The sequence below is a fragment of the Deinococcus hopiensis KR-140 genome, assembly GCF_900176165.1.
Classification (GTDB): domain Bacteria; phylum Deinococcota; class Deinococci; order Deinococcales; family Deinococcaceae; genus Deinococcus; species Deinococcus hopiensis.
This window is the reverse complement of the sequence record NZ_FWWU01000004.1, coordinates 1-57159: the sequence shown is the minus strand read 5'-3', so window position 1 is coordinate 57159 and position 57159 is coordinate 1. Positions and strand designations below refer to the sequence as shown.

Genomic DNA, 57159 nt, shown 5'->3' with positions numbered 1-57159 from the left:
CCGCGCCTTTTTGCCCCTGCTTTCGCTGCTGAGCGCGGGAACGGCGCGTCCTGCCCCTGCGCCCTCCACCACCTTCTCGCACGTATTCGTCATCGTGCTGGAAAACCACAGCGAGGAGGCCGTCATCGGGAACCCCGCGTTGCCGAAACTGGGGGCCCTTGCCCGGCAGGGGGCACTCGCCACGAACGACCACGGGGTGACCCACCCCAGCCTGCCCAACTATGTGGCCCTGATCGCCGGCAACGACTTTGGCAGCCACAGCGACGACGCCGGGCAACGCTTCCGGGGCCGCACCCTGCCCGATGAACTCGAGGCGGCGGGACTGACTTGGAAGGGCTATTTCCAGTCGCTCCCCTCAGCGGGATTCTCGGGAGCGTTCGGCGGGCCGCTGTGGACCTACGTCAAGCGGCACAACCCGTTCCTGCTGTTTCCCAGCATCGCAGATCGTCCGGCGCGGGCGGCGCGGGTGGTGCCCCTGCCGCAACTCGCCCAGGACCTGCGGACCGGGCAGGTGCCGAACTTCGCCCTGATCGTGCCGGACCTGTGCCACGACCTGCACGGCAGCCTCGCGTGCCCGGGAAGAGCGGCGCTGAACGCGCGGGCCGACACCTTCGTGGACGCCTGGGTGCAGGCCATTCGGGCGAGCCCAGCGTGGGACGCGCGGGCAGCCATCGTAATCACCTTCGACGAGGCCGAGGGGAACGACCTGCGCGGCGGTGGAGGCCGGATTCCAACCATCGTGCTGACGAAACGTGGGCCGCACGGCGTGCAGAGCGCTGCGCCCTACACGCACTACAACCTGTTGAGGACGTTGACGGACGGCTTCGGCCTGCCGCCCCTCGGCCAGAGCGCACGGACAGCGCCCATGACGGAATTGTTTTTCCGCCGGGGGACGGGGAACGTGGCCGCACGTTCCACACCGGGCCACCGCTGAGTCCGTCGGGTACAGTGCGGGCATGAACCAGGAAACGCGCGGCGCGGTGCTGATTTTTAACCCGGGCGCAGGGGGCCGCCGGGGCGTGACGCCAGAAGCGCTTGTCGGGGCTCTGGCGGAGAGCGGCTTCCGCGCCGAGTACCGGCCCACCGCCTGCGAGGAAGACCTGGACCGCGTGCTGGAGGGCGTAACAGGCCCCGTGTTTGTCGCGGGCGGCGACGGTACGCTGCGCGGCGTGGCCCTGCGGCTGCTCGGCCGCCCCGGCGCGCAACTCGCGCCCCTACCGATGGGCACCTCCAACAACGTCGCGGCAACGCTGGACCTCACTGACCGGACCCTGGACCTGGCCCACGCCTACCGTGACGCCTCCACCCGCCCGCTGGACGTGGGCCGCGTCACCGCGCCGTGGGGAGATGACGTCTTTCTGGAAGCCTGCGGCTGCGGAGCCTTCGCCGAGCTGCTGTGCGCCTACCGACCGGACGAACCCAAAAGCCCGCTGCGCGCGGTCGGCGCCCTGGTCTCCACCCTGACCTCCTTCGAGCCGCTGCCGCTGGCCCTGGCGGTCGACGGCGAGGCGCACCCCGGGGAACCGGCCACGGTGCTGGAGGTGATGAACATCCGCGCCACCGGCAACGGTCTGCGCCTCGCCACAAACGCCGATCCAGGTGACGGCCTGCTGGACGTGGTGCGTGTGGACGCCCTGAATTTGGCCGAGTGGGTGGCCTCGCTCGCCGCACTCGCCCGCGACGAGTTCGAAACCTTACCCACGGTGCAGACGCTGAATGCCCGCCAGGTGGAAATTTCCTACACCGGCCAGGTCTTCCACGTGGACGGTGAGGTGCGTCCCGCGATGCCTGGCGTAACCGGACAGGTGCGGATCGAGGTGCAGCCGGGGGCGCTGACGCTGCTGTTGCCCCGGGAATCAGTTCAGTAATTGGGAGGAAGCGGCTGGAAGCGCGCCGTAATAGTCCTCCAGCAGGGCAAACACGTCGGGCGAAAAGGCCCTCAGCTGCTCCGGCACCTCGAAGTACAGTTCGGTGGTCACGGCGAAGAACTCGGGGGGGCTCGTGGCGGCGTAGGGATCGATGGGGGCAAAACCAAACCACAGCGCCCGGCGCAGGCGCTCGAGGGCCGCGCCCATCACCCGCGTCCAGCGGGCGTAGGCGGCCCGGTCCCGCAGCAGGGGCACGCCGTCGGGGGGACCGTCCCCCCCGTCAAGCTGATGAGCGAATTCGTGCAGGACGACGTTTCGCCCTCCGGGATCTTCATACAGCGCCGCTTCCACGGCGTCCCAGGCGAGCACAACGCTGCCCCGGTGCCACGACTCGCCGACGCGAATCACGGGCTCCTGCTGCACCACGCCGCCGGGAAGCACCCGGGTGAAGGCCGAGACGAAGGCGCCGGGATACACAAAGAGGGTCTGACAGTCGGGAAAATGGGTGGGCGTGTGGTGCAGCTCCAGGCGACACGCCTGGGCGGCGATCACCACCCGCATACGGTCTGTGACCTCCAGGCCGCCGCAGCCCACGAACGCCTTCTCACCCAGGAAAATCTGGATGCGGGTCTGCAGCCGCACCTGCAACTCGGGCGGCAGGTGGACGTACCAGGGCACCTCCCGCTCAAGAACGCTCAGCCAAGCGGTGGGAAAGGGTTGCCGGAGAACGGCCTGACGCCGCAGGAATCGAAACATGAGGCTCCCGGGGGGCGGACGGAAAACAGAACCGCCTCCTCTTGTCTTACTTTATAAAACAAATCGGTTCAAAATGTAAGTCCTGGCAATGTGAAGGTCACGGCCGTTCCCCGTCCAGGCTCGCTCATCACGGCGATAGTGCCGCGGTGGGCCTCGACGATGGATTTGCAAATGCTCAGGCCCAGACCGCTCCCCCCCGAGGAGCGGGAGGTGTCGGCGCGGTACAGCCGGTCGAAGACGTGGGGCAGGTTTTCGGGAGCAATGCCGCTGCCGGTATCTGCCACCCGCACCCACAGGGACCCGCCTTCAGCCGCTGCCTCCACCTGCACCTCACCGCCCGCCGGCGTGTGCGCCAGCGCGTTGGACAGCAGGTTGTGAAGGACCCGGGTGATGCGGCCGGGGTCGAGCTCGGCGTGCAGGCCACCCTCTGGCAGCGCTGCGCGGAGGGTCACGCCCCCGGCGGCGGCGAGTTCCTGAAAGGGGGCCACCGCCTCACGGATCAGCGCGGTCACATCGGTGGGTTCGCGGCTGACCTGCAGTTCACCCGCGTCGGCGAGGGCCAGAAAGCGCAGGTCGCCCACCAACCGCGCAACGTTGCCGGTTTCGCGCTGCAGCCGCCGCAGCCGCTCGGGAGTGGACTGAAAGGTGCCGTCCAGAATGCCCTCCAGCGTGCCTGAGATCACGGAGAGGGGCGTATTGAGGTCGTGCGCGATGTCAGCGGTCAAGCGGCGGCGGGCCTGCTGGTTGCGCAGCACGTCCGCGTGCATCTCGCCAAACGCCCCCAGCACCTCCCCGAACTCGTCGCTGCGCGTGTGTGCCAGAGCAGCGGGGGCCTCCCCACGTTGCAGCGCGTGGATGCCGCCCAGCAGCTCGCGCAGCGGCCGCAGCAGCGTGCGTGAGATCAGCACCCCCAGCAGGGCGGCGAGCAGCGCTGCGCCCAGCATGGCCCAGGCGATGGCGCGGGTGGTGCGGGCCAGGAATTCCTCGCTGCGCCGGTCCGTCCTCGGCCGCAACCCCGAGGGCAGGAGGTAAGCCACGGTGCGGCCAGCCACCTGCACGGGCGTGGCCCCCGCCGCGCGCTGACCCGTTACCTGGACACCAGCGGGCAGGTCCGGCGTTCCGAACACCGCGCGGTACCCTGTGTCCAGCACGGTCCAAGGCGTGCGGAAGCGGAAGCCGTCGCCAGGAACGTCGGTACGCGGGCCGCCAGGATTCCCGGGGCGGGGAGGCTGTCCCTGCCCTTGCCCCTGCGCCGCTGGGCCCTGGCCCGCAGGGCGGAACCCGTTCAGGCTGCCGTGCGCCTGCACGTAGGCCTGCACCTGCGCGGCCAGGTCCTCGCGGGCCTGCTCGCCCAGCAGCGCGCTGAATTCCGAGCGGGTGGAGGCCGCCGAGATAAAGCCTACCGTACCCAGCGCGGCGGCGGCCACCAGCACGAAGGCCAGCGTGAGCCGCCAGGCCAGCGTCTGCCAGAAGGGCCGCCTCACGGGTGAAGCTTTCGGCCGCCAGTCGCCAGCGACCAGCAGGATGCGGGGAGGGTCCGGGTCATGGCGTCAAGTCTGGGTTGAGGCGGTAACCCACGCCGAACACGGTTTCGATGAAGCGGGGTTTGCCGGGTTCCTCCTCCACCTTGGCGCGGAGGTTTCGGACGTGTACGTCGATGGTGCGCTCGGAGCCCAGCGCTTCTTCCTGCAGCTGCTCCAGCAGTTCCAGGCGCGAAAAGACCCGGCCTGGCAAGCGCAGCAGGGCCGCCATCAGCTCGAACTCAGACCGGGTGAGGTCTACCCGGGCCCCGCGCACGGCAAAGGTCCGGGAGACCGAATCGAGTTCGAGTTCTCCGGCGCGCAGGGTGGTGGGCACGCCGGGTTCCTGGCCCCGGCGCAGGTGGGCGCGCACGCGGGCCAGCAGCTCGGCCATGGAAAAGGGCTTGGTCACGTAGTCGTCCGCGCCGAGTTCAAGTCCCAGCACCTTATCGAGTTCGGTGTCCCTGGCGGTCAGGAAAATCACGGGGACCTGCTCGGTGGCCCGAAAGCGGCGCAAGAACTCCAGGCCGTCCATGCCGGGCATCATCACGTCCAGCAGCACGAGGTCCGGGCGGGTGTGCCGAGCTTCGAGCAGCCCTTCCTGGCCGTTTGACGCCACGCGCACCCGGTAGCCGTGTTCTTCGAGGTACTCGCGCACCAGCGTCCGCACCCCGGCGTTGTCTTCCACGATCAGGACGGTTTTCACAGGGCCTCCAGGCGGGGGAAATGCGGACGCAGGAACGGGAAGGGGGGCAACCGGGAAAGGAACATGGGCAAATCTGGCATACCGGGTGGGCTGGCGTCCCGGGCACGAACCGGGAAACGGAGGCGCTGGGCCCCCCGTTTCCCGGCTGGAGGTTTAGCGGCCCTGGGGGGCAGCCATGAGGTCCACGATGACCTGCTCACCGCCGCGCCCGAACACGGCGAACTTCGCGCCCTGAGGGGCCTGCGGAAGGGCGGTGTTCCGGCCGTCTGCCTGGCCCAGCTGCACTGTCCGGATGGCCTTGCCGCCCGCCAGAGGGTCACCCGCGTAGTAGGTCACGGCGCTCGCGCCCCGCCCCGCGCCACCATCCGGGCCGCCGGGTCCGCGTGTGCCGCCGTCCATCCCGCCGCCGTTCCTCTGACCATCGGGAGCCACCTGACCGTTGCGTCCACCGTCCCGCGCTCCGCCGTTCTGAGGCCCCGCGTTCCGTCCGCCGCCGTTCCCGTCCTGACCCCGTCCCCCCGGGTCGCCCTGCCCCAGGCCGCCAGGTTCCGCGTCACCGCGGTGGGGCGCGTTCTGGGAGCTGCTCAGGTTCACCACCCGCCGTCCGAACGGGGTGGTGATAACGGCGTGGGTTGCGCCCTTCGGAGCGTTCTGCGCCAGGGGATTGGCGCCCTGCTGCGCCCCCTCTTGCCGTCCACCCTGAGGACCGTCTGCCGGCGCCGTCACGGTCTTGGTGCTCAGGCGCTGGCCGCCCTTCAGGGGGTCTCCGCTGTAGTAGGCGACTTGCATGGCCTGGCGTTCCGGGCGCTGCTGCCCAGCCTGGTTCTGCGCCCCCTGGGCCCGCCTGCCCGCCTGCGCGGGGGCCACACGCTGGGCCTGGGTGGGTGCATTCGCCTTGGTGGTGGCGGCGAAGGCGGTGCCCGTAACGCTGGTAAAGAGGGTGGCGAGGATCAGGGGGGTCAGGACGTTCTTCTTGTTCTGCATGGCGTTTCTCCTCTGGATTCAGGTGCGGGAAGACGCTTCTCCGCTCACCTGGGCCGGAGTATGGAAGGCCGGCATTCAACGCCTGGGTAGAAGATGTTCAGAACTCGGGTAGACCCACACGCCTGGCCGCGGGCTTGCCCCCGCAACTCCGAACCTGGCGTGATGGTCGGGCGCGGAAGTGGCCCGTACCCCCAACGGCCCGCCCCTGTTCCGGCCGCTGGAGGGCTTGCCTTCTCCCGGGCTGCATGGTACTTTACCGGTACAGCACTTTACCGCTAAAGTCCTACCGAAGGGAGAAGCGTGACCGAGGTCCTCACCAAGACCACGGTGACTCTGGCCGACGTCGCCCAGACGGCCGGGGTCTCCAAGATGACCGTCTCGAACGTGATCAACAACAAGCCTGGCATGACCGAGAAGACCCGGCAGCGTGTGCAGCAGGCCATCAAGGCCACAGGCTACGTGGTCAACCCCGCTGCCCGGGCACTGGCAGGCAAACGCAGCAACATGATCGGCGTGCTGACGCCGCGCCTGAACTGGCCCTTCGTGTCCGAGATTCTGCACGGCGCGAGCGTGACCGCCGAGGCCGCTGGACTAAACCTGGCGATTTTCACCACCGCCAGCAACGCGCAGCTGGAACGTGAACGCGCCACCATGCTGCGGACCATGGCCGACGGCGTGCTGCTGGTCATCCCCACGGAAGACGAACACTCCATCTTCAGGGACGCCGTGCCGGTGGTTACCCTGGGCGCACACGGACAACGCACCGTGCAGGTCGACAACCACGCGGGCGGACGCCTCGCCGCACAGTACCTGACGGGCCTGGGCCACTGCCGCATCGCCCACATCACGGGGCAACACAGTCACCGCCCGGACGCCCAGGAACGCGAGGAGGGCTTTCTCGCCGGACTGCGCGAGGCCGGGGTGGAACCCAGGCCCGAGTACCTGCAGGAGGGTGAATTTTCCGAGGAGGGCGGCGAGCGCGCCGCCCAGCGGCTGCTGAGCCTGCCCGAGCCGCCCACCGCGATTTTCGCGGCCAACGACCGCTCGGCGATCGGGGCCCTGCGCGCCGCCGGGGCGCAGGGCGTGCGGGTGCCCCACGACCTCTCCATCCTGGGCTTCGACGACATCTACGCCGCTCGCGTGACAGATCCGCCCCTGACCACCATCCGGCAACCCCTCGAAGAGATGGGCGAACGGGCGGTCCAGCTGCTGATCGACCTGATTCGCAGCGCCGCTCCCCCCGAGTCCCACATCCTGTTCCCGGCCACCCTCGTCGTTCGCAGCTCAACCGCGCCGCCCGGACAGGAGGCCAGCGTGGGTCCCTAGGCCTGCCCGCCCACTCCCCCTCTTCTCGCGCCCGGCCTGTTGCGCAACCCGTCCGTCTGTCCGGCCCTTCGCCCTCCACTCCACACCGAGGTCTTACATGCACCGTAACCTGAGCGCCGCCGCCCTCCTCGCCGCCGCCCTGACCGTCTCCGCCACGACCACCGCGTCTGCGCAGCAACCCAAGTCCGTGTTCACAGTCGTGCGCTCGTCGCAGTGGGGGGCGAACAACCTCAACCCCTTTGCGCCTGGTGACCAGCACCTGCTGCCCACCAACAGCGCCATCTACGAGTCGCTGTTCTACGTCAACAGCCTGAACGGCAAGGTCACCGACGTGCTGGGCACCGACTACGCCTGGAGTAAGGACAACAAGACCCTGACGGTAACCGCCCGCGGCGGCGTGAAGTGGAACGACGGCCAGGCCTTCACGGCGGACGACGTGGCCTTTACCTTCAACTACCTCAAGAAGTACCCGGCGCTGGACACGTCGGGGCTGTGGAAAAACGGCCTGACGGCCGTGAAGGCCGGCGGCAACAAGGTGACGTTTACCTTCAACGCGCCCAACACCCCCATCTTCCAGTACGTTGCGGGCCAGATCATCGTGCCTGAGCACATCTGGAGCAAAATCACGGACCCCGTGACCGAGACGAATACCAAGCCCGTGGGCACCGGCCCCTTCGTGATGGACACCTACAGCCAGCAGGCGCTGCGGGTGCTGAAAAATCCCAATTACTGGATGAAGGGCCAGCCGTACATCGACGCCATCGTGTGGACGGCCACCAACAGCAACGACTCGGCGCTCTTGAAGCTGCTCAAGGGCGAGGCGGATTACGGCTACGTGGGCATCTCGGATCCCAAGGGCCAGTACGCGTCCAAGGGGCCGAGCTACGCCTACTACTGGCCGGTGTCGGGCGACAACTACCTGTACTTCAACACCGCCAAGGCCCCCTTCAGCGATCCCGCTTTCCGCCGCGCCGTCGCGCAGGCGATCAACACTGCAGATGTGGCCCAGAAAGCCTATGCGGGCGCGGCCAAAGCGGCCCACAGCAGCGGCGTGATTCCCGCCCAGCAAAAGCAGTGGCTGCCTTCCAGCGCCAAGAACCTGGAAATCAAGTTCAACCCGGCTGCTGCCGACGCCGCGCTCACAAAGGCGGGTTACAAGAAAAACGCGCAGGGGGTGCGCCTGGGCAAGGACGGCAAACCCCTGCCTACCTTTAAGATCCTGGTGGGCGCGGGCTGGACCGACTTCATCACGATGGCGCAGGTCATGAGCGAGGACCTGAAGAAGGTCGGGGTCAATACCCAGATCGACCAGCAGGCCTGGAGCAGCTACTCGGGCGGCTTCCAGGGCGGCACGTACGACATGGGCATCAGCTGGGGCTGGGGCGGCGGGCCCACGCCGTACTACCTGTTCAACCAGAGCTTCTCGCCTGAATTCAGCGCGCCAGTGGGCAAGACGGCAGCGTCGAACCTCAGCCGCTACACCAACCCCGTCGTGTCCAAGACGCTCGACGCCTTCCGGACCACCAGCGATCCGGCCCAGCAAAAGCGCCTGATGGGGAACGTCATCTCCACGGTGATGCGCGACATGCCCTGGTTCCCGCTGACGGACCGCCTGAATTTCTCGCTGTACAACACCAGCCGCTTTACCGGCTTTCCGACGAACGAGAACCCCTACACGGACGGCTCGGCGGACGACACCCTCGCCGCCCGCCTGATGTACCTCAACGTCAAGCCCAAGTAAGCGGCGGGGGTGGGGGAAGTGGTCCCGCGTTCCGGGTCCCTTCCCCCCCTCTCTTTGGCCCCTTTTCCCCCGGAGCTGCACCCATGCCCTACCTGCTGCGCAAGTTCGGTTTCCTGCTGTTTACCCTGTGGGTCGCCGTAACCCTCAACTTCATCCTGCCGCGCCTGGTGCCCGGCGACCCCATCGGGGCCATGATCGCCAAATACCAGGGCAAGCTCGACCCGGCCGCCGTAGACGCCCTTAAAATCGCGTACGGGCTGAACGACCAGGGCAGCGCCCTGAGCCAGTACTTCTCCTACCTGGGCAAGATCTTGCACGGCGACTTCGGGCGCTCCATTGGGCAGTTTCCGACGCCCGTGCGCGACATCGTGGCGCAGGCCGCGCCGTGGACCATCGGACTCATCGGCGTGTGCACCGTCCTGTCCTTTCTGCTGGGCAGCGCCCTGGGACTGTACAGCGCTTGGCGGCGCGGCAGCCGGGTGGCCGACGCACTGCCGCCCATCGCGCTTTTTCTGAACTCCATGCCGTACTTCTGGTTCGCGCTGCTGCTGCTGTACCTGCTGGCGTTCCGGGCGAGCGTGTTTCCGCTGGGCGGCAACCTCGATCCCTTTCTCACCCCCTTCTCGGGCCAGTGGTGGGCGTCCATGCTGAGGCACGCCGTGCTGCCAGCGGTGACCATCGTGCTTACCGCTGCGGGCGGCTGGCTGATCACCATGCGCAACAACGTGATGGGCGTGATGGGCGAAGACTACATCGCCTTCGCCCGCGCCAAGGGCCTGAGCGAGGGGCGACTGCTCAACCGCTACGTGCTGCGCAACGCGCTGCTGCCCTCCTTCACCGCTTTCGGTATGGCGCTGGGCTTCGTGGTGGGTGGCTCGATCCTGACCGAGCAGGTCTTCTCGTACCCCGGACTGGGATTGCAACTGTTTACCGCCGTGACCAACCTCGATTACCCACTGATGCAGGCCATCTTCCTGTTTATCGCCCTGGCGGTCCTCATCGCCAACTTTCTGGTGGACGCCCTGTACGTCCTGCTCGATCCGCGCGTGCGTGACGGGAAGGCCGGATGAACGGCGTGCTGACCCTGTTGCGGCGCTCGCCGCGCGCCTCGGCGGGCGTGGCCCTGCTGGCGGCCCTGCTGCTGCTGGCCCTGTGCGCCCCGCTGCTGACGCGCTACAGCCCCACGTCCCAGGAATTCGGCACCTGGCTGAAACCCGGCGGCGCGCATCCCCTGGGCACCACGCCCCTGGGCCAGGACATCTGGGCGCAGCTCGTGTACGGCGCGCGCTTGACGCTGCTGATCGGCTTTACTGCCGGCCTGGCCGCCACCGCCATCGCCACAGCCGTGGGCCTGACAGCGGCGTATTTCGGCGGCAAGGTCGACGAGGCGCTGGGCGTGCTGCTCAACGTCTTCCTGGTGCTGCCGGGACTGCCGCTGCTGATTATCGTCAGCGCCTTTCTGCGTGGCGGCGGCGTGTGGTCGATCATCCTGGTGATCTCGCTGACGGGCTGGGCCTGGGGAGCGCGCGTGCTCAGATCGCAGGCGCTGGCGCTGCGCAACCGCGATTTCGTCCACGCCGCCGTCGTCAGCGGTGAGGGCCCGGGCCGCGTGATTTTCGCCGAGATGCTGCCCAATTTGGCGGGCCTGATCGCCGCGAGCTTTTTCGGCACGGCGCTGTACGCGGTCCTCAGTGAGGCGGGCCTGGCCTTTCTGGGCATTGGGGACGTATCGCAGGTCACCTGGGGCACCATGCTGTACTGGGCCGGAGCCAAGGGCGCCCTGCTGCAGGGCGCGTGGTGGTGGGTCGCCGCGCCCGGGCTGTGCATCGCCCTGCTGGGCACCGCCTTCGCCCTGATCAACTTCGGAATCGACGAGGTGATCAACCCCCGCGTGGTCCACGCGACCCGCGCCACCCAGGTGCTGCGGCGCAAGAAGACCTCCAGCGGGCCCGAACGGACCGGCCCCGCGCCCCTGCTGGACATCCGCCACCTCGACGCGGGGTACATCACGCCAAACGGCCAGGTGCGCGCGGTGCGCGACGTGACGCTGAGCGTGGCGCCCGGCGAGTTCCTGGGCCTGGCGGGCGAGTCGGGCTGCGGCAAAAGCACCCTGGCCTTTGCGGCCACCCGGCTGCTGGACGCTCCCGGGGCCGTGTTCGGCGGCGAGGCGCGGCTCGCGGGGCAGGACCTGCTGGCCCTCAGCTCCGAGCAGCTGCGGCGGGTGCGCTGGAAGGACTACAGCCTGGTCTTTCAGGCGAGCATGAACATCCTCAACCCCGTGCTGAAGATCCGCGAGCAGGTCTACGACGCGATGCAGGCCCACGGCGTGCAGGACCGGGCCAGGCTGGAGGCCCGCGCCCGCGAACTGTTCGCGCTCGTTGGCCTGCGCGAGGACTATCTGGGAGCGTATCCGCACCAGCTCTCGGGCGGCATGAAGCAGCGTGTGGTGATCGCCATCGCGCTGGCGCTGGAACCCAAACTCATCGTGATGGACGAGCCGACTACCGCGCTCGACGTGGTGGTGCAGCGTCAGATTCTGCAGGAGGTGGACGCGGTGCGCCGCCGCCTGGGAATCGCCGTGGTGTTTATCACGCACGACCTGTCCCTGCTTGTGGAGATGAGCGACCGCATCGCCATCATGTACGCGGGCGAGGTGGTCGAGGAGGCTCCGGCGCACCACCTCTACGCCCAGCCCAAGCACCCGTATACCCGGCAACTGATGGGGGCCTTTCCCTCGCTGGACGGCCCGCGCGAACGCCGCGAAGGGATTCCGGGACGTCCGCCGCCCTTATCCCAGGACATCGCCTACTGCCCGTTTTTCGAGCGCTGCCCCTCGCGCATGCCCGGCACCTGTGACGTGCTCAAACCCGCCAAGGTGGAAGTCGCACCCGGGCAACACGTGGCCTGCTTCCTGCATTCCCCCGCCGTCAAGGAGTATCCGGATGCCGCCGATTGACCTTTCCGCCGCCGATTCCTTTCTCCCCGCGCTGGAATTGGAGGGCCTGACCAAGGTGTTTTCCGTGGGACGCTCTGGGCGCAGCGTGACGGCCGTGAACGACCTGACGCTGACCCTAAAGCGCGGCGAGGTGCTGGGGCTGGTGGGCGAATCAGGCAGCGGCAAGAGCACCGTGGCCCGCCTGATCGCGCACCTGCACGAGCCGACGCGCGGCGAGATGCGCCTGGGGGGCGAGCTTGTGCCCCGCCCCCTGCGCGGAAAGGCCCTCAAGCGGCTGCGGGGCCGGGTCCAGATGATTTTTCAAGACCCCTTCGCCAGCCTCAACCCGCTGCACACCATCGGCTATATCCTCGCGCGCCCCCTCAAGATTCACGGACACACGGGCGGCGACGTGAACGCGCAGGTCAGCGCCCTGCTCGACCGCGTGGGCCTGTCGCCCGGCGCGAGCTACGCGGCCAAAAAACCCCACGAGCTGTCGGGCGGGCAGCGCCAGCGCGTCGTGATTGCCCGCGCCCTGGCCGCGCAACCCGAGCTGATCCTGGCGGATGAGCCCACCAGCGCGCTCGACGTGTCCATCCGGCTCGATATCATGAACCTGCTGCTCGATCTGCGGGACCGCGAGGGCCTGTCCATGCTGTTCATCACGCATGACCTCGCGGGCGCGCGCTACATGAGTGACCGCGTGGCGGTGATGTACGCCGGGCACCTTGTGGAAATCGGCCCGGCAGACCGGGTGATCGGTGAGCCGCAGATGCCCTACACGCGCCTGCTCAAGAGCGCCGCCCCCAACCCCGACGGCTACTTCGCCCAAGCCGGCATGGAGGTGCGCGGCGAGATCCCGGACCTCCAGAACCTCCCGCCCGGCTGCCCCTTCGAGCCGCGCTGCCCGCACGCCCGCCCGGTGTGCCGCGAGGGGCTGCCCCGCATGTACGACGTGGGCGAGGGCGGTCACCAGGCGCGCTGCATCCTGCACGACCCCGAACTGGCCGCACAGCCGCCCCTGCACCCGGCCACCCTTCCGCTACCGGGCGGGCGGCCCGCCGCGCTCGGCTGAAGGCCGGCCTCCTCTCCGGCCCCTCTCATTCCCCCCGCGTCTACTTCAGACCAGGAACAGGCCCGACGGTCCGGCCGCCCGCGTTCCGCGTCCACCTCTCTCCCATCCTCCCACGCCGCAAGGAGCGCCCCATGTCCCACCCCCTCTCTCCCCTCCCCCTTTCGCCCGAAGGCCAGCAGCTCGTCGACCGGCTGCTCGGTGAAATGACGCTCGACGAGAAGATCGGGCAGATGACCCAGCCCGAGAAAAATAGCGTTCAGCCCGGCGACGTGGCCCGCCTCGCGCTCGGCTCGGTCCTGAGCGGCGGCGGTGGCAACCCAGAGCCCAACACGCCGCAGTCCTGGCGGGACATGGTGACGACCTTCCACGAAGAAGCGCTGACCTCACGCCTCGGCATTCCGCTGATCTACGGTGTAGACGCTGTTCACGGTCACAACAACGTGGTGGGCGCGACCGTCTTTCCGCACAACATCGGCCTGGGCGCCACCCGCAATCCGGAGCTCGTGCGTCAGATCGGCCGCGCCACTGCGCTGGAAATCGCCGCCACGAACGTGCGCTGGACCTTCGCGCCTGCCGTAAGCATTCCGCAGGACGTGCGGTGGGGCCGCAGCTACGAGGGCTACAGCCAGGACACAGAGGTGGTGTCCTCCCTGGCCGCCGCGCTCGTGGAGGGCCTGCGGGGCGAGGCCTGGAATAGCTCCACCTCGGCGCTGCCCTCGGTCAAGCACTTCATCGCTGATGGGGCCACGACCTACGGCACCTCGGAGCGGGTGGACCGCAACGCGCTGGAAGTGGACCGGACCCTCGCCATCGCACAGATGGGCGAGAGCCTGGTGGAACTCGTGGACCAGGGCGCGTGGCAACTCGACCAGGGCGACAGCCTGATTGATGAGGCCACCCTGCGCGAGGTTCACCTGCCCCCCTACAGGGCCGCCATTGAGGCGGGAGCGCTGAACGTGATGGTCTCCTACAGCGCGTGGCAGGGCCACAAGATGCACGGGCACCGCTACCTGGTCACGGACGTGCTCAAGGGGGAGCTGAATTTCGGGGGCTTCGTGGTTTCGGACTGGGCGGGCGTCGACCAGATCCACCCGGACGACTACGACCGCTCGGTGGCCGACAGCATCAATGCGGGTGTGGACATGGTGATGGTGCCCTTCGATGCCGAAAAGTTCATCGCGGCCCTGCGTGGAGCGGTGGAACGCGGCGAGGTCTCAGGCGAACGCATCGACGACGCCGTGCGCCGCATCCTCACCGCCAAGGTGGCCCTGGGCCTCTTCGCGCAGCCCCACACCGATCCTGCCCTGCTGGACGCCGTGGGCTGCGACGAGCACCGCGCCATTGCCCGCCAGGCCGTGCGCGAATCGCTGGTGCTGCTCAAGAACGCGGGCGACGTGTTGCCCCTGGACCCGCAGGCCCCCGCCCTGCTCGTGGTAGGTGAGGCCGCCGACGACGTCGGCGCGCAGTGCGGCGGCTGGACCGTGACGTGGATGGGCGGCCACGGACCCACCACGCCCGGTACCACCGTCCTGGCAGGCCTGCGCGCAGAACTGGGCGAGGACCGGGTGCACTACAGCGCGGACGGGCAGGCGGAGGGCCGCTTTCCCGTGGCCGTGGCCGTGGTGGCGGAAGAGCCCTACGCCGAGGGCATGGGCGACCGCACCGAACTGCGTCTCTCGGCCCGGCAACTCGACCTGCTTGCCCGGGTGCGGCCGCAGTGTGACCGCCTCGTGGTGGTGCTGCTCTCGGGCCGTCCCCTCGTCGTCACCGAGCAACTGGCCGACTGGGACGCTTTCGTCGCCGCGTGGCTGCCCGGCACCGAGGGGCGGGGCGTGGCGGACGTGCTGTGCGGAACGTACCCCTTCACGGGCCGCCTGTCCTTCGACTGGCCGCGCTCGCACACCGACCTGCCGCGCACCGCGAGCAGCGACGCCCTGTGGCGGCTGGGCTACGGCCTGATGGCCCAGGGCGTGCGGGACGCGCTGACAATCTGATACGGACCCCGATTGGACCACTTCGTAAAGCGGTCAATCCGAGCAGCGCGAATGTGATAAGGATTCGGGTGAATGGGTGATTTCATCACCGATTCACCTGAGCGGGCGGGAAAAACGGTGACGCAGAGGCATGGAATGACCGAAGTGGTGCGGAGAGGACGGAACGGAGTGGCCGGAACCCGCATGAGAGAAACGGGTTCCGGCTGAGCGGCTTGAGGCAGAGGGCGTCGGAAAGGGAGGCGCCCTCTGCCCGCCGCACCCAGTCACCCTGTGTTCCGCAGCGCCCTCTCCTTCAAGTGGAGAGGGTCAGAAACGTGAACCCATCCACAGCCAACGGCAAGCGGCGGCCCCCCTCTCCTCCACAGGGTCCGCCGCTCCTGCGTTTTGCCTTTACCCCACTGCCCCCCGCATCAGCAGGAGCAGCAGCGCCGCGCCGCCCAGCATGGTCAGGAGAGCGGGCACGCGGGTCTTGCGCAGGTACAGCAAGATCACCAGACCCGTCAGGGACACCAGGGCCAGGAACACGCCACTGGCGTCGATTACCCAGGCCCAGGCACCGCCTGCGTCGCGGCCCCGGTGCAGGTCGTTCATCACGGCGACGGCACCCTGCGCGTCGATGGTCAGGGTGTACTTGCCGGTGCGGACATCGATAAAGGCGTCGGCCCCGTAACCAGGGGCCTTGAAGCTGAGGCTTGCCTCGTTGCCGTCAAGCCGCGTATCGCCGGCGCGGCCCTTGAGGCCCTGCTGGGCCCGCAGTTCCTCGGCCACCATCAGCCAGTTCACCTGCCCACGCCCGATCCAGCCGGTGGGCAGGGTACCCGTGACCTCCCGCCGCGTCTCGGCATTGCCAAAGGCCCAGTCAGGATGGTTGAGGGTGATGCCGGTCAGCGAGAAGAACAGTACGGTGAGCAGGCTGATCATGCTCGTGTAGGTGTGCAGGGTGCGGGCCCAGGAGTGGGTCCGGGCCTTGAGCGTGCGGGGACGGCGGGCGGGCCGAACCCGCTCCGTGCCTGCCCCCGGGCCGCCCTGCTGAGGCCCAGACCGTTCAGGCCTTGCCGAGCTGGACACGCGCCGCCTCAATGTCGCCGTTCGGGGTCAGGTCCTTCTTGAAGGCGGTGGCCCCCACCGTCACGGCCTCGCGCACCAGGCTGTAGGGGCCGTGCTCGCGTGCGGACTCGATGCAGACGTAATAGGTGCCCTGGCTGCTCAGCGCCCCCGCGTCGGTCTTGCCGTCCCAGGCCACCGCGTAGGAGCCGGGGTTGCGGGTGGCGCTGCTCACGGTATCAAGCAGCGCGCTGCTCTGGCGGTACCAGCGCCGCAGGTCCGGAATCCAGCGGGGACCACGACCGGTGGTCTGCGCCCAGACGGTCAGGGTACGCACGGGCTTGCCCTGCTCGTCCTCGATCCAGACGGCGACGTAGGGCCGCTTGACCCGGCCGCCCGCCTGGGTGGCGACGGTAAAGGCGATGTCGAGGCCCATGCCCGTGGCCCACTTTTTGGGGGCAGAGGCGGCCCCGGCGGGCAGGAAGCGCGAGAGGGTCAGCGCTCCCGTGGCGAGGGCGAGTTTGTTCAGAAAGCTGCGGCGGGTTTCAGACATGGGGATCGACTCCAGGAGGGGAAAGATCAGGATGGGGGGAGGAAGCGGGCCAGCGGGCGCTCGTGTGCCGCGCACCGTCCCGGGTCACGAGGAGGGCGGCGGCGTCCGGTACCCCGTCCACCAGGAGCAGCCCCTCGGTGAGGGACAGCACGCTGAGGGCCGTCGCAAGTGCGTCCGCAGTGCAGCAGTCGGGCGCGAGGACGGTCACGCCGGGCACGCCCGTCACAGGGCGCCCAGTGCGGGGATCGAGCAGGTGCGAGTGCCAGGCCGCCCCCACTTGATATCCCCGGTGCGCGCCCCCGCTCGTGGCGAGGGCCGCATTTCGGACCGGTACGTGGGCGACGGGCGGCGTGTCGTCCCGGGGGGTGAAGGGATCGGCCACGGCGACGACGACGCCCGCCTCACCCCGCGCGTGCAGGTCCCCACCTGCGTTGACGAGGACCGAACGCACGCCGGGACAGTTCAGCGCCGCTTCCAGGGCCCGGTCCACCACGTGGCCCTTCGCCAGAGCATTCAGCCCCAGCGGATAGGCAGCGTGCAGCGTGGCGGTGCCGCCGGGATGCAGGACCCAGGGCGCGGCCTGGAGTTCCCCGGTCAGGCGCTCCAGTTCTGCTGCGTCCGGTTCCTTCCCCAGGGCCGCGGCTTCGCGCCACAAAACACCAAGGGCGTCGGCCCCCGGATGCCACGCCCCACGCGTCCGCTCACGCCACGTGTCCGCGTGCTGCAACACAGCGCGCAGGTCCGGACTGAGGAGAACCGGTGCCCCACGCGTCTGCAGCCAGCGCGAAAATTCACTTTCCGGATCAAAGCGGTTGAGGACCGTCGTCAGCCGCTCGATCTCGCACAGCGCGGCGTCCTCAGCGGCCTCGGCCTGGACCTGGGTGCCCGCCACCACCTGCACCTCGACTTCGGTGCCCAGCAGGCGCTCATACACGCTTCGCAGGTGATGGGGCGGGCGCAAGCGCTCACCCAGGCGGGAGAGGAGGCGGGGAGACACAGGCGCAGTCTGGCGCAGGTGGGTGAAGATTTGGCGAAGAGGTCTCCACTCCCCACCCACCCGGCCTGGCTCATTCCTCGTGGTCCTCGCTGACCCACAGGGCGAGGGTGGGCGCGTCGAACTCGTCGGTGCTGGCAGCGAAGGTCAGGGTCTGCGGGCCTTCGTCCGTCACCTCCACAGTGGTGCTGAGCAGGTCACCCTGGCCGGGGGCAAGGTAAAAGGGCGTCACGGTGATCTGGTGCGCGCCCGCCGTCAGTTCGCGGGGAAACAGCATGTCCGAGTCGGCGAACACGTCGTTAAACGCGAGCCGGCCGTCCACATACACGTCCACGACGCCGCTCGCGCCCGCGTCGTTCTCGAAGTAGACGGGGGCAGCGAAGGCGCGGGCGCCGAGGGTGGTGGCGAAGAGGGCAGCGGTCAGCAGGGTCTTGATGTTGCGCACGGTGGGTATCCTTTCGTGGCGCGCATGGAGCGCCGGGTGGGGGGGGAACAGAAGGCCTGAAAACCTCGTCTGAGAGAGCGGAAACCTTGCTGTTTCCGTTCATGGCGCAAGTATGGGCGGCGTGTTTTCAGGTTCCGTGCAGGAGATGTTCAGAAGCTGTGTAGGGCCCGCGCGAGGTGATGGAAGCGCTCCCGCAAAAAGGGGTACACTTCCAGGCACACATGAAAAGAATCGCGACGTTGCTGACGTTCGCGCTGGCCGCTGCCGCCGCCGCGCAATCTGCCCTGCCCGCCAACACGGCCCGCGTCCACTACCAACGCCCCGACGGCGCGTATACCGGCTGGGGCCTGCACGTGTGGGAAGACACCACGGCGACGGTGGACTGGGCCAAGCCCCTCGTCCAGAGCGGTAAGGACGACTTCGGCGCGTATTTCGATATTCCCCTCAAGCCCAATGCCCAGCAACTCGGGTTGATCGTCCACAAGGGCGACACGAAGGATGTGGACGCGGACCTGTGGTTCGATCTGTCCAGGGGGCGGGAAGTGTTCCTGAAGTCGGGGAGCAAGCAGGTGGCTTACGCAAAGGGCGCAGCGGCGAACGTGGACGCGACGAAACAGCCCGTGGCGCAGGCGCCGGCTCCCACCACAGCTCCGGCGGCAACGCCCACCGCCAACACTGCCCCTCCCATTGCGGAAAATGTCTTGCGCGTGCGCTACGTCCGCCCAGATGGCAAGTACGACGGCTGGGGCCTGCACGCCTGGGAAGACACCACCGCCGCCGTGGAGTGGAGCAAGCCGCTGCCCCCCACCGGCAAGGATGCGGGCGGCGTGTACTGGGACGTGCCGCTCAAGGCGGGCGCGCAGAAAGTCGGCTTCCTCGTCCACAAGGGCGACGACAAGGACCCAGGGGCGGACATGTTCGCGGACCTGAGCAAGGGCCGGGAAGTCACGGTCACGAGCGGGAAGGCCGAGTTCGCCTACGGTACCCCCGCCGCCCTGGGTGACCCGCCCGTGCCCACCGGAGTCGCCCGCATCAACTACTTCCGCCCGGACGGCAAGTACGGGGACTGGGGCCTGCACGTCTGGGAGGACACCACCGCGCAGGTGGAATGGACCAAGCCCTTGCCGCAGACCGGCAAGAACGCCTTCGGCGTGTACTGGGACGTGCCCCTGAAGACCGGCTGGAAGAAGCTGAACTTCATCGTTCACAAGGGCGACGAGAAAGACCCGGGGCCGGACATGACCCTGACGCAGGAAGCGGGCAATCAGGCGTGGGTTGTCAGCGGCAATCAGAACGTGTTCACCACCCGTCCGGACACCACGGTGAAGGTGGTGGGCAATATCAGGGAGCAGGCCGCCATCATGTTGGGCCGCGACCTCGTGGCCGTGAAACAGGACCTCGTGCAGCCCGGCGCGTTCCTGACACTCCACGCCTCGCCCGACGCCTCGCTCAAACTCACCCCGGCGGGGGTGGAGGGTGGCACGGCCCTGGCGCTCAACGAGGTGGAAGGCGGCCTGACCCCAGCGCTGAAGGCCAAGGTTCCCTACCTCGCCGACTACGCCCTGCTGCGGGTGTTCGAGGGGGACCGCGCGAAGGTGGAGGGTGCCCTGCGTGGGCAGCTTGCCGTGAGCAGCGTGATGCCGGACGGCACCTTGCTGGGAGCGACGGGCGTGCAAACGGCGTGGGCCCTTGATGACCTCTACACCTACGGTGGTCCCCTCGGCGTGACCTGGCAGGGGGGCCGCCCCACCCTGCGCCTGTGGGCCCCCACCGCCCAGGATGTCAAGCTGCGGCTGAGCGACGCCAAGGGCAGCAACGAGCGCACCGCCGCCCTGACCCGTGATGCCAAGGGCGTGTGGAGCGTGCAGGGCGACGCGAACTGGAAGGGGATGGGCTACCGCTACGAGGTCAAGGTCTTTGCGCCGAGTACGGGCAAGATCGAGACGAACGTGGTGACGGACCCCTACGCCGTCGCGCTGACCCTGAACAGCGCGCGCGGTATTCTCGCAGACCTCAGTGACGCGGCCCAGAAGCCTACCGGCTGGGACAGCCTGAAAAAGCCGGAATTGCGCTCGGTCAGCGACCTCTCCTTCTACGAACTGCACTTGCGCGACTTCAGCGTACTGGACGCGACCGTGCCTGCCGCCGAGCGCGGCACCTACCTCGCCTTTACGCGGAGCGGCAGCACGGGCATGAAGCACCTGAAAGCCCTGGCCGACGCGGGCCTCAAGGCTGTTCACCTGCTGCCTACCTTCGACATCGCCTCCATCAACGAGGACAAGGGCCAGTGGAAGACGCTGGGGGACCTCTCCAAATTCAGCTCCAGCAGCGAGGAGCAGCAAAAGGCCGTGACCGCTGTCAAGGACGCCGACGCCTACAACTGGGGCTACGATCCCTACCACTACATGGTGCCCGAAGGCAGCTACGCGGTGAACCCGGACGCCCGGACGAAGGAATACCGCTCCATGGTGATGGCCCTGAACGGGGCCGGGCTGCGCGTGGTGCAGGACGTGGTGTTCAACCACACGGCGGCGAGCGGGGAAGCGCAGACCTCGGTGCTGGACAAGATCGTGCCCGGCTACTACCACCGCCTGAACGCCACGGGTGCCGTGGAAAATTCCACCTGCTGCTCAAATACGGCCACCGAGCACAACATGATGCGCAAGCTGATGGTGGACACGCTGGTACTGATGGCCAAGGCGTACAGGGTGGACGGCTTCCGCTTCGACCTGATGGGACACCACATGGTGGCCGACATCCAGGCCGCCCGGCAGGCGCTGAACGCCCTTACCCTGGAACGGGACGGCGTGGACGGCAAGAAGATCTACCTCTACGGCGAGGGCTGGGACTTCGGGGAGGTGCAGGGCGGCAAGCGCGGGCCGAACGCCACGCAAGTAGGCCTCTTCGGTCAGGGCACCGGCACCTTCAATGACCGCCTGCGCGATGCGGTACGTGGCGGCAACCCCTTCGGCGGCCTGCAGGAGCAGGGCTTTGCGACGGGCCTGTCCGTGCTGCCCAATGGACAGCCGGGGAACGCCGACGTGGCAAAGGCCCTGAAACTCGCCGATCAGGTGCGCGTGGGCCTGACGGGCAACCTGCGTGATTACACGTTCACGAACGCGCAGGGCCAGAAGGTCAAGGGCGGCGCAGTGGACTACAACGGCGCGCCCACCGGTTACGCGGCCAGTCCCCGCGAGAGCATCAACTACGTCTCCGCGCACGACAACCAGACCCTGTACGACGCCGTTCTGCTCAAGGCCCCCCTCACCGCCACGCCCGCGCAGCGGACCCGGATGCAAAACCTCGCCAACAGCGTGGTCCTGCTGGGCGAAGCCCTTCCCTTCAGCCAGGCGGGCGACGAGTTCCTGCGCTCCAAGAGCTTCGACACCGACTCGTACAACAGCGGCGACTGGTTCAACGCGCTCGACTTCAGCCTGCGGGACAACGGCTTTGGCCGGGGTCTTCCCCCTGCCGAGAAGAACGGGGGCAACTGGGCGCTCTACCGCACGCTGCTGGGCAACGCGGCGTTGAAACCAGGCACGGCGGAGATGGCGCGGGCCTTCGACCACTACCGCGAGATGCTGCGGGTCCGCTACTCCTCGTCCCTCTTCCGGTTGGAGACGGCCCAGCAGGTGGAGCAGGCCCTCACCTTCCTGAACACGGGGCCCAAGCAAGTGCCCGGCGTCATCGCCATGAAGCTCAGCGGCCCCGTCAGCCCGACGAACCCCTACCGCAATGTGGTGGTGATCTTCAACGGCAGCGGGGGAACAGCCGACCTCAGTGACCCGTCACTCGCAGGCCTGAACCTCACCCTCCACCCCGCCCTGCAAGCGGGCTCGGACGCAGTGGTGAAGGCCAGCAAGGCGAGCGGCAACGCGGTGAGCGTGCCTGGCCTGACGACGGCGGTGTTTGTCGGGAAGTAAGCCTTAAGGCATTTGTCCGAATGGAGCCGTGAGCGAAAGGGCAGCCCTCACGGCTTCATTCTCCCAATACACATTCAAGTTCGCTCGCGCCGATCGGTCAAAAAGAAGCCTTCACCTTGACAAATGCTCTGCGCCATTGGCCTTGAGGCCGGTGCCTCCTGCCATTTGTTCCAAACCGCCGCTTTCCCCCGTTGGAGGGCGGCCTTTGCCATTCCGCGCCCCGCTGCTCGTCACGTGACGAGCAAGCCCGCTTTGCCCTACACTCGGGCCACACCTCATTCATTCCCGGCGGCCGCGCGTGCGGCCAGGACTTCCTTTCCATCTTCCCTTCCGAGGTTTGCCATGACGCACGATCCCTTTGCTGAACCCCCCCGCCCCGTTGCGCCCGCCACGCCCACGGTGGGACGTTACTGGCCCGAGCACAAGCCCAGGCAGCTCACGCTGCCGCAGACCGGCCTGATGCACAACCTGCGCGTGTCCGCTGAGCGCTACCCCGACAAGGTGGCGCTGTGGTTTTACGGGCGTGAGCTCACCTACCGCGAACTCCGGCAGGCGGCGGAGCACCTTGCCGGACACCTCGCCAAGCAGGGCGTGGGCAAGGGAGACCGGGTGGCCGTGTGGCTGCAAAATAGCCCCGCCTGGGTGATCGCCGCCCACGCCGCCTGGCACCTCGGGGCGGTGGTGGTGCCGCTCGCGCCCATGCTCCAGGCACGTGAATTCGCCTATTTTCTGGGCGACGCGGGCATTCGGGTGGGCGTGGTGGGCGCAGAACTGTATGGGCGGGCGAAGGAAGCGGGCCTGTCCCACGCCATCGTCGCCAACGTGATGGAGGGCACGGATGCGGGCCGGGCCGGGGTGCCCCTTCCCGACGGCCTGGACCTGAACCCCGAGCTGCAGGAAGGTGACGTGACGCTGGAGGCCGCCCTCGAAACCGGCCCTGCCCCCGCTGCCGAAGTCGGCCCCGATGACCTCTGCGTGCTGCCCTACACCAGCGGCACCACCGGCATGCCCAAGGGCTGTATGCACACGCACAGCACCGTACAGGCCAATGTCTTCGGCGCAGGCGTGTGGGTAAACGGCAACGTGGAAGACGTGTTTTTAGCGACGCTGCCCTTCTTCCACGTCACCGGCTTTGTCAACAGCCTGCTCTCGCCCATCAATGGCGGGGGCAAAATCGTCATTCTGGCCCGCTGGGACCGTGACGCCGCCCGGACCCTGATCCGCGAGCACAGGGTGAAGCTCTGGACGAACACCGCCACCATGGTCATCGACATGATGGCCTCGCCAAACTTCAACCCGGCAGACCTGCAAAGCCTGCGCAACGTGACGGGCGGCGGCGCGAGCCTTCCCGCGGCCATCGGTCAGCGGCTGCTGGACCTCACCGGCATCACCTTCATGGAGGGCTACGGCCTCACCGAGACCATGGCGCAGTCGCACTCCAACCCGCCGGGCCGCCAGAAGCTTCAATGCCTCGGCGTGCCGCTGTTCGGGGTGGACGCCCGGGTGGTGGACCTCGACAGCGGCGCGGAACTGCCTCCCGGCGGTGTTGGCGAAATCGTCATTCAAGGGCCGCAGGTGATGAAGGGCTACTGGAACCGGTCCGACGCCACCGCCGAAGCCTTCATGGATCTGGGCGGCAAGCAGTTCTTCCGCTCGGGGGACCTCGGCTACATGGACGAGGAAGGTTACTTCTTCTTCACCGACCGCCTCAAGCGCATGGTGAACGTCTCGGGCATGAAGGTCTGGCCGGCCGAGGTGGAAAACACCCTGCATGGGCACCCGGCGGTGCAGGAAGCCTGCGTGATCGCCGTCCCTGACGAGCGCACCGGCGAGCGTGCCCGCGCATTGATCGTGTTGAAGCCCGGCCAGAGCGCCACTGGGGAGGAGATCGGGTCCTGGGCCCGGACCCAGATGGCGACGTACAAGGTGCCCCGCGACTACCAGTTCGTGGACAGCCTCCCACGCGGCGCGACGGGCAAGGTGGCGTGGCGGCCCCTGCAGGAGCAGGCGCGGGCGGCCATGCGCGGGGGGTAGTCAACAAAAAACGGGGAGGCGGGGCCGACCCACCCGGCCCCGCCTCCCTTCCCTCTGCCCCGCGTCCTTAGGCTGTCCCCTCGTTGATCACCACCGGCTTGACCTGCCCATCAGGTACGAACAGCCAGCGGCGGCCCAGCAGCGACAGCCCGAAGGCGGCGGCAAAGGTCAGCGCCAGCCGCGCGAGTTCGGGTCCGAACGTACCGTTGTACGAGCCGAAAATGGTGGCCCGCAGCCCCCTCACCGTGTCCGCGATGGGCACGACGCGGTTCAGCGCCTGAAAGAACGGCCCGGAGAGTTCCACCGGGTACGTACCGCCGCTGGCCGCCAGTTGCAAGATCAGCAAGATCAGCGCCACCAGCCGCCCCGCGCTGCCCAGCAGGGTGAGCAGGGCCAGCACCACGGCCAGAAAGGTCAGGCTGCTGGACACGGCGGTGAGCAGCACGCCGCCCACGTTGCTGTACTCCACACCCAGAAGGTGAACGCCCAGCACCACAATCAGCGCCTGCGCCGTCACGATCACCGCAGGCACGGCCGCCTTCCGCAGGACGCGCGCGAGGCGAAGGGTGCCCCGGCTGCTTTCTGCGAGCGTGTTGTACGGAAAGAGAAAGGTGGTCAGCGTAACGCCCACCCACAGCGACAGCGCCATGAAGTAGGGGGCCAGCGCCGTACCGTTGTTGGGTACCGCCGCAGTCTTGGTCTCCTGCAGCTGCACGCTCTGGGCCAGTCCCCCTGGGTCGCCGCCCAGTTCGGCAGAGGAGGAGGGAACCTTGCCGTAAAGGGTGTTCAAACCGTCCCGAAGCTGGCCTGCGCCGTTCTTGAGCTCCGCCGCGCCACCCGATAACTTTTGCGCTCCGCCCTGCACTTTTACCGCACCCTCTGCCAGATCGCCGCTGCGGGCCGCAAGGGTGTTCGCGCCGCTGCTCAGCGCGTCCAGGTCCTTCTGGGTGGGAAGCTGAGAGGTGATCTGGCGCAGCGCGCCCTTGATCTTGACGTTGCCGTCCGTCAGACGGTCCATCCCAGCCCGAAGTTGCCCAGCGCCCGACTGGAGCTGGCGTGCCCCCTGCGCCGCCTCAGCTGTACGGGCCGCGAGGGTGGCCGCTCCAGCCTGGAGCTTCCCCGCACCTTGCTGAAGCTGGGCAGTGCCGCTCGCCAGTTGTCCGGCACCAGCGGCCAACTGCTGCGCGCCCGCCGCCGCTTCCCGCGTTCGGACAGCGAGGGTGGCCGCGCCCACCTGCAGGTCCTGCGCCCCAATCTGAAGCTGGGCCGTCCCCGAGGCGAGTTGCTGGCTTCCGGCCACCAACTTCCCGGCCCCCTGCGCCGCCTTTCCCAGGCCCGTGTTCAGCGTCTCAGCCCCAGCCTGAAGGTCCTGCGCACCGGACTGGAGTTGTGCGGCTCCATCGGCCAGGGGCTTCGTGCCCGCGGTCAGCTTGCCCGCGCCCTCGGCGGCCTGCTGGGTCCCCGTGACAAGCTTCGTCGCCCCAGCCTGAAGCTGACCTGCACCCTGTGCCAGCGGCGTGCCGGGGGCCGCTTTCTGCGCCCCGGCCGAGAGCTGGGCCGCACGGTCCGCCAGCCCCTGCGCTCCGTCCGCCAGCTGCCCCAGGCTGGCCGCGAGTTGTGGAACCTGGGCAGCCAGTTGAGAAGTGCCCGCCTTGAGCTTCTCGGCTCCAGTGGTGAGCTGGCCTGTCCCCGCCGCGAGCCCAGCGCTGCCCCCCCGAAGTTGCGTCAGGCCCGAGGCGAGGTCTGGCGTTCTGGCCGCCAGTTCCGCCGAGCCCGCCTTGACCTTGCCTGCCCCTTCGGCCAGCTTCCCGGCCCCGGCCGAGAGGCGCTCGCCCCCCGCCTGAAGCTGCCCCAGCCCTTCCGCCAGCTTGGGAGCCTGCACGGCGAGCCGCCCCGTTCCGGCATTGACCTTTGCCGCCCCCGCCGCGAGTTGCCCGGCCCCGCTCCCGAGCTTCTGCGCCCCGGCCGACAGCTGGTCGAGTCCTCCGGCCAGTTTGCCCGCACCCTGCGCGAGTTGCGCCGTCCCCTTACGCAGCGGGGCCAGTTGCGTCTCGCCGGGAGCGGCGGCTTCCAGCCGCCGCAATGCATCCGACAACTTGACCGTGCCCACGGCCGACCTGTTCACGCCGCTCGCGAGCTTGTCGGCTCCGCCTGAGAGGGCCCGCGCTCCCCGCGCCACCTCCGCTGTGCCGTCCGTCAGGCTGGCGGCCCCCGAGGCGAGGCGTCCGGCCCCGTCACTCAGGTTAACGGCCCCGTCACGCAGCTGGCCGACGGCCTTTTTCATATCGCGAAAGCCTTGCTGCACCTCGCCGAGGCGCGTCTGCACCACTTCCCAGCGGTTGGTGCCGAGCGAGGCGTTGATGTTGACCGTGATGGTTTTCGCCACGCTCTGCCCCACTCGGCTCGCGAAAAAGGAGGTGCCCTCGGCGGTGTACAGGTGCAGTAAGCCGTGCTCGCTGCTCGCGCCATTCACGGCCCGGCGACTGAAATCGGCGGGAAAGGTGAGGGCGAAATACACCTGGCCCGCGCGCACCGCCGCTTGGGCCCCGGCCTCGCTGCGGTAGTCCACGAGGCGCACAGGGGGATCCTCGCGCAGATGCTTGAGCGCTTCGCCGCCCACGTTGTAGGTTTTGCCGTCACGGACAGTGCCCCGGTCGAGGTTGACCACCGCCACCGGAAGCCGCTTCAAGTCGCCGTAGGGATCCCAGGCGCTGCTGAGGTACACGGTGGCGTACAGCACGGGCACCGCTGTAATCGCCACCGCACTCGCCCACATCAGGGGGTGACGCCACAGGCCACGCTCGGCAGGGGCGAGCGTTCGTAGATCGGTCCACAGGTTCCTCCCGTTGGAGGCCGGACCGGACCGGGAAGCGTCGGGGGAGGGAACAGACATGGAAACAGTCTGCACCCACTACTGACAAAGTGTCAAGTGACAAAAAGTCATTGAGAGAATAGACTGAGGACATGACCTCCGCGTCCGAAGCTTCGAGCCGCAAGCGCCTGACCTCACCGGACCGCCGGGCCCAGATTCTGACGGCCGCCGAGTCGCTTTTTACCGAGCGCGGCTTTGAGGGTGTGGGCATGTCCGACATCGCTACGCATCTCGGCACTTCGCGGCCCACGGTCTACAGCTATTTCACGTCCACGGGCGAGATGCTCGCAGCGCTGCTGGAAGGGCGGCTCTCGGCACTGTGGGACCGGATCGCACCCCTCCTGCCGGACCTGGCGTGCGGCGAGGAACCGGACTTTGCGCGCTTGACCGGAGAACTGCTGCACGAGCGCGAGCTGCTGCTGCTGCTGCACAGCGGAGGCGGGCCAGTCTTCCGGGAACACCGCCGGGCCTTTCTGCACGGTCTGGAAGCTCGGCTGGCCGAGAGCCGTCCCGGTGGCCTGCAACGGTCTCCCGAGGTGCTGCGCCTGGTGATCCTGACTCTGGAAGCGGTGGCGTTGGCCGCCCTGCACGGAGACTTGCCCGCCGAGCACCTGCCGGAAACGCTGGGGGCCTTTGTTCGGGGCGGCCTGGAGGAAATCCAGCGCTAGGAGCGCCCGACGCAAAAAACCCGCCCCGGGCCGACAGGTCCTTTTTCTCAGCAGGACTACTTGCTGGGCGCCGGGACAGGCGACTGAACCGGTTGCGCGGTAGAGGGGACATCCTCCAGCAGCAAGGAGCGGTCGAGGTCCTGCACAAACCAGTACGCGCCTCCGATGACGGCGGCCGCGTACACGCCCAGGACCGGTGCCCAGACACGCGTTGGCAGGGACTTGGATTTGGGCTTGGGCTTAACCTGGGGGACCGATTCGACCATTTCACTCCACTGTGGCGGCTTCGCCGTAACAACAACCTTACCCATGGGCTTCACCCACTGGGGGGGAGGGGGGTAGAGCGCTGGCCCCGGTTCCTGCCCGGCGTGCCTGGCAATCTGGCCTGCGGTCCGCGCGTTGCGCTAAAAGCAGGGGGTGGATACACTGCCCCGTCCCTCCGGCCAGCCCTACGCGGGCCACCTGCCGCGCTGGGCGGGAGAGCCCCTCGCCCTGCTGGAAGAGGGGGCGGCGCTCGGCTCCCTGTTCGCGCTGTCGCTCGGCGTGCCCGCCGTGGTGGGCTTCTCGCCGGAGTGGAACCGGCAGTTGCTGGGCGATCTGGACACCTTTCGCAGCGGCGGCAGCTTTAGCCGCCTGGTGCCGCACCTGGCGGGCGGCGTGATCTTGCTCGACGCGCCGGGCCACCGCTCCCGGCGGGCGCACCTGAACGTCCCCTTCTCCGCAGCCTCGCTCGCCTCGCTGCGGGAGCGCCTGCGCGTTCTGCTGCACCACCTGCGGCCCGAGGGGGAATTTGACGCCCTGCGCTGGGCGGACGACACCACGCTTCACCTGCTCAACGCCGCGTATTTCTCAGGCGAGTTTCCCGTGCCCCTGTTGCGGGCCTTTCTCGCTCCGCTGCGCCGCCCCTTTCCCGCGCCGATGCTGCCCCGCCCAGCGCTGTTTGCGCGGGCAAGTGCGGAAATCACGCGCTTGGCTTGCAGGCGGAGGGCGGAAGGTGGAACCGATCTGCTCGCCCACCTCGCGCGGCTGGAAGGCCACGTGGAAGAAACGCGCGTCACGCTGGCCGCGGCGCACGACACCACCACCCATACCCTCGCGTGGGCGGTGTGGCACCTGGCCCATCATCCGGAATGGCGGACGCGGGAAGGGCTGCGGCCCGTGGTGCGCGAAACGCTGCGCCTGACGCCGCCAGGCTTTATCGGCAGCCGCCGCCTCGGGCGTGAGGTGGAGTTCGGCGGTCACCGTCTGACCCGGGGTACGCTCGCCCTGTACAGCCCGTACCTCACGCACCGGGACCCGGATCTGTGGGCACGGCCCCTGGCCTTTGACCCAGCGCGGTTTGGGCGCCCGCCCGCCGCGTGGTCTTACCTGCCTTTCGGTGGAGGCGAGCGCACCTGCCTGGGGATGCACCTCGCCCACCTGCTGCTGGATGAAAGCCTCTCGGCGCTGCTGGGCGGTGAGTTAAAACCTGTTCGGGGAAACGCGACGCTCCGGCCCGGTGTGACCTTGGGTCCCACGGGTCCGCTGGTGGTGGCGTACCGGGGACGGTAGGAATGAAGGTTATCTAGAGCATTTGTCAAAAAGAAGTTCCCTTTTGGGCCGGGCCCAGCAGGCGAACTTCAATGCGCATTGGGGAGAGTGGGGAGCCGTGAGGGGCGCCCTTCCGCCGACGGCGTCATTTGGACGAACGCTCTAAAAGTTTTGCTCGCTGCGTGGCCACCCCACCCCTCTGCTTCTCAGCGCCCCTTTCCCCCGGGGAAGAGGGGCGCGTCCTTTCCTACGCCAGCTCCCGTCCCAGCCACTCTGCCGCCCGGTCCACCAGAGCCGCCGCAGCGGGTGAAAGGGCCGTCATATTGGCGAAGCCGTGGATCATGCCGGGGCCAGGGAGGTGTTCGGTGCGGACGCCCGCCGCCGTCAAGGCCCCGGCATAAGCGGCCCCCTCGTCGCGCAGGGGATCGAATTCGGCAGTCAGGATCAGGGCGGGCGGCAGGTCATGGAGCGCGGCGGCGGTGAGGGGCGAGACGTGGGGATGGGCAGCGTGCCCCGGGTCCCCGAGGTACATCGCCCCGAAGAAGCGCATCTGTTCCTCGGTCAGAAAGTAGCCCTCGCCGTTCTCGCGGCGGCTGGGATGCCGCTCGCCCGCGCCGAAGTCGGTGGGCGGATAGATCAGCAACTGCGCGCGCAGGCGCGGGCCGCCCTCGTCGCGGGCGCGCAGGGTGCAGGCGATAGACAGGCTGGCCCCTGCGCTGTCGCCCGCCACGGCGAGCCGCTCTGGGTCTGCGCCGAGTTCTGCCGCGTGGGCGGCCGCCCAGAGGAGCGCGGCATAGGCGTCGTCCACCGGAGCGGGAAATCTATGCTCGGGCGCGAGGCGGTAATCCACGCTCAGTACCGCTGTCCGCGCCGCAGCGCACAGCTCACGGCACAGCCCGTCGTGCGTTTCAAGCGAGTAGGCGACGAAGCCGCCCCCGTGGAAAAAGACGGTCAGCGGGAACGGACCTGTCCCCTCGGGCAGATACAGTCGGGCTGGCAGGTCCGAGGCGGGGCCGGGGACGGTCAGGTCCCGGGTGGAGGCGACGGGGACGGAGCGCCGGGGCGCACGGGCCGAGTTGGCCAGGGCCGCCGCGCGCAGTTCTTCCAGGTTGCCTGGCCTGGGCGCGGCGGCGAACTGGAGCAGGACTTCCTTGAGGAGGGGATCGAGGGGCATCGGGGTTTCCTTTCAACGCCAGGAGGTGAGTTCGGGGGTGAGGTGCGCCGTTTCGTTAAAGCTGTCGAGGCTGGCCCGCCCGCTGCCGTAGGTCAGGCGTGTGAGGCTGCCGTTCTTGACGCGCCAGTTCAGCGCGAGGGCCGATTCGTCCGGGGCCCGCAAAACGGCGGCGACCGCAACGCCAATGACGCCGCCGGAGGTGAACGCGAGGACCGTTCGCCCGGAAGGCCCGGCGAGGAGTTCACGCAAAAAGGCCTGGACACGGGCACGAAAGGCTGCCCAGGACTCGACTTCCGCGTGCGCCACCTCGCCCCGCAGGTACGCGGCCACCAGCGGCTCGAGCATCCGCTGAAGGTGGCGGTTGCGCTCGGGACCGTGGCGCCCGCATTCCCAGGCGCACAGGAGGGCATCAAAGGCCGGGGCGCGGGCGGCCAGCAGCGGCGCGAGGGTGCGGATCAGGCCGTCGCCGTCATACTCGGCCAGGCGCGCGTCGGGAAGAGGCTCGGGCCAGCTGCCCTCCGCCGCGGCCAGCCGGGCACTCTCGCGCTGCCGGACCAAGGTGCCGCAGAAGACGTCCGTCGGCTCCAGCCCCTCCTCCGCCAGCGCCTCCCCCACACGGCGGGCCTGGTCTTCTCCCAAACGGGAGAGACGGTCCGTATCCGCCTCAAAGGGCGTGGCCTGTCCGTGCCGCACGAGGATGAGGGTACTCACTCGCCCACATCCCGAATCCGCCGCCACGCCTCGCCAATCAGCCACGCGGCCTGCTCGCCCAGGGGCGCGAAGCGGGGGTCTTTCGTCTGCCCAGCGCGGTAGCGGGCGTAGATCTGGATAACGATCACTGCCAGCTTGAAGTGCCCCAGCACCTCGTACCAGGCCACGCCCGACACGTCCTGTCCGCGGCGCGCGGCGTACCGGGACAGGAAGTCCTCGCGGGACAGAAAGCCCGGTGCGTTCGCCCCCACACGGTTTGGTGCGCCGCCCGGCTGCTCGGGCATGGTCCAGTACGTGAGCGTCAGGCCCAGGTCCACCAGCGGGTCACCGACGGTGGTCATCTCCCAGTCGAGCAGGGCCACCACCCGGGAAGGGTCTGCCGGGTCCAGCATCAGGTTATCGAGCTTGAAGTCGTTGTGGACGAGCGCGTGGGCAGTTTCCGGAGGAACGTTCGCGGTCAGCCAGGCGATTACGTCCTCATCGTGCAGCTCGGTGGGCGGGGGCAGATCGTCCGTCCTGGCCCGCCGCCAGCGCCCCGCCCAGCCTTGCACCTGTCGCCCGTTGAAGCCCTCCGGCTTGCCCAGGTCCCGCAACCCCGCTGCGTCAATGTCCACCGCATGCAGGTCTGCCAGCGTATCGGCCAGCGCCTCCGAGAGTTGACGGGGTGCGCCGGGCAGATCCGCGTACTCGGGTGGCAGCTTCGTCCGCACGATGGTGCCGCGCCGCCGCTCCATCAGGTAGAAGGGCGCGCCCAGCACCTCCGTGTCCTCCACGAGCAGCACGGGCCGGGGAGCCACGGGCAGGACCGGATGAACGCGCTCGAGCAGGCGGTACTCGCGCGGCATGTCGTGGGCCTTTGCCGCCACTGGCCCGAGGGGGGCGCGGCGCAGCACATACTCCCGCTCACCCAGCCGCACGAGGTACGTCAGGTTGGAAAATCCACCTGGAAACTGCTCGACGGTCAGGGCGTCGGCGTGACCCTCCACGCGGCCCCGCAAGGCTTCCCGGAGCCTGTCCAGCGGCAATTCCTCACCGGGACGAACGGGGGCGGTGTCGGGCCTGGTCATTCATGACCTCCGGTGCGGGGAGCCTCCCCTGCCGAAAAGGCGGCCTCGTGTTCTCCCAGCAGCGCCATCGCTTTACCGCGCAGCCGGGTCATCTTGCCCAGCCACTTGCCGTAATCCTGTCCCTTGAGCTGAAACCCCGCCAGGGTGGTGTCGTGCGTGGTAATCAGGAAGCGTTCTTCCCGCAGGGCCCCCAGCGTGACCTCCACGAGTTCTTCGGTGCTGATGGCCCTCTGCTGGAGGAGGGGCGCGTTCTGGATCATCGGCGTCCAGACGCCCTCGGGGCAGAGGGCCGACACCTTGATGCCCCGGTCCGCATAGGTGATCGCCAACCACTCGGCAAAGGCGAGCGCCGCGTGTTTGGTGACGGCGTAGGGTGCGGAGTGCAACTCGGTGAGGAGACCTGCCGCCGACGCCGTGTTCAGGAAGTAGCCTGCGCCACGTTCCAGAAAGTGCGGGAGCAGGTGGCGGGCGGCCCAGACGTGGCTCATCACGTTGATGCGGTGAATGCGGTCCCAGATGCGGTCCGGCGTTTCCGGTCCCTCGCCCACGGCGATTCCGGCATTCGAGCAGAAGAGGTCAATCTGCCCTTCCCGTTCCAACACGTCTGCGATCAGCCCCGACACGCCTTCCTCCTGCCCAATGTCGGCAGCGACGAAGCGCGCGCCGATCTCGGTAGCCTTTTGTCCGCCCACCTCGGCGTTCCGGTCCGAGGCGATCACGGTGGCGCCCTCCCGTACAAAGCGGGTGGCGAGGGCAAGGCCGATGCCGGAAGCGGCTCCAGTGACGACGATGGTTTTGTTCAGGAATTCCATTGAGGGTTCTCCTTGTTGGGTCTACAGCCTGACCCGCGGCCCCAGCGCCATGGCCCGGGGGTCTGCCCAGTGGCCCTGGGGCGGACCCAGCACGCGGTCAAAGGCGGCGTCGTCCGGTGCGCCCAGTTCCGCGCCGTTCAGCAGGAACACATACGGCGCGGCGGCGGTCCGCTTGTTCCCGTCCGTAGGGGCGTGTTCGCGCGCCAGAAAAAGGAGGCGGGCGGCAGGCGGGGCCAGCGACGAGGCGGAGCCGGCGGCGTCCGGGACCCCCGGCAGACCACCGAAGGCCTCCGGCGCCTCGCCGTGAAGCTCCGTGATCGGCTTGGGGATCAGGCAAACGGTCACGCGCGGCTCGGGCGCTCCAGCAGCCCGCGCTTCTCAGCAAAAAGTTTCGCGTTGGCCGCTGCAAAGTCCATCTGTGGAACAACGGCCCGGAGGAGCAGTCCACCCTCCGTTGCCTCAATCTCCACCTCACTCCCGAAGCGGTACAACTCCAGCAGTTCCCCGGGCAGGATCAGGACCCCGCCTTCTCGCACTGAAATCAGACGCTTTCGCACCACTTCACCGCCGCCGCAGGTCCACGCCCTGGCGCCGCAACTCCTCCTTGGCCACCGTTTCCGTATGCACGATGTCGGGGCCGTCGGCCAGCCGGAGGGTCCGGGCCTGGGCATACATCATGGGCAGAGGCGAGTCCTGGCTGACACCCGCGCCGCCGTGAATCTGAATCGCCCGGTCAATCACGCGCAGGGCGACATTGGGGGCCACCACCTTGATCGCCGCGATCTGTCCCCGCGCGGCCTTGTTGCCCACCGTGTCCATCATGTAGGCGGCCTGCAGGGTCAGCAGCCGGGCCTGATCGATTTCCATGCGGCTGAGGGCGATGGCCTCGCGAACATGCTGGTGGGCCGCGAGGGGTTTGCCAAACGCCACACGCTGTGAGGCCCGCTCCACCGTGAGTTCCAGCGCCCGCTCGGCCTGCCCGATCAGGCGCATACAGTGGTGTATGCGCCCCGGTCCCAGACGGCCCTGCGCAATCTCAAAGCCCCGGCCCTCACCCAGCAGCATGTTGGAAGCGGGCACGCGCACGTTCTCGAAGGTCATCTCCGCGTGCCCGTGCGGCGCGTCGTCGTAGCCGAAGACGGTGAGCATGCGCTCGATGCTCACGCCCGGCGTGTCCATCGGCACCAAAACCATGGACTGCTGCAGGTGCCGCTCCGCGTTGGGGTCCGTCTTGCCCATAAAAATGCTGATCTTGCAGCGCGGATCACCCGCTCCACTCGTCCACCATTTGCGGCCGTTGATGACGTATTCGTCACCGTCCCGGGTGATGCTCGACTCGATATTGGTGGCGTCGCTGCTCGCCACCTCCGGCTCGGTCATGGAGAAGGCAGAGCGAATCTCCCCGTTCAGGAGGGGTGTGAGCCACTGCTCCTGCTGCTCGGGCGTACCGTAGCGCGCGAACACCTCCATGTTCCCGGTGTCGGGCGCGTTGCAGTTAAAGACCTCGGGGGCCCACCACACCCGGCCCATGATCTCGCACAGGGGCGCGTATTCCAGGTTGCTCAGGCCAGGGCCGAACTTGCCCTGCGGGTCCGAGGCGGGCGGCAGGAAGAGGTTCCACAGGCCCTCGGCGCGCGCCTTGGGCTTGAGTTCCTCGATCAGTTCCACGTGTTCCCAGCGGTGGCCCGTATTCACCTGACGGTGAAACTCGGCCTCGTTGGGATAGATGTGCTCCTCCATAAAGGCCGTCAGGCGGGCCTGGAGGTCACGGGTACGGGGCGCGGTCTCGAACATGGTCATAGGGGTTGCTCCTCAGGGTCCAGGGGGCGAAAACTGGCTTGGTTTCCCTCAATGCTGATCAGCGCCCCCCGGTAGACACCGCCGCCTTCACGGCGAAGCACCAGGCCCAGCGCGAGCAGACGCTCCAACACGGCCTCGGCCTCCTCCAGCAGGGCGGAGTCGTCGTCACCGGCCATGCGCTCAGCCAGAAAGGCGTCTTCCTCAAACAGCGGGCGGTAAGGAGCGAAGGCGGGCGCGGCCCCAAAGGTGCAGCGAATGGCGAACATCCCGCTCTCCACGACGGTCAGGCGGCCCAGAAGCGCCTCGCCGCGCTCCAGCGTGTAGACGGTTCCCGGCCTCACGGCTTCCCCGAATCCTGACGTTCACCCACAGCGGCGACGGTGGCGAGGGCTGCCGCGACGAGGGTGTCTTCTCCCCCGCTCCGGGCATACACCTCGGCGCGCACCACCACCTGACGGCGACCGGGACGCAACACCTCACCGCGCGCCCAGAGCGTTTCTCCCCTCGCGGGAGCCAGAAAGTTGATCTTGTATTCCGCCGTCACCACGTCGCCCACCACCGTCGCGGCAGTCCAGGCACAGACGGTATCGGCCAGGTAGCCCAGCACCGCACCGTGTGCGTGGCCGTGGTGCTGGGTAAGGTCTGTCCGGAGGGGCAGCGAGATTTCCACCACGCCAGGCTCGAAGCGCGTGAGTTCGGTGCCCATGAACCGGGTAAAGCCGCTGTTGCCGGTGGCGCGAGCGAGGAAGGCCTGGCGGCCCTCGTGGGTGAAGAGAGCAGGACCGGGCGAGGTCATACGTACACCCGCATGACCGTTTCCGCGGTCGCCGCCGGTTTGATCTGCCCCTCGATCTCGATGGTGTTGGCGACGGTGAGCTGAGCAAAGCCCGGGCCGTCCTCGATCCCGAGCAGGACGGCCCGGTTTCGCAGTCGGCTTCCCACAGGAACGGGCGCGATAAAGCGTACCCGGTTCAGCCCATAGTTCACCACCATGCGCGTACCCTCCAGCGCGGGGAATCCTCCCCCATTCATGAAGTGTCCGGCCAGCAACGAGAGCGTCAGGAAACCGTGCGCGATGGGACCGCCAAATGGGGTTTGCGCGGCCCGTTCAGGATCGACGTGAATGAACTGGTGGTCTCCGGTGGCGTCGGCGAAGGTGTTCACCACATCCTGCGTGAGCACGACCCATTCGGAGAGGGCAATCTCCTGGCCGAGGCGGGAGCGGAGGTCTTGGAGGTGCAAGGGGGTCTCCTTTCAGGTCCTCAGTGGCCAGTCGCCAGAAATTGAGGTGTTCCTGCTGGCGACTGCCCTCTGGCCGCTGGCGACTTCAGACCGCTGTGATCCCGCCGTCCACCGCGATGTTCTGCCCCGTGATATAGGCCGAGGCGGCGCTGGAGAGCAGCAGGGTCAGGCCCTTCAGGTCTTCGGGGCCGCCCAGGCGGCCCAGGGGTGTCGCGCCGAGAATGGCTTCCTCGCCGTAGGCCAGGGTACCTTTGGTCATCTTGGTGGGGAAGTAGCCGGGGCAGATGGCGTTGACGGTGACGTCATATTTGGCCCACTCGGCGGCGAGGGCCCGGGTAAAATTGACAATGGCCCCCTTGGACGTGTTGTAGGCGAGCGTTCCGGCCATCTTGGGGCTGTTGCCCCGCAGCCCCGCAACGGAAGCGATATTCACCACCCGCCCCGAGCGGGCCGGAATCATGCAGCGCTGGCCCACCGTCTGCGTCAGGAGAAACAGGCCGTTGACGTTGAGGTTCATCACCTTTTGCCACGCCTCGAAGGGATGCTCCTCGGCGGGCGCGCCCCAGGTGGCCCCGGCATTGTTGACGAGGATGGAAATGGGGCCGACTTCGGACACGATGCGGTCCACCAGGGGGCCGATGGTCTCGAACTGCGAGAGATCGTTCTGGTAGACGTGCGCGGTGACGCCCAGGCTGGAGAGGTGGGCTTTGGCCTCCTCCAACTCGTTTTGCTTGCGGGCGGTCAACACCACCGACGCGCCGTATTCGCCCAGTGCCTCGGCGATCTGGAGGCCCAGACCGCGCGAGCCTCCCGTGATGAGAGCGACTTTGCCGGTCAGGTCAAACAGGTCTTTCAGTGCCATCCACTTTGCCTCCGGGTTGTGACGTTATCTCCCCCACGATAGGCAAAATGTACGTGCGCGTCAATTTTGTACGCTGAGGGATATTCAGCGCAGGGGCAGGATTGACCCGGTCCTCAGGGGGTGGAGAAGGCGGCGGTGTATTTGAGGGAGCGCAGGTGGCCGCCTGACAAACCCAACGTCATGTCGAGCACGCCGCAGGGACGGGGACGAGGCTTCCAGGGCAGCTCTGCCACTGCCCGTTGAGCTAAGGCGCGGACATGGGCAAGCCGGCCGGGAGCGGTGCCGCGTTCGTCTCCCTCCCGCGCTCCTGGGGTGAGGTGGTCGCCGGGAACAGGACGATTGAAGGCACGGGACGGCCGTGGACGCGCCTCTACCTCCACGGCGTAGGACCGTCTTCAGACAACCAGTACGCCGGGCCGGTACACCCCCACCCCACGCTTCTGCCACCTCGCCTCGGCGGCCTTCAGGCAGCGCTCAATTCCCACGATGTCGCTGGTGGGCGCGGCGGAGGGACAGCCGGCGTCAGCAGCCAGGACGTTCGCCGGCCGCTTCAGAACCACGCCTCTTCCATGTCGAACGTCGTGCGGTCCGCGCTTGCCAGCAGGTCCGCGTGGGCCCTCACCTTGGGCAGTTCATGGACGGCGAAGAAGCGGGCGGCGTGCAGCTTGCCCCGGTAGAAGTCGGCATCGTCCCCACGCGCTTGCGGCAGGGTGCGGGCCGCCACCGCCGCCTGCCGCAGCCACATCCACCCGATTACCGTATGGCCCAGCATTTCCAGGGCGCTGTTGGCGTTGGCGAGATAAAGGTCCGGGCCGAGTTCGGGGGCCTGCCGCAGCAGGGTCAGCAGCGCCGCGCTGCTCTGGGCCACCGCCTTTTGCAGCGCCTCCCGGATCTCGCCCAGACCGCCGAGTTCCTCGGAAGCCGTGAGGTCTGCCCCGATACGCGCGAGCAGCACCTCCAGCCCGCGCCCGCCCGATTGCGTCACCTTGCGGCCCAGCAGGTCATTGCCCTGAATGCCCTCGGTGCCCTCGTGAATGGGATTGAGGCGGTTGTCGCGGTAGTACATTTCCACGGGGTAGTCGCGGGTGTACCCGGCCCCGCCCATCACCTGAATCGCGTCGCTCAGCGCCTCCTGGCTGTATTTGCTGGGCCAGCTCTTGACGATGGGGGTGAGCAGGTCGAGCAGCAGGGCCGTATCGGTGCGCCCTTCCTCTGGGCCAGTATGCAGATCGTCCACGAGGGAAGAGGCGTACAGTCCCAGCGCGAGGCTGCCCTCCACGACGCTCTTTTGCCGCAGCAGCAAGCGGCGCACGTCGGCGTGGCGGATGATGGGCACGGTTTCGCTCTCAGGGTCCTTGTTGCCCGCGTGCCGTCCCTGCCGCCGCTCGCGGGCGTATTCCAGGCTGGCGAGGTAGCCCGCGTAGCCCAGCATCACCGCGCCCATGCCCACGCCGATCCGCGCCTCATTCATCATGTGGAACATATGGCCCAGGCCCCGGCCCGGCTGACCCACGAGTTCACCCACCGTTTCGCCGCCCTCGCCGAAATTCAGCAGCGTATTCGTGGTGCCCCGGTAGCCCATCTTGTGGTTCAGGCCCGCGAGAACGACGTGGTTGGACGCTCCGGGCTTCCCGTCCTCCCCCACCCGGTAGCGCGGCACGATAAACAGCGAGATGCCCTTCACCCCCGCCGGAGCGCCCTTGATACGGGCCAGCACGAGATGGACGATGTTCTCCGACAGTTCGTGTTCGCCGCCCGAGATCCACATCTTGGTGCCGGTAATGGCGTAGGTGCCGTCACCTCTGGGCGTGGCGGTGGTGGTGATATCGGCCAGTCCGGATCCGGCGTGCGGCTCGGAGAGGGCCATTGTGCCGAACCAGCGGCCCTCCAGCAGGGGCATCAGGTATTTCTGTTTCTGCTCTTCGGAGGCGAATTCTCGCAGCAGGTTGGCGTTGCCGATGGTCAGGAAAGGATAGCCGCTGGAGCCAATATTTGCGGCCTGAAAGTGGGCTTGCACCGCCTGCATCACCACCCAGGGCAGCTGCAGCCCGCCCAACGCCTCGTCGTGGTGGGCGCTGAAAAACCCAGCGTCGCGGAAAGCCCGCATGGCCTCTGCAACGGCAGGGACGAGCTTGACCTTGCCGCCGATGACGTGCGGTTCGTTCAGATCAGCCTCGCGCGTGTGGTTCGCGAAATAGCGCTCGGCCACGTTATAGGCGAGGGCCAGCACGTCGTCGTACACCTCACGGCTGTGCTCGGCGAAGCGGGAGCGTGAGGGCAACGCAGCGGTGTCGAGCACCTCATAGAGCTGGAACTGCAGGTCACGGCGGGACAGGAACGGGGCCATGGATTCTCCTTTGCGGGGGACTGGAGTGAAGAACAGGTGGCCTACGCTAGGCTTTTCTCCGGTTCAGCGCAAGGTTGGGGCGCGTTGTGGTTTTGCTGCGCGGTGGCCCCCTCTTTGTGAGCCGTTCCGGTCGCTCCGGGCTGTACCAGTCACCCCTGGCTGCGCGAGGCCCGAGCTGCTCCGCAGCGCCGGGGATCCCACGGGGGAGAGGGCGGCAAGAACTCCAACTTCCGCCCCCCGAACAACGCCGAAGGGGAGGAGGGCCGCCTGGCCCTCCTCCCCCAAAGCTCCCGGCGCTCAGTTCAGGCGGGTAATCCGGTTGACCGCGCCCGGCGTAACCGACTTGGACTTCAGGTAGCTGCTGAAGGCGTCGATGTCGATATCGCCGCCCAGACGGTCGGTGCCCTGCGCGAACACGGTAAAGCCGTCGCCGCCGTCTGCCAGGAAGTTATTCACCGTGACGCGGTAGCTCGCCGACGGATCAAGGGGCTGACCGTTCAGGGTCAGGTTGCTGACCTTCTCACCCTTGGGCTTGGCGTTGTCCCAGGTGTAGCTCAGGCCCTCGCTGACCTGCAGGATCCGGTTCTGCCCCGCGCTGGGGTTATCGAACTGTTGCTCCAGCACAGCCTTGACCTGCGCGCCCGTCAGGGTGATCACGGTCAGGATGTTGCCAAAGGGCTGCACGGTAAAGGCGTCGCCATAGCTGACCTTCTGGTCCGGGTTGGGCACGTTGACGGGCAGGTCAGCGCGAATGCCGCCGGGGTTCATGAAGGCGATGACGGCACCACCCTTCTCGGGGGTGCGGGTGGCGGCGAGTTGCGAGTCGGCGATCACGTCGCCCAGCGCACTCTCGCCCGCCGGGTTCGTCGCACGGGTGATCTGCTCCGCGCCCAGTGTGGCGATGGTCTGGGCGGCGACCGGATCGGTCAGGGTCTTGGCCTTCTGCACGAGGGCGGTCAGGGCAGCGTCCTTGGCGCCGTTCTTGGCGTCCACGACCACGTTGCTTGCCTTTACGGCCAGCACGGTGTTTGTACGGGTGTCCACGCGCAAGTCCAGGCGCTGGAGCAGGTGGCCGTAGGAATCGCCCTGAATGACCACGCGGTCCTTGCCGGTCGGGCCAGGCACCAGGCAGTTGTAGCCGCGGTGGGTGTGCCCGGTCATGATGGCGGCCACACGCTCGTCAATTCCATTCGCGATCTTCACGATGTCGCCGCTGAGGGTCTTGCAGTCCACCACGTCGAAGGCGTCCTTGCTCGTGCCCCCCTGGTGGACGAGCGCCACGATGGCGTCCGCACCGCCCCGGATGATCTGGGGAACGGCGGCGTTGATGGACGCCACCTCGTCCTCGAATTTCAGGCCCGCCACGCCGGAGGGCGTCACGACGGTGGGCGTGTCCTTCAGAACTGCGCCGACGAAGGCGATCCGGGCCGGGCCCACCTTCACGATCTTGTAGGCCGGGAAGATGGTCTGACCCGTCTTCTCGTCGACGACGTTGGCGGCGAGGTAGGTAAAGCCTGCCCCCGCAAAGGTGTTGTCGAATTTGCACGCCTTGGCCGCGTCGTTGGAGTTGCAGCCGCCCTTCTGGAAGCGCTGGAGTTCGGCCACGCCGTTGTCGAACTCGTGGTTGCCAACAACATTGACCTGCATGCCGAGTTGCGTCAGGGCGTCGATGGTCGGCTCGTCGCGCAGCAAGGCGCTCGCGAGGGGGCTGGCCCCAGTCATGTCGCCCACGCCGACGAACACGGTGTTGGGGTTGGCCTGACGCGCGTCGGCGAGAATGCCGCCGATGGTGTCGATGCCGCCCGCCTGCACGGTCACGGTTTTCGTGCGGTCCGCGGGGTCGGGGACGCGGAAGCTCGTGGGCAGCAGGTTGCCGTGAAAGTCGTTCACGCCGATGATCGTTACGTCCGCCACGCGACTGCCCGTCATGGTGGAGCAACCGCTCAGGCCCAGGGCCAGGCCTACCAACATCAGATTCTTGTTCATACGGTGCACAGAATAGTGGACTTGGTGTAAGGAGGATGTCACGTCCAGGAATCGCAGCAGGGCGGCGCTGACCGTCCGCGCACGTTCATCCTGTACGTGAACGTCACATTCTGCTGCACCTCCCGGTAGACTGGGCCATTCCCATCGTCCCCAGGAGGTTTGCCCATGCGTGCCCTCGTCTGTACCGCCTTCGATCAACCCGAAACCCTGACCGTCCAGACCCTGCCCGATCCTGCTCCCGGCCCCGGCGAGGTGGTGATCGACGTGGAGGCGGCGGGCGTGAATTACCCCGACGCCCTGATGGTGATGGGCCAGTACCAGGTGCGGCCTCCCCTGCCCTTCACGCCCGGCGCGGAAGCCGCCGGGGTGATCTCGGCGGTGGGGGAAGGCGTGGCGCACTTGCAGCCGGGGCAGCGCGTGGCCGCCTTTACCGGCACCGGCGCCTTTGCCGAGCGCCTGCTCGCGCCCGTATCCGCCGTCATGCCGCTGCCGGAGGGCTTTCCCTTGGACGTGGCTGCCGGACTGCCGCTCGCATACGGCACCTCCATGCACGCCCTGGCAGACCGGGCGCAGTTACGCGAGGGTGAAACGCTGCTCGTGCTGGGCGCGTCGGGCGGCGTGGGGCTGGCCGCCGTCATGATCGGCAAGGCGCTGGGCGCGCGGGTGATCGCGGCGGCGAGTACGGAAGAAAAGCTGGACCTGTGCCGCGAACATGGGGCCGACGAGACGTTGAATTACGCCGGAGAGAACCTGCGCGAGCGGGTCAAGGCGCTGACGGGCGGCGCAGGCCCGGACGTCATTTTCGATCCGGTGGGAGGCGAGCTGGCCGAGCCTGCCTTCCGGTCTATCGGCTGGGGTGGACGCTACCTGGTGGTGGGCTTTGCGGGTGGCGAGATTCCCAAATTGCCGCTGAACCTGCCGCTGCTTAAGGGCGCGTCGCTGATGGGGGTGTTCTGGGGTGAGTTTGCCCGGCGCGATCCGAAGGGCAATGCCCGCAACCTCGTGCGGCTGGCGGGCTGGGTGGGAGACGGCACGCTGCGGCCCCTCGTCAGCGAGCGCTATCCGCTGGAGCGTGCGCCTGAGGCCCTGCGCGCCCTGCTGGACCGCCGGGTGGTGGGGAAAGTCGTGGTCACGCCTTGAGTGAAGCGCAGACGGGGGCTGGGCAACCTGCCTCCCTGACCTACTACACCACTGCCGAGCTGGCGCGCGAGGCCGGGGTGACGCGGCGCACGGTGATGCACTACGCCGAACTCGGGCTGCTGGCCCCCGATCAGGTCACGGCCTCGGGGCGGGCGCTGTACGGGCCCTACGCCCTGCGGCTGCTGCGCGACGTGCTGGACCTGAGGGCGTTGGGCGTGCCCCTGGACGAGGCCCGCGACATGGTGGCCCTGCGCCGCGCGACGCACGGGGTGGACGGCACCTACCGCCGTGACTGGACCCGCGCCGACATCCCCCTCTCGGACGAGCAGCTGCGGATCATCCACGCCCGGCTGCGGCTGCTGAACGCCGCTTATGCCCGGCAGGCCGACGGTCTGGCCCGCTTTGACCGCTGGCTGACCAAGCGCTTCACGGGCGGCGAGGTGGAGCCGCTGAAGGTGGAGGACTGATCCGGAAGCCGGATCATCCGTTCCGTCCCCTCCGCTATGGGAGCGGGCACGCCCCACCTCAACCTTGTCTTGACTCTCCGCCCTGACGCCCTGGAAACACTTCTATACTACGCGTCTATGTCACTGCGCCTCTTCGGGCTGCTTGCCAGGGACCACGGCCTGCAGGTCACGGTGGGAGACCGTTACACGCCGCCACAGGCCTATGACGCCGTGATTTCTATCGGCAGCGTGGGCGAGGACGTGCCCGTGTGGGTGCGCCTGATGGCCCACCAGCAGGGGCCCACACGCGTGCTGAGGTTGGAGTTCTCGGACGTGCACTTCGCCGCACACCGTTACGCCGCGCAGGAAGAACACGTCGCGCAGGCGGTGGCCTTCGCGCGCGACTTGCCCCCCGGTTCTCGCCTGCACGTTCACTGCGCGGCGGGCAAGTCGCGATCTGCGGCGCTGGCGGCCGTCATCCTGGCGGAGACGAGCCCCCGCCTCGGCGACTCAGCGGTGGCGGCCCGCATCCGCGCCGTGCGGCCCTCCTGCGCCCCCAACCGGGTCATTCTGGCGCTGGGAGACGCCCGAATGGGGCGGCGGCTCTCGCGGGCATTCCGGTAGGGGCGGAAAGGTCACGGGAACCCCCGCCCCAGACCTCATCCTGGGAAGGTGACGCCAAACGTCGTTCCCTGGCCGGGTTCGGTCCGCACCTCAATGGTGCCGCCGAAATGCCCAGTCACAATGTCGTGGATAATGGCGAGGCCCAGCCCGGTGCCCTTGCCCACGTCTTTGGTGGTAAACAGGGGATCAAAGATACGCGGCAGCACGTCGGCCCCAATGCCCGTGCCGGTGTCTTCGACGCGCATCACGGTTTGCCCTGACTGGACCTCAAAGGCCACGGTCACGCGGCGGGCCTGCTCCGCTGCCTCGCAGGCGTGGATGGCGTTGACCACCAGGTTGGTGAGCACCTGGGTAAAGCGCCCCGGCTCGCCCCGCAGCCGCACCGGGTCCTTGGACTGTTCCAGCAGGAGGTCGGTCTGGGCCCCCCGCGCCTGATGCGCGAGCATCAGCAGGGTTTCCGAGGCGAGCCTCACCGCATCGAATTCCTGAACGCCGCTTGCGGTATCCCGGGTGTGGCCGCGCATGGTCCGTATAAATTCGCCGATGCGCGCGGTGGTCTTGCCCGCTTCCTCCAGGGTGCTCTTCAGCTCCGCGGCGATCTCGCTGTGGTCGGCGTCCGTCACGTCGGGGTGGCCCACCGAGGCGCGGTATTCCTCCGCCAGCCGCTCGGCCTCGTGCAGGTAGTTCATCGTTGCCGCGAGCGGCGTGTTGATCTCGTGCGCCAGTCCAGCGGTGAGCCGGCCCAATCCTGCCAGCTTCTCGCTGACGAGCAGGCGCTCGCGACTGGCCTTCAGCGCCTCGTCGGCCAGCCGCCGCTCGGTCACGTCGCGGGTGTTGAGCACCAGACCGCAGACGCTGGGGTCGTTCAGCCGGTTGGTCGCCACCCACTCCATCCAGCGCCAGCTCCCGTCCTTGTGGAGGTAACGGCTGGTCAAGCGGCCCACCGCACCTGGCCCGCCGCACACGACTTCCGCGAAGGTGTCGCGGATGGCCGGGTACTCGTCAGGATGCATGTAGGCCAGCGACGGCTGGCCCAGCACCTCGTCCACCTCGTAGCCCAGCAGCGCCGTGAGGGAAGAGGTCGCGTACGTCACGTACCCGCCCCGGTTGAGCACCGTGATGATGTCCGAACTGTTTTGCACGAGCGAACGGAAGCGGGTGTGGCTGCGCTCCAGGGCCTCGCTGGCACGCCGCTGCTCGGTGATGTCGCGGTCGATCCCCAGCACCAGTTCCTGGCCGCCGTGCTGCACCACCGACAGCACGATCTCCACGGGGTACACCTCCCCACCCTTGCGCCGGTGCAGGGCGGGAAAGCGGAACAGGCCCTGCTTGCGCAGCTCCTCCAGAAAGGCCCGCTTCTGCTCCAGGGGAATGGGCTCCACGTCCAGCAGGCCCACCGGCTGCCCAATCAGTTCCTCGCGGGTGTAGCCGTTCATGGTGCAGGCCGCCCCATTGCACGCCACAATCTTCCAATCCACATCGCTGCTGTGGGGATCGACGAGGAAGATGGCGTCGGGCACGCTGGTAAAGACCATTTCCAGCATCTCCTGCTGCTGGCGCAACTGCGCCCGGCTCTTTTCCAGCGCGGCCTCGGCTTCGTGGCGCTCGGTGACGTCGCGGTCGATCCCAAGCACGAGTTCGCGGTCCCCGATGTGCACGGTGGTCGTGCTGATCTCCACCGGGTAGAGGCTCCCATCCTTACGGCGATGCAGGCTCTCGAAGCGGGTTTTACCCCTGTTGCGCAGCTGCTCTAGATAGCGCCGCTGCTCCTGGAGTTCACGCCCATCCAGCGCCACAGGCTCGGGACGCAGCAGGTGGACCGACTGGCCCAGCAGTTCCTCCCGCGTGTAGCCGTTCATCGCGCAGGCCGCCCCATTGCAGTCGACGATCTTCCAGTTCACGTCAGGCGCGTGCGGATCGAGAAGTACGATGGCCTCGGGCGAATGCTCGAACAGGGCGTGAAACACCTCACGGCTCCCTTGCAGCTCGGCCTCGGCCCGCTTGCGCCCGGTGATGTCCACCATCATGTACAGCAGGCAGTCCTCACCGCCAAACTCGACGGGTTCCAGCGAGGACAGCACGTCCAGCACCTGACCGCCCCGGGCCCGAATGCGGAATTCGGTCTCGTGGATTCTGCCGTGCGTTCCCAGGGCCTCGCCCACCCGCTCCCGGTCCGCCGGGTCTGCCCAGAGGTTCAGGTTCCTGGCGGGCTGGCCCAACACGTCCTCCCGCGCGAACCCCAGCAGCGAGAGCCAGGCCGAATTGACCGCCATCATCTGCCCGTCACGCGCCCGCACCACGCCGCACGCGATGGGCATGGCCGCGAAGACCTGCTCGAAGCGGCGGTGCAGGCCCTGCATGCGCGCCTCGTCCTCCCGCAGCCGGGTGATGTCCGTCATCACGCCGCCTAACCGAACGGGCTGCCCGCCGGTCACGAGGGGCGTCACCCGGTCCCGGAACCAGACCGCCCGCCCATCCCGGGCGAGCATCCGGTACTCCAACTCAAAGGGAGCGCACGCCGCGCTCTGGGCGCGGACCTCTTCCAGAACGCGCTCGCGGTCCTCAGGGTGAATGTGGGCCATCCAGAAGTCGGGGGCCGCAAGCCACTCCCCAGCGGTGTAGCCCAGCAGGGCCTCCACCTTGTCGCTCACGAACGAGTGGACGAGCGAGGCCGGGTCGCCTTCCCAGACGATGCCGTCCACGAGCTGGAGCAGGGTCTGGAGGCGCGGCTCCACCGTCACGGGCGGGCCTCCGGGGCGAAGGAGGCGTCCCCGGCGCGGGTGTCCATCGGCTCGCGCTGCATAGGGGTGACTCTATGGCGGCAGGTCTTTCTGTTTTCCTTCTCGGCCCAGTCGGCGTTCGATGCTGCGCCCCGATTGCTTGGCAGGGTACATGGGGCGTCAGCCTCCCGCCGCGCCTCACCGTTCAGGTCCCCCGCCCTGCTCGCCACGCAGGCAGATCACTGATGAGCAGGGTCAGCGCGTGGCCGTGGCGGCAGGAATTGGCGACGTGCCGCGCGGGCTGGCTGCCAAAAGCGCGGCGGTTGCCCAGAACGGTCAGCGCATCGGTGCGCTGCCGCCTCAATGTGGTGCTTGTGACGGGCTGAGCGAATCTGAGAGGTGTACGCAGGATTGACCGGAATGGCGATCTTGCCCATGACGCGCGCAATGTATTTCACCCACTGCCGGAACTCTCGCCAACTGGTGTCCCCGATGGATTTGGACAACTTGAGGTTGCGCGTCATGTTTCTGACCTTCAATTCTTCAGAGGCGACAACGTCGTGAGATGCCACGGCGCACCACACCAGCTTGACGGCGTGGCCTTTACGTTGCCTTGAAACTTTGAAGCGGAACACGGCCAACTTTGCCAAAGCCTTCTTGCGATTGTTGCTCCCCTTTCCCTTTCGACTGACCCGCCGCTGCAATTTCTTGGGCAACTGCTGAGCCTTCCGGTAGAAGTGTGGGTTGGGTTCGTCGTTTCCCTCAGCATCCGTGTTGAACGCCTTCAACCACACATCAAGCCTGGTGGCCTTGCCACTGGCTTCAAGGTTGAAAAGCCTCTCCACGTCCACAAGGAACAGAGCGCAGTAGCCATCAGCCCGCTTCACGACCCACAGACCTTTGATGTCTTCCAAGCGGTGGAGGATCAAGTTCCTCGTCCCTTTCCGCTTCACGTCCCCAACCCTGAAGCCGTCCGTCTGCGTCAGCCGTTTGTTGGCTGCATCCGGCTCCCAAACCGACTGCTTGAACTCCACGCTACGGACGCTCTTCTTGAGCCGGGGATGGCCAACAGGCTTCACGCCCTTTTTGCAATTGTCGTAGAACCGCGACATGGCCGCCCACGCCCGCCGCTTGCACGCAGTGGAGTTCAGCTTCTTCGCCCATTTGTACTCGGCGCGGAGCTTCATGGTGTGCTTGTCGATGGCGTTTTTGGACACCTTCTCCCCGTTCATCCAGAAGCGCAAGCAGGCGTTACGGACGAACCTTGCGGTACGGACAGCTTCATCCATTCCCCGCCGCCGCTCCTCCGAAGGCGACCGGCTTCTACTCCGGGACAATCATCCAGAAAATCTCATACGGATTCCGAATGATCAATTATACTGATGGAATCAGAACGGCTACTTTCCAGCACACTGCCGAAGACTTCTGGGGCATCTACCGCCGGAGTACTTGCGCCGTTGAACGACGACGCAGCCACCTGCTGGCGTTCCTGGCCGAAGGAAAAAGCCCAGTTGAAGCGCTCCAACTCACGGGCTATTCCTACCAGGGAGCAGACAAAATCATCGACGCGTACCATAAACGGGGCCTGGCAGGGCTCAAAGATCAGCGACAGCACAACAGTGGTGCACCCACCCTGCTGAGCGACGCCGAGGTGCTGCTCCTGGCGCGGACGATACGGGCAGACACCGCTGCTGGCGGTGTCTGGAATGGCGCACGGGTGCAGTCCTGGGTAAAGCAGGAATTGGACAAGGACGTGCATCTGAGCCGGTGTTACGAGTTTTTGGAGGCCGTGAGATTCAGCCTTCAGGTCCCTCGGCCCCGACGGGTCGAGGCCGATCAGGCCGCCCAGGAAGCGTTCAAAAAAAAGGTCTCCCAGCGGTGGTCCAAGCAACTCGAGCGCGTCTTAAAGGAACTGGACGAGCGGTAGAAGTCCGGTGCATGGACGACCACCGTGTGGGGTTCAGACCCCTGGTAGGCAGACAGTGGGCTGAGCGAGGCAAAGCACCGACCGTGCGCGTCCAACACCGTTACGCGTGGCAGTATGCGTACGCCTTCGTCTGTTCGCAAACCGGAGAAAGCCAGTCGTGGCTGTGACCAGCGGTGAATACCTCTGCCTCCCAGGCGGTTCTTGACCGCGTTGCTGGGGACACCAGCGCGGGGAAGAGCCGGGAGATCGTCTTGGTGCCAACCCGCGCGCGCCCTTCGGGCGGCGGGGCTCTGCGTCCCACCTCTGAAGGGGTAGGCTCTGCGCCCAGACCCTCTTCTGTAGATCTGCCGCCCCCACCTTCCCGTCGTTAACGTGAGACAGGGGGACAAAAAGTAGGCCCCTCAGGCACAGGTCCTGAAGGGCGCTTCGGGGAAAGGGAGGATCAGCCCTTGCCCAGCAACTTCATTCGCAGTTCGTTTTCGCCCGGCAACCGCTCGGTGACGGTCACCCGGAAGCGTCCGCCGTCGTGCATCTCGAGCACGCCCTCACTCCCTTCCGTGAGGGCAGAGCTGTCGCCCGACAGGGATACGCGCATCATCCCGCGCCCGCCTTCCAGAGCCTCCAGGCGGCCGGGGAAGGCCGCCTCACCGAAGTGGGCCACCACCGTGCCGTACTCGGCCACGGCTCAGGCGTCGCCCATCATCAGGCCCTCGATGGTGTGGCCCTGCACGATGGGTTCGAGTTCGTCCACCACGCGGCAGATCAGGTGGTCGCGGACCTCCTGCGGCAACTGCGCGTAATAGCCCCGGGTGAACTGCAGGTCGTGCCACTCGTCGTGACCCGCGCCCGGCGCGTCCACGCCAAGCACGAGGACGGGGCGCGGTTTGTCGCTGGTGTTCGCGGTACCGCGGTGGATGGTCAGGGCGCTTCGCACCGAGATGTCGCCCATCTTGGGCATCTTGCGCTGGGCCAGGGCCTCATAACGGGAATACAGCGAAGTCGGCGGAAACATGCCGTGGTCGTACTCACTGGGGTCGTCCCACTGCGTACCCGGGGCAATCTCAAAAGGCCCCATGTCCTCCTCCACATCCACGGTGGTGAGGTTGAAGGCCAGCGAGTTCAGGCGGCGGTCCACCAGCGTTTCCTCGGCAGCGCGGAAGTCTCGGTGCCAGGGCTGGTCCTTCGATCCAGGGTTGGGCACGTCGAAGCCGATCTCCACGATCTTGTAGTTGGGCCCCAGCACCGAGGCGCACACCGTCTGCACCCAGGGATGGGTGATCAGGTCCAGAAAACCGCTGATGTCCTCTGGGTGTATCTCGACGTAGTGGCGGTTGGTGCCGCGTCCCACCGCGCCGCCAGGCCGGGCCAGGGCCTGGGTGTACAGCACGGCCAGCTCCTCACCGAGCTTTGCCACCCACTCGCGGGAAAAGGCCCCCTTGAGGCCCAGGATGCCGTCACCGTACAGGGCGGCCATGATGGTGGGCACGTTGTACTGCGGATCGGCATAGGGGGTGGCGTTGATGGGCTTGTCCGGAGCCTGCGGCGCAGCCGCTTCAGCACTCATGGACATCGACGGCGCGGGCTTGTCATTCATGGCGGTCATGAATTCCTCCTTGGAGAGATGCGAAGGGGAACAGCAGGGGAAAGGTACGCCTTTTACAGGGGGAGGACGGTGAGGCAGACTTCAGGAGCCTTCCTTCACGGACGGCCCCCGGGTCAGGCGGTTTTGCAGCACCACCACCACAAGGAGGAACGCACCGCGAATGACCGACTGCCAGTAGGCGCTGAGGGTCAGGGTCCCGCGCCCGTTCTCGAAATTGAGGATGTTGAAGATGATGCCCAGCAGCAACACGCCCACCAGGGTGGAGCCCACCGAACCGCTGCCGCCGGTAAGCAGGGTGCCGCCCACAACGACGGCGGCGATGGCGGTGAGTTCCCAGCCGAGCCCCTCGGTGGGCTGCCCCGCGCTGAACTGCGAGGCGAGGATTACGCCTGCCAGTCCCGCGAGCGCGCCCGAGAGCACGTACACCCACACGAGCGTGCGCTCGACGGGCAGGCCCATCAGCCGGGCGGCTTCCTCGTTGCCGCCCACAGCAAGCACGTGCCGCCCGAAGCGGGTCAGGCGCAGCACCACCATGCCGATCAGGAAGGCCGCAAACAGCACGATGGCCGTGTACGGGACGCCGCCAACATTGCCCTGTCCGAAGGTGGTGAAACCGTGGTCCGTGTCGGCCGACACCGACTGGTTGTTCGAGAAGATCAGCGCCAGGCCCCGCGCAGCGAGCAGCATGGCGAGGGTGGTGATAAACGGCAGGATCTTGAGGTACGCGATCACCAGCCCGTTGATCAGCCCCAGCAGTGTGGCGGCGGCGACCGCGCCGAGAAGCGCGGGCCACAGCCCATGCGGACTGAGGACGGCGGCCACCACGCTCGCGAAGGCGGCCACGCTGCCCACGCTGAGGTCGATGCCGCCCGTCATAATCACGAAGGCCATGCCCAGCGCCACGAGGCCGAACATCGAGTTGTAGCTCAGGACAGTAAAGACGTTGTAGGCCGACAAGAAGCCCTCGTAGCGCAGGGCTCCGAACAGCACGAGCAGCCCGAGGGCCAGCAGCACGCCGTAGCGCTGAATCAGCGGGGCGGCCTGCAGGCGGGACGTGCGCCGGCCGGGCGCGGCGGGGGTGGGAACAGACAAGTTGAACCTCCTTTCTTCAGCGGCGCGAACGCTGGATGTACACGGCCACCAGGATGATCGCGGCCTTGACGACGAGGGCCACGGCGTCAGGAACGCCCCGGGCCAGCAGGGAGTAGCGGATCAGCTGGATGATCAGCGCGCCCAGCAGCGTCCCGATCACGGTGGCCCGCCCGCCGGTCAGGGCCGTTCCGCCCACCGCGACGGCGGCAATGGCGTCGAGCTCCATGTTCTGCCCGACCTGGTTGGCGTCCGCCGAGGCGTTGATGGCAATCACAATCAGGCCGGCCAGCCCCGACAGCAGCCCGGTGATCCCGTATACCGCCAGCTTGACCCGCGCCACGGGGACCCCGGCCAGTCGTGCCGCCGCCTCGTTGCCGCCCACGGCCAGCACGTAGCGCCCGAAGACCGTACGCCCAAGAACCCACGCGAACAGCGCCACCACGAGCACCATCAGGATCACCTGAAAGGGGATTCCCAGGGGGCGCCCCAGGCCGACGTACTGAAAGGTGGCGTTGCTGAAGGTCTGCAGCTGGCCGTTGGTGACCACCTGCGCGATGCCGCGCCCCGCGATAAACAGGATCAGGGTGGCGATAAAGGGCTGCAACCCCACCCGCGTGACGAGCGCGCCGTTGAACAGCCCGAACAGCCCGGCCACCAGCACGGGCAGCACGAAGGCCAGGCCCACGCCCAGCGCCGGACTGCCCAGCGGTGGATGCAAGAAGAGCATGGGGGCCAGCGCCCCGCTGATCGCCATCAGGGCACCCACCGACAGATCGATGCCTCCAGTGGCGATGACGAGCGTCATGCCCACGGCGACGATCACGGTGGTTGCCACCTGCGTCAGGTTCACACTGAGGGTCTGGGCCGTCAGGAAATGGGGCGTGAGGGCCGCGTTGAACACCAGCAGCACGGCGAGGGCGACGAGCGGCCCAAGCAGCGAGGACGCTGGCCGCCGGCGAGGGCTGCCGGAGGCGGGAACGGCTGCGGGAGGCGCGGCTTCCGGGCGGCTCACGCAGGACCTCCGGCGGCGGGGACCTCGCCCGGACCGTGCGCCATCGCGTTCATGATCGCGTCTTGGGTCAGCTCTGCGCGCGGCAGTTCAGCCACGCTGCGCCCGTCTCGCATGACCACCACCCGGTCCGCGCCCTCCGAGAGTTCCTCGAGTTCACTGCTGATCATCAGCACGCCCAGGCCCTCCCGCGCCAGTTCGCTGAGCAGGGCCTGGATCTCCCCTTTTGCGCCCACATCGATGCCGCGGGTGGGCTCGTCCAGGATCAGGAGCTTTGGATTCAGGCACAGCCAGCGTGCCAGCAGGACCTTCTGCTGGTTGCCGCCCGACAGCTCGCGGATCTTCTGATCCGGTCCGGCCGTCTTGATGCCCAGCCGGGCGATGAAGCGGTCCACGATCTCGGCCTGCCGCGCCGGGTCCACCACGCCGCCGCGCGACAGCGCCGGCAGCAGCGCCAGCGTCAGGTTCTCGCGCACCGACATGTCGGGAATGATGCCCTCGACCTTGCGGTCCTCGGAGCAAAAGCCGATCCCTGCGCGAATCGCGTCCGCGGGCGAGCGCCACCGCGCGGGGCGACCCGACACATGCAGCTCACCGCCGGTCAGAGGATCTGCGCCGAACACGGCCCTCGCCGTCTCCGTGCGCCCCGAGCCCAGCAGCCCTGCCAGGCCCACGATCTCGCCTGCCCGGACCTCCACATCCGCGCCGCGCAGCGCTCCACCCGTCTGAAGGCGGTGGCCTTCCAGCAGGGCCTCGCCACGTGGGCCGCTGTTCCGGACAAAGGCCGTCTCGCCCTCGCGGCGCAGTTCGCCGACCTCCTTGCCGAGCATGCGGGCGACGAGCTCAAGCTTGCCGATATCCACCATCGCCCGTTCGTCCACCGTACGCCCGTCGCGCATGACCGTGATGCGGTCACACACCGCGTACAGCTCGTCAAGGCGGTGCGAGACGAAGACGACCGACACCCCCTCGGCCTTCAGCTGCCGGATCACGCCGAACAGCGTTTCCACCTCGCGGTCGTCAAGGGACGAGGTGGGCTCGTCCATGATGACCAGCCGGCTGCGAAACGACACGGCGCGGGCGACGGCCACCATCTGCTGCACGGCCACGCTGTACGACATGAGGGGCCGGGTCACGTCTACCCGGACGTTGAAGCGCTCGAGCACCTGCCGGGCCTCAGCGTTCATGCGTCCCCAGTCGAGGAAGGGACCCCGCCTCAGTTCGCGCCCCAGAAAGATATTTTCGGTCACGCTGCGAAAGCCCACCAGATTCACTTCCTGGTAGATCGTGCTGATGCCGCCGAGCTGCGCAGCCTGGGGCGAGGCGAAGTTCACCTCCTGGCCCGCAAAGGTGACGGTGCCCGCGTCGCGGCGATAGGCGCCGGTCAGGATCTTGATGAGGGTGGACTTGCCCGCCCCGTTCTGACCGATCAGGGCGTGGACCTCGCCCTGGCCCACCCGCAGGCTGGCTTCACGCAGGGCCGGCACGCCCGAGAAACTTTTCTGAATGCCCTGCATCACGAGCAGAGGTTGACCTTGTTCCACAGTGCCGCCTTGAAAGGAGGGGAAAAAGCCCAAAGAGGGCACCCGCAAAGGTGCCCTCCGGGCAAGCGGAGATCAGTAGGCCGAGCCGACGAGCTGTTTGGCGTTCTGGGCGTTGTACTCGCGGTCTGGATTGATGATCTTGGCGGCGATCTTCTTGCCCGCCGCGTAGTTTTTCAGCGTCTCGAAGGCCTTGGGCCCGAACTTGGGGTTGCACTCCACGACGTAGTTGATCTTGCCGTCAACCACGAGCTGCACAGCCTCGCGCCCACCGTCGATGGACAGCACCATCACGTCTTTGCCGGGCTTCTTGCCGGCGGCTTCCAGCGCAGCGATCGCGCCGATGGCCATCTCGTCGTTGTGGGCGTACACCACGTTCACGTCGGGATGGGCCTGCAGCAACGTCTCCATGACCTGACGGCCCTTGTCGCGGGCGAAGTCGCCGGTCTGGGAAGCCAGGATTTTCATGTTCGCCTTGCCCTTGATCGCCTGCTCAAAGCCGGCGCGGCGGTCGTTGGCGGGCGAGGACCCCGTGGTGCCCAGCAGCTGGACAATCCTGGCCTCACCCTTCATGTTCTTGGCGAGCCACTGGCCCACCCGCTGGCCTTCCAGGATGAAATCGCTGCCAATGAATGTCACGTAGTCGGTCCCCGCCTTGGCGAGCTTCTGATCGACGTTGCGGTCGAGCAGAATCACGGGAATCCCGGCGGCGCGGGCCTTTTTCACGGCGGCGGCCAGGGGCTTTTCCTCACGTGGGGCGAGGAAGATGGCGTCCACCCGTTGCGCGATCATGGAGTCCACGTCGCTGACCTGCTTGGCCGCCGAGCCGCCCGCGTCGGTGTAGACCAGCTGGTACCCCAGCTTCTTGGCCTCGTCCTGCATGCTTTTGGTCTGCGCGATGCGCCAGGGGTTGTTGCTCTCGGTCTGGGCGAAGCCCACCTTATAGGTCTTTTTCTGGGCCAGCTTGGGCAGTCCCTGGGCCACAGCGACCACCGTAAAGCCGGTGGCGGTGAGGGCGAGGGCAGCAGTCAGGAGATGACGGGAGGACTTCATGGGGCCTTCCTTTCCAGTCTCTGGCGTGGAGACAGGGTGAGAGTGGGAAACGGACGAACGCCGGTGAGGCCACGAAATGGACCCCTTGCCACAGCACCTCTATGCGGAATTTCTTTGTGACAATTAAAGCACCCTCGTACCACCCCCTGTCAAGACAGGCTGGGAGAAGCGGTTTCGTTTTTTACCTCTCTTTACGCAGATGTGACCGCTCACGGAACAGGCCCTTCATGACGTCTTGCGGGACGCAGATGGAGAATTCGGGCTGCCTAGACTTTCGGTACTTCTGATGTTTTCGGATCGTGTTGGTTGGTCGAAGCGCAAAAGCCGTGATTCCCGCGGTGTTGTCTCTGACCTGCGCCAATTCCGGCGTTTTGTACCAGCCGCTGTTGTGACTTTACGGGCACTTTACAGCCTCTGCCGTCCTTCGCGGCGCGGAGACCCTCCGCGACAATGACGGGCCAAAAAGGCTTGTGGACGGGATCTCTACCCCCGGTGGGCGGTCACAGTCCTGTCAGGTCCCGTGGCACAATCTGAAGCCCTGATGCAGACCGCGCGCCGCTCCCCGCTTCTCCTTACGCTGGGGCTGCTCGCCTTCAGCGGCCTGCTGCATTCGGCGTGGCTGGCCTTCGGCTGGGGAGGCCGGGAATGGCGCGAGTGGTACTCGGACCTGCACTACCTGCTGGTCGTGGGGCTGTTTATGGCGGTAACGGCGCAGGTGGGCCGGGACAGTTCGGGACCGTTGCGTCCAGCTTTCCGCTGGCTGCTGGTCATGGCGGTCATCCGGTTCGCGGCCGAGGGCACCTGGACGTACCTCGAACTGATTCTGAAGGTCCCACCCTTTCCCTCGTTGGCCGACACCCTGTACTTCCTGGCCTACCTGGCCCAGGGCGTGGCCTTACTGCGGCTGGCGCAGGTGCCGCTGCGCGCGCTCTCCACGGCCCGTCTGGCCCTCGACAGCCTGACTGTGGTGGGCGCAGTGGGCGTCTTTTCCTGGCAGCTGTTCCTGGCGCGGGTGGCGACGAACGCCGCCGAACCACTGCTCAACCGCCTGGTCACGCTGATGTACCCGGCGCTGGACCTCGCCCTTCTCAGCCTGCTGCTGCTGGTGGTGTTTCGCCGTCAGCGTCTGCGGACCTACGAGGGGCTGTTCGCGGCGGGGTTACTGCTCAATATCGTGGGCGACTACCTGTTCGCCTACCTGAGCACGACGGGGGCTTACAGCACCGGCCAGCCCGTCGATGCCCTGTGGGCCTGGAGCTTCGTGCTGGAGGGGTTTGGAGTGGCCCTCGCCGCGCGCGCGCCGGCAGGAGAGGAACGTGAGGTCCCGCGCTGGCAAGCCCAGCTCTCCACCTTTTCGCCCTACCTGGCGCTGCTGGGCTCGTTCTCCCTGCTGATCCGGCTGGAAGGGGTGCAGACCCCCGAGGTGCAGGGGGTGCTGTGGGGCACCGCCGCCGTGACCGCGCTCGTGGTCGCGCGCCAGACCGTGATGCTGACCGACAATGCCCGGCTTAACCGCGTGCTGTCGGCGCGGGAGGCCGAACTCGCGCATCTGGCCCACCACGATCCCCTGACTGGCCTGCCCAACCGCCGGGCGCTGACGGCAGCGCTGGACGCAAAGATAGCGCAGACCGGGCCGGCGGGCCGCCTGGCCCTGCTGTTTGCGGACCTCGACGGCTTCAAGAACATCAACGACACCCAGGGGCACGCGGCGGGGGACGCGGCCCTGCGCGAGATTGCCGCGCGTCTGGCGGCCCAGACCCCGTCCGGGGGCCTCGCCGCCCGCCTCAGCGGAGACGAATTCGCCCTGCTGCTGCCCGGAGTGCCGCACGAGGATGGAGCGTGGGAAGCCGGAAAGCAGCTGGCGCAGGCCATCACCGTGCCCCTCGCGCTGGAAGGGACGCGCTTCACGGTAGGGGTGTCCGTCGGGGTGGCGCTGTGGCCAGACCACGCCCGCAGCGCCTCGGAACTTCTCAGTGCCGCCGACACGGCCATGTACGGGGTGAAGACGGCGGGCAAGAACGGCGTAAAGGTCTTTCGCCCCGAGATGCGCGCCGCCACCCGCCGGCGTCAGGACATCGAGCGGCTGCTGCGGGATGCCCCGGAACGCGGAGAGCTGCGCCTGCACTACCAGGCGCAGGGGAGCCTGGGCGGCGAGCCCCACGGCACCGAGGCGCTGCTGCGCTGGACCAGCCCCGAAATGGGCGAGGTGTCGCCGGCCGAATTCGTCCCGGTGGCCGAGGAGACCGGCCTTATCGTGTCGGTCGGTGGCTGGGCCCTTGGGGAAGCGTGCCGTCAGGTGGCGGTGTGGCGGGCCCAGGACCTGGCCCTGAGGGTCACGGTCAACGTGTCGCCGGCGCAACTGGCCCACCCCGATTTCGGGCAATGGGTGGAAAAAGCGCTGCGGTCTGCAGGCCTGCCCGGCCACGCCCTGGAACTGGAACTCTCCGCCCTGCCCAGCCTGCCGGACCTGGCCAGGTTTGTCAGGCCCCTGGAGGTCCTGACCGCCAAGGGCGTGCGCCTCAGCCTGGGCGGCGTGGGCGCTGGCCCCCTGGACCTGACGCACCTGCTGCCGCTGCCGCTGATGGCCCTGAAGGTGGACCGGCGCGTGGTGGCGGCCCTGGCCCGTCCTGGCACGCCCAAGACCGAGGACGACGCCGGGGCCACGCAGCTGCTGCGGGCCACGGTGGCCCTCGCCCGCAGCCTGGGCCTGTCGGTGGTGGCGCAGGGCGTCGAGCAGGAGTGGCAGCGGCGGCGGGTGCAGGCGCTGGGCGCAGACGCCTACCAGGGCCACCTGCTGGCCCGCCCCCTGCCCGCTGGAGAATTTGAGGACTGGTGGCGCTCGAACAAGGTCAGCGGCTGAGGACCCACCCACGCTGAGAAACGCGGGGCGGTGAGGCCAGGGGCAGAGAGGAAGCCACGCAGGGTGAAACGTAGTATCTTTCTGCATCGATTTAGAACGCCCCTGTCCGGGGCAGTTCGGCCCTGTCCTGTTGTCCTGCCGGCCTACAGCCCGCCGCCGTCCCCCATTCCCTTCG

General features: G+C 67.6%; 49 protein-coding genes (1 of these 49 only partly in view). 17 read left to right on the top strand and 32 right to left on the bottom strand.

From position 1 onward, the window contains the following. Positions 1 to 934 carry the 3' portion of an alkaline phosphatase family protein gene (locus tag B9A95_RS03550; protein WP_084045574.1) on the top strand. Its footprint begins 5 nt before the window's first position, so only the last 934 of its 939 coding nucleotides appear in the window; its start codon lies beyond the left edge, outside the window; the stop codon is at positions 932 to 934. 22 nt (positions 935 to 956) lie between these two features. After that, on the top strand, positions 957 to 1868 hold the full coding sequence (locus B9A95_RS03545; protein ID WP_084045573.1) for a diacylglycerol/lipid kinase family protein: 912 nt from the start codon (positions 957 to 959) through the stop codon (positions 1866 to 1868). On the opposite strand, the gene B9A95_RS03540 is transcribed toward B9A95_RS03545, so the two are convergent. The 4 genes from B9A95_RS03540 to B9A95_RS33170 all read right to left on the bottom strand — a co-directional run bounded on the left by B9A95_RS03540 (position 1857) and on the right by B9A95_RS33170 (position 5834). Next, the gene (locus B9A95_RS03540; protein ID WP_084045572.1) at positions 1857 to 2624 is read right to left on the bottom strand and encodes a M90 family metallopeptidase; all 768 of its coding nucleotides are present in this window, start codon (positions 2622 to 2624) and stop codon (positions 1857 to 1859) included. The two genes, B9A95_RS03545 and B9A95_RS03540, sit on opposite strands and share 12 nt — an antisense overlap. Before the next feature lie 68 nt (positions 2625 to 2692). Beyond that, positions 2693 to 4108 carry a HAMP domain-containing sensor histidine kinase gene (locus B9A95_RS03535; RefSeq protein ID WP_084045571.1) on the bottom strand — a complete coding sequence of 472 codons (1416 nt, stop codon included), beginning with the start codon at positions 4106 to 4108 and terminating at the stop codon, positions 2693 to 2695. A 58-nt stretch (positions 4109 to 4166) separates the two neighbouring features. Next, the gene (locus B9A95_RS03530; RefSeq protein WP_084045570.1) at positions 4167 to 4850 is read right to left on the bottom strand and encodes a response regulator transcription factor; all 684 of its coding nucleotides are present in this window, start codon (positions 4848 to 4850) and stop codon (positions 4167 to 4169) included. A 153-nt stretch (positions 4851 to 5003) separates the two neighbouring features. Continuing rightward, on the bottom strand, positions 5004 to 5834 hold the full coding sequence (locus tag B9A95_RS33170) for a hypothetical protein (RefSeq protein WP_084045569.1): 831 nt from the start codon (positions 5832 to 5834) through the stop codon (positions 5004 to 5006). 300 nt (positions 5835 to 6134) lie between these two features. On the opposite strand from B9A95_RS33170, the gene B9A95_RS03520 reads away from it, so the two are divergent. The 6 genes from B9A95_RS03520 to B9A95_RS03495 all read left to right on the top strand — a co-directional run bounded on the left by B9A95_RS03520 (position 6135) and on the right by B9A95_RS03495 (position 14905). Next, the gene (locus B9A95_RS03520) at positions 6135 to 7160 is read left to right on the top strand and encodes a LacI family DNA-binding transcriptional regulator (protein ID WP_245808117.1); all 1026 of its coding nucleotides are present in this window, start codon (positions 6135 to 6137) and stop codon (positions 7158 to 7160) included. 97 nt (positions 7161 to 7257) lie between these two features. After that, positions 7258 to 8901, top strand: a complete 1644-nt coding sequence (locus B9A95_RS03515; RefSeq protein ID WP_084045568.1) for an ABC transporter substrate-binding protein — start codon at positions 7258 to 7260, stop codon at positions 8899 to 8901. An 83-nt stretch (positions 8902 to 8984) separates the two neighbouring features. Continuing rightward, the gene (locus B9A95_RS03510) at positions 8985 to 9971 is read left to right on the top strand and encodes an ABC transporter permease (protein WP_084045567.1); all 987 of its coding nucleotides are present in this window, start codon (positions 8985 to 8987) and stop codon (positions 9969 to 9971) included. Further along, a complete protein-coding gene (locus B9A95_RS03505; RefSeq protein ID WP_084045566.1) occupies positions 9968 to 11857 on the top strand; it encodes a dipeptide/oligopeptide/nickel ABC transporter permease/ATP-binding protein in 1890 nt (629 codons plus the stop codon). The genes B9A95_RS03510 and B9A95_RS03505 overlap by 4 nt, the downstream gene beginning before the upstream one ends. Continuing rightward, complete coding sequence (locus B9A95_RS03500; RefSeq protein ID WP_084045565.1) at positions 11844 to 12911, top strand: ABC transporter ATP-binding protein; 1068 nt, start codon at positions 11844 to 11846, stop codon at positions 12909 to 12911. Before B9A95_RS03505 ends, B9A95_RS03500 begins: the two co-directional genes overlap by 14 nt. Before the next feature lie 131 nt (positions 12912 to 13042). Continuing rightward, complete coding sequence (locus B9A95_RS03495) at positions 13043 to 14905, top strand: glycoside hydrolase family 3 protein (RefSeq protein WP_084045564.1); 1863 nt, start codon at positions 13043 to 13045, stop codon at positions 14903 to 14905. 390 nt (positions 14906 to 15295) lie between these two features. Here B9A95_RS03495 and B9A95_RS03490 read toward each other — a convergent pair whose 3' ends face one another. The 4 genes from B9A95_RS03490 to B9A95_RS03475 form a co-directional block, all read right to left on the bottom strand. Next, a complete protein-coding gene (locus tag B9A95_RS03490) occupies positions 15296 to 15973 on the bottom strand; it encodes a PepSY-associated TM helix domain-containing protein (RefSeq protein WP_084045563.1) in 678 nt (225 codons plus the stop codon). Then, entirely contained in the window at positions 15951 to 16502 is a 552-nt protein-coding gene (locus B9A95_RS03485; protein ID WP_084045562.1) for a DUF2271 domain-containing protein, read from the bottom strand. Before B9A95_RS03485 ends, B9A95_RS03490 begins: the two co-directional genes overlap by 23 nt. Next, entirely contained in the window at positions 16495 to 17499 is a 1005-nt protein-coding gene (locus tag B9A95_RS03480; protein WP_084045801.1) for an FAD:protein FMN transferase, read from the bottom strand. The genes B9A95_RS03485 and B9A95_RS03480 overlap by 8 nt, the downstream gene beginning before the upstream one ends. Before the next feature lie 70 nt (positions 17500 to 17569). After that, complete coding sequence (locus B9A95_RS03475) at positions 17570 to 17941, bottom strand: hypothetical protein (RefSeq protein ID WP_139806436.1); 372 nt, start codon at positions 17939 to 17941, stop codon at positions 17570 to 17572. A gap of 221 nt (positions 17942 to 18162) precedes the next feature. Here B9A95_RS03475 and pulA point away from each other — a divergent pair, with 221 nt between their 5' ends. Then, positions 18163 to 21864, top strand: coding sequence for a pullulanase-type alpha-1,6-glucosidase (pulA, locus tag B9A95_RS03470; RefSeq protein ID WP_084045800.1), 3702 nt, complete (start codon positions 18163 to 18165; stop codon positions 21862 to 21864). Between the two features lie 342 nt (positions 21865 to 22206). After that, positions 22207 to 23898, top strand: coding sequence for a long-chain-fatty-acid--CoA ligase (locus B9A95_RS03465; protein WP_084045560.1), 1692 nt, complete (start codon positions 22207 to 22209; stop codon positions 23896 to 23898). A 67-nt stretch (positions 23899 to 23965) separates the two neighbouring features. Here B9A95_RS03465 and B9A95_RS03460 read toward each other — a convergent pair whose 3' ends face one another. Then, entirely contained in the window at positions 23966 to 26791 is a 2826-nt protein-coding gene (locus B9A95_RS03460; protein WP_084045559.1) for a YhgE/Pip domain-containing protein, read from the bottom strand. A gap of 71 nt (positions 26792 to 26862) precedes the next feature. Here B9A95_RS03460 and B9A95_RS03455 point away from each other — a divergent pair, with 71 nt between their 5' ends. After that, positions 26863 to 27438, top strand: coding sequence for a TetR/AcrR family transcriptional regulator (locus tag B9A95_RS03455; RefSeq protein WP_084045558.1), 576 nt, complete (start codon positions 26863 to 26865; stop codon positions 27436 to 27438). Positions 27439 to 27494: 56 nt separating this feature from the next. On the opposite strand, the gene B9A95_RS03450 is transcribed toward B9A95_RS03455, so the two are convergent. Continuing rightward, the gene (locus B9A95_RS03450) at positions 27495 to 27704 is read right to left on the bottom strand and encodes a hypothetical protein (RefSeq protein WP_084045557.1); all 210 of its coding nucleotides are present in this window, start codon (positions 27702 to 27704) and stop codon (positions 27495 to 27497) included. Between the two features lie 151 nt (positions 27705 to 27855). On the opposite strand from B9A95_RS03450, the gene B9A95_RS03445 reads away from it, so the two are divergent. After that, positions 27856 to 28989, top strand: coding sequence for a cytochrome P450 (locus B9A95_RS03445; protein ID WP_084045556.1), 1134 nt, complete (start codon positions 27856 to 27858; stop codon positions 28987 to 28989). Between the two features lie 226 nt (positions 28990 to 29215). Here B9A95_RS03445 and B9A95_RS03440 read toward each other — a convergent pair whose 3' ends face one another. From B9A95_RS03440 to B9A95_RS03380, 14 genes are all read right to left on the bottom strand, one after another. After that, on the bottom strand, positions 29216 to 30142 hold the full coding sequence (locus tag B9A95_RS03440; protein WP_084045555.1) for an alpha/beta hydrolase: 927 nt from the start codon (positions 30140 to 30142) through the stop codon (positions 29216 to 29218). Between the two features lie 12 nt (positions 30143 to 30154). Next, positions 30155 to 30853 carry a histidine phosphatase family protein gene (locus B9A95_RS03435; protein WP_084045554.1) on the bottom strand — a complete coding sequence of 233 codons (699 nt, stop codon included), beginning with the start codon at positions 30851 to 30853 and terminating at the stop codon, positions 30155 to 30157. Next, positions 30850 to 31920, bottom strand: a complete 1071-nt coding sequence (locus B9A95_RS03430; protein WP_084045553.1) for a phosphotransferase family protein — start codon at positions 31918 to 31920, stop codon at positions 30850 to 30852. Before B9A95_RS03430 ends, B9A95_RS03435 begins: the two co-directional genes overlap by 4 nt. Beyond that, on the bottom strand, positions 31917 to 32732 hold the full coding sequence (locus tag B9A95_RS03425) for an SDR family NAD(P)-dependent oxidoreductase (protein WP_084045552.1): 816 nt from the start codon (positions 32730 to 32732) through the stop codon (positions 31917 to 31919). The genes B9A95_RS03430 and B9A95_RS03425 overlap by 4 nt, the downstream gene beginning before the upstream one ends. Positions 32733 to 32753: 21 nt before the next feature. Then, entirely contained in the window at positions 32754 to 33077 is a 324-nt protein-coding gene (locus B9A95_RS03420) for a hypothetical protein (RefSeq protein ID WP_084045551.1), read from the bottom strand. After that, the gene (locus tag B9A95_RS03415) at positions 33074 to 33289 is read right to left on the bottom strand and encodes a hypothetical protein (RefSeq protein WP_139806435.1); all 216 of its coding nucleotides are present in this window, start codon (positions 33287 to 33289) and stop codon (positions 33074 to 33076) included. The genes B9A95_RS03420 and B9A95_RS03415 overlap by 4 nt, the downstream gene beginning before the upstream one ends. A gap of 4 nt (positions 33290 to 33293) precedes the next feature. Beyond that, positions 33294 to 34532 carry an acyl-CoA dehydrogenase family protein gene (locus tag B9A95_RS03410; RefSeq protein ID WP_084045549.1) on the bottom strand — a complete coding sequence of 413 codons (1239 nt, stop codon included), beginning with the start codon at positions 34530 to 34532 and terminating at the stop codon, positions 33294 to 33296. Continuing rightward, on the bottom strand, positions 34529 to 34873 hold the full coding sequence (locus tag B9A95_RS03405; RefSeq protein WP_084045548.1) for a hypothetical protein: 345 nt from the start codon (positions 34871 to 34873) through the stop codon (positions 34529 to 34531). Before B9A95_RS03405 ends, B9A95_RS03410 begins: the two co-directional genes overlap by 4 nt. After that, entirely contained in the window at positions 34870 to 35328 is a 459-nt protein-coding gene (locus B9A95_RS03400) for a PaaI family thioesterase (RefSeq protein ID WP_084045547.1), read from the bottom strand. Before B9A95_RS03400 ends, B9A95_RS03405 begins: the two co-directional genes overlap by 4 nt. Then, a complete protein-coding gene (locus B9A95_RS03395; RefSeq protein WP_084045546.1) occupies positions 35325 to 35774 on the bottom strand; it encodes a MaoC family dehydratase in 450 nt (149 codons plus the stop codon). The genes B9A95_RS03400 and B9A95_RS03395 overlap by 4 nt, the downstream gene beginning before the upstream one ends. An 85-nt stretch (positions 35775 to 35859) precedes the next feature. After that, entirely contained in the window at positions 35860 to 36636 is a 777-nt protein-coding gene (locus tag B9A95_RS03390; protein ID WP_084045545.1) for an SDR family oxidoreductase, read from the bottom strand. Positions 36637 to 37031: 395 nt separating this feature from the next. After that, positions 37032 to 37196, bottom strand: a complete 165-nt coding sequence (locus B9A95_RS33165) for a hypothetical protein (protein WP_170928405.1) — start codon at positions 37194 to 37196, stop codon at positions 37032 to 37034. Continuing rightward, positions 37187 to 38983: an acyl-CoA dehydrogenase gene (locus B9A95_RS03385; protein WP_084045544.1), complete on the bottom strand. Its 1797-nt coding sequence runs from the start codon at positions 38981 to 38983 to the stop codon at positions 37187 to 37189. The genes B9A95_RS33165 and B9A95_RS03385 overlap by 10 nt, the downstream gene beginning before the upstream one ends. A gap of 297 nt (positions 38984 to 39280) precedes the next feature. After that, positions 39281 to 40969 (bottom strand): bifunctional metallophosphatase/5'-nucleotidase, encoded by a 1689-nt coding sequence (locus tag B9A95_RS03380; RefSeq protein ID WP_084045799.1) that lies wholly within the window; start codon positions 40967 to 40969, stop codon positions 39281 to 39283. 165 nt (positions 40970 to 41134) lie between these two features. Here B9A95_RS03380 and B9A95_RS03375 point away from each other — a divergent pair, with 165 nt between their 5' ends. From B9A95_RS03375 to B9A95_RS03365, 3 genes are all read left to right on the top strand, one after another. After that, positions 41135 to 42109 (top strand): NADPH:quinone oxidoreductase family protein, encoded by a 975-nt coding sequence (locus B9A95_RS03375; protein WP_084045543.1) that lies wholly within the window; start codon positions 41135 to 41137, stop codon positions 42107 to 42109. Positions 42110 to 42204: 95 nt separating this feature from the next. Next, on the top strand, positions 42205 to 42576 hold the full coding sequence (locus tag B9A95_RS03370) for a MerR family transcriptional regulator (RefSeq protein WP_425429909.1): 372 nt from the start codon (positions 42205 to 42207) through the stop codon (positions 42574 to 42576). A gap of 117 nt (positions 42577 to 42693) precedes the next feature. Then, positions 42694 to 43179 carry a hypothetical protein gene (locus tag B9A95_RS03365; RefSeq protein WP_084045542.1) on the top strand — a complete coding sequence of 162 codons (486 nt, stop codon included), beginning with the start codon at positions 42694 to 42696 and terminating at the stop codon, positions 43177 to 43179. A 35-nt stretch (positions 43180 to 43214) separates the two neighbouring features. On the opposite strand, the gene B9A95_RS03360 is transcribed toward B9A95_RS03365, so the two are convergent. Together B9A95_RS03360 and B9A95_RS03355 are read right to left on the bottom strand one after the other, a co-directional pair. Next, positions 43215 to 45920, bottom strand: coding sequence for a PAS domain S-box protein (locus B9A95_RS03360; RefSeq protein ID WP_084045541.1), 2706 nt, complete (start codon positions 45918 to 45920; stop codon positions 43215 to 43217). 218 nt (positions 45921 to 46138) lie between these two features. After that, positions 46139 to 47236, bottom strand: coding sequence for an RNA-guided endonuclease InsQ/TnpB family protein (locus B9A95_RS03355; protein WP_281255802.1), 1098 nt, complete (start codon positions 47234 to 47236; stop codon positions 46139 to 46141). 29 nt (positions 47237 to 47265) lie between these two features. Here B9A95_RS03355 and B9A95_RS03350 point away from each other — a divergent pair, with 29 nt between their 5' ends. Beyond that, positions 47266 to 47826, top strand: coding sequence for a winged helix-turn-helix domain-containing protein (locus B9A95_RS03350; RefSeq protein ID WP_084045539.1), 561 nt, complete (start codon positions 47266 to 47268; stop codon positions 47824 to 47826). A 442-nt stretch (positions 47827 to 48268) separates the two neighbouring features. Here B9A95_RS03350 and B9A95_RS03345 read toward each other — a convergent pair whose 3' ends face one another. The 6 genes from B9A95_RS03345 to B9A95_RS03320 form a co-directional block, all read right to left on the bottom strand. Further along, entirely contained in the window at positions 48269 to 48508 is a 240-nt protein-coding gene (locus B9A95_RS03345) for a hypothetical protein (RefSeq protein ID WP_084045538.1), read from the bottom strand. Between the two features lie 3 nt (positions 48509 to 48511). After that, the gene (locus B9A95_RS03340) at positions 48512 to 49429 is read right to left on the bottom strand and encodes a phytanoyl-CoA dioxygenase family protein (protein ID WP_139806433.1); all 918 of its coding nucleotides are present in this window, start codon (positions 49427 to 49429) and stop codon (positions 48512 to 48514) included. A gap of 81 nt (positions 49430 to 49510) precedes the next feature. Continuing rightward, positions 49511 to 50521 carry an ABC transporter permease gene (locus B9A95_RS03335; protein WP_084045537.1) on the bottom strand — a complete coding sequence of 337 codons (1011 nt, stop codon included), beginning with the start codon at positions 50519 to 50521 and terminating at the stop codon, positions 49511 to 49513. Positions 50522 to 50537: 16 nt separating this feature from the next. Then, on the bottom strand, positions 50538 to 51533 hold the full coding sequence (locus B9A95_RS03330) for an ABC transporter permease (RefSeq protein ID WP_084045536.1): 996 nt from the start codon (positions 51531 to 51533) through the stop codon (positions 50538 to 50540). After that, positions 51530 to 53074 (bottom strand): sugar ABC transporter ATP-binding protein, encoded by a 1545-nt coding sequence (locus B9A95_RS03325; RefSeq protein ID WP_139806432.1) that lies wholly within the window; start codon positions 53072 to 53074, stop codon positions 51530 to 51532. Before B9A95_RS03325 ends, B9A95_RS03330 begins: the two co-directional genes overlap by 4 nt. Positions 53075 to 53146: 72 nt before the next feature. Further along, positions 53147 to 54124 (bottom strand): ABC transporter substrate-binding protein, encoded by a 978-nt coding sequence (locus tag B9A95_RS03320; RefSeq protein ID WP_084045535.1) that lies wholly within the window; start codon positions 54122 to 54124, stop codon positions 53147 to 53149. Between the two features lie 541 nt (positions 54125 to 54665). On the opposite strand from B9A95_RS03320, the gene B9A95_RS03315 reads away from it, so the two are divergent. Beyond that, positions 54666 to 56984, top strand: coding sequence for a putative bifunctional diguanylate cyclase/phosphodiesterase (locus B9A95_RS03315; protein ID WP_084045534.1), 2319 nt, complete (start codon positions 54666 to 54668; stop codon positions 56982 to 56984). Positions 56985 to 57159 lie beyond the last annotated feature (175 nt).

Excerpts from the sequence above, each read along its gene's own strand:
- B9A95_RS03380 (WP_084045799.1), bottom strand. The coding sequence starts at position 40,969 with ATGAACAAGAATCTGATGTTGGTAGGCCTGGCCCTGGGCCTGAGCGGT.
- B9A95_RS03440 (WP_084045555.1), bottom strand. The coding sequence starts at position 30,142 with ATGCCCCTCGATCCCCTCCTCAAGGAAGTCCTGCTCCAGTTCGCCGCC.
- B9A95_RS03465 (WP_084045560.1), top strand. The coding sequence starts at position 22,207 with ATGACGCACGATCCCTTTGCTGAACCCCCCCGCCCCGTTGCGCCCGCC.
- B9A95_RS03425 (WP_084045552.1), bottom strand. The coding sequence starts at position 32,732 with ATGGAATTCCTGAACAAAACCATCGTCGTCACTGGAGCCGCTTCCGGC.
- B9A95_RS03410 (WP_084045549.1), bottom strand. The coding sequence starts at position 34,532 with ATGACCATGTTCGAGACCGCGCCCCGTACCCGTGACCTCCAGGCCCGC.
- B9A95_RS03510 (WP_084045567.1), top strand. The coding sequence starts at position 8,985 with ATGCCCTACCTGCTGCGCAAGTTCGGTTTCCTGCTGTTTACCCTGTGG.
- B9A95_RS03365 (WP_084045542.1), top strand. The coding sequence starts at position 42,694 with ATGTCACTGCGCCTCTTCGGGCTGCTTGCCAGGGACCACGGCCTGCAG.
- B9A95_RS33170 (WP_084045569.1), bottom strand. The coding sequence starts at position 5,834 with ATGCAGAACAAGAAGAACGTCCTGACCCCCCTGATCCTCGCCACCCTC.
- pulA (WP_084045800.1), top strand. The coding sequence starts at position 18,163 with ATGAAAAGAATCGCGACGTTGCTGACGTTCGCGCTGGCCGCTGCCGCC.
- B9A95_RS03320 (WP_084045535.1), bottom strand. The coding sequence starts at position 54,124 with ATGAAGTCCTCCCGTCATCTCCTGACTGCTGCCCTCGCCCTCACCGCC.
- B9A95_RS03315 (WP_084045534.1), top strand. The coding sequence starts at position 54,666 with ATGCAGACCGCGCGCCGCTCCCCGCTTCTCCTTACGCTGGGGCTGCTC.
- B9A95_RS03350 (WP_084045539.1), top strand. The coding sequence starts at position 47,266 with ATGATCAATTATACTGATGGAATCAGAACGGCTACTTTCCAGCACACT.
- B9A95_RS03485 (WP_084045562.1), bottom strand. The coding sequence starts at position 16,502 with ATGTCTGAAACCCGCCGCAGCTTTCTGAACAAACTCGCCCTCGCCACG.
- B9A95_RS03495 (WP_084045564.1), top strand. The coding sequence starts at position 13,043 with ATGTCCCACCCCCTCTCTCCCCTCCCCCTTTCGCCCGAAGGCCAGCAG.
- B9A95_RS03370 (WP_425429909.1), top strand. The coding sequence starts at position 42,205 with ATGCACTACGCCGAACTCGGGCTGCTGGCCCCCGATCAGGTCACGGCC.
- B9A95_RS03500 (WP_084045565.1), top strand. The coding sequence starts at position 11,844 with ATGCCGCCGATTGACCTTTCCGCCGCCGATTCCTTTCTCCCCGCGCTG.
- B9A95_RS03540 (WP_084045572.1), bottom strand. The coding sequence starts at position 2,624 with ATGTTTCGATTCCTGCGGCGTCAGGCCGTTCTCCGGCAACCCTTTCCC.
- B9A95_RS03515 (WP_084045568.1), top strand. The coding sequence starts at position 7,258 with ATGCACCGTAACCTGAGCGCCGCCGCCCTCCTCGCCGCCGCCCTGACC.
- B9A95_RS03505 (WP_084045566.1), top strand. The coding sequence starts at position 9,968 with ATGAACGGCGTGCTGACCCTGTTGCGGCGCTCGCCGCGCGCCTCGGCG.
- B9A95_RS03385 (WP_084045544.1), bottom strand. The coding sequence starts at position 38,983 with ATGGCCCCGTTCCTGTCCCGCCGTGACCTGCAGTTCCAGCTCTATGAG.
- B9A95_RS03375 (WP_084045543.1), top strand. The coding sequence starts at position 41,135 with ATGCGTGCCCTCGTCTGTACCGCCTTCGATCAACCCGAAACCCTGACC.
- B9A95_RS03340 (WP_139806433.1), bottom strand. The coding sequence starts at position 49,429 with ATGACCGCCATGAATGACAAGCCCGCGCCGTCGATGTCCATGAGTGCT.
- B9A95_RS03545 (WP_084045573.1), top strand. The coding sequence starts at position 957 with ATGAACCAGGAAACGCGCGGCGCGGTGCTGATTTTTAACCCGGGCGCA.
- B9A95_RS03390 (WP_084045545.1), bottom strand. The coding sequence starts at position 36,636 with ATGGCACTGAAAGACCTGTTTGACCTGACCGGCAAAGTCGCTCTCATC.
- B9A95_RS03430 (WP_084045553.1), bottom strand. The coding sequence starts at position 31,920 with ATGACCAGGCCCGACACCGCCCCCGTTCGTCCCGGTGAGGAATTGCCG.
- B9A95_RS03450 (WP_084045557.1), bottom strand. The coding sequence starts at position 27,704 with ATGGTCGAATCGGTCCCCCAGGTTAAGCCCAAGCCCAAATCCAAGTCC.
- B9A95_RS03455 (WP_084045558.1), top strand. The coding sequence starts at position 26,863 with ATGACCTCCGCGTCCGAAGCTTCGAGCCGCAAGCGCCTGACCTCACCG.
- B9A95_RS03400 (WP_084045547.1), bottom strand. The coding sequence starts at position 35,328 with ATGACCTCGCCCGGTCCTGCTCTCTTCACCCACGAGGGCCGCCAGGCC.
- B9A95_RS03460 (WP_084045559.1), bottom strand. The coding sequence starts at position 26,791 with ATGTCTGTTCCCTCCCCCGACGCTTCCCGGTCCGGTCCGGCCTCCAAC.